This window comes from Acinetobacter baylyi DSM 14961 = CIP 107474, assembly GCF_000368685.1.
Taxonomy (GTDB): domain Bacteria; phylum Pseudomonadota; class Gammaproteobacteria; order Pseudomonadales; family Moraxellaceae; genus Acinetobacter; species Acinetobacter baylyi.
The window spans coordinates 1-57,671 of record NZ_KB849623.1 but is presented as its reverse complement, the minus strand read 5'-3'; the positions used below and the strand labels follow the sequence as shown (position 1 = coordinate 57,671).

The 57,671-nt window shown below is 40.7% G+C and carries 53 protein-coding genes, 4 tRNA genes and 1 riboswitch (1 of these 58 running past the window's edge); of the genes, 35 read left to right on the top strand and 22 right to left on the bottom strand.

The annotated features are described in order from the left end of the window. The 5 genes in view from F952_RS00290 to F952_RS00270 are tightly spaced (at most 11 nt apart) and all read left to right on the top strand, a layout consistent with a single transcriptional unit that may run on beyond the window. Positions 1-736, top strand: the 3' portion of a protein-coding gene (locus tag F952_RS00290) for a mitochondrial fission ELM1 family protein (RefSeq protein WP_004919903.1). The gene continues 152 nt to the left of window position 1, outside the view; only the last 736 of its 888 coding nucleotides appear in the window; the start codon falls outside the window, past its left edge; it ends in the stop codon at positions 734-736. Between the two features lie 4 nt (positions 737-740). Next, entirely contained in the window at positions 741-1,769 is a 1,029-nt protein-coding gene (locus tag F952_RS00285; protein ID WP_004919900.1) for a glycosyltransferase family protein, read from the top strand. Beyond that, positions 1,766-2,521 carry a polysaccharide deacetylase family protein gene (locus tag F952_RS00280; protein ID WP_004919897.1) on the top strand — a complete coding sequence of 252 codons (756 nt, stop codon included), beginning with the start codon at positions 1,766-1,768 and terminating at the stop codon, positions 2,519-2,521. The genes F952_RS00285 and F952_RS00280 overlap by 4 nt, the downstream gene beginning before the upstream one ends. After that, a complete protein-coding gene (locus tag F952_RS00275) occupies positions 2,521-3,285 on the top strand; it encodes a glycosyltransferase family 2 protein (RefSeq protein WP_026056977.1) in 765 nt (254 codons plus the stop codon). Before F952_RS00280 ends, F952_RS00275 begins: the two co-directional genes overlap by 1 nt. Before the next feature lie 11 nt (positions 3,286-3,296). Then, positions 3,297-4,331 (top strand): glycosyltransferase, encoded by a 1,035-nt coding sequence (locus F952_RS00270; protein WP_026056976.1) that lies wholly within the window; start codon positions 3,297-3,299, stop codon positions 4,329-4,331. On the opposite strand, the gene F952_RS00265 is transcribed toward F952_RS00270, so the two are convergent. Then, the gene (locus tag F952_RS00265; protein WP_004919888.1) at positions 4,332-5,216 is read right to left on the bottom strand and encodes a glucosamine inositolphosphorylceramide transferase family protein; all 885 of its coding nucleotides are present in this window, start codon (positions 5,214-5,216) and stop codon (positions 4,332-4,334) included. It abuts the gene before it with no gap. A gap of 74 nt (positions 5,217-5,290) precedes the next feature. Here F952_RS00265 and F952_RS00260 point away from each other — a divergent pair, with 74 nt between their 5' ends. The 3 genes from F952_RS00260 (at position 5,291) to F952_RS00250 (ending at position 7,751) form a co-directional block, all read left to right on the top strand. Beyond that, positions 5,291-6,049, top strand: coding sequence for a glycosyltransferase family 25 protein (locus tag F952_RS00260; RefSeq protein ID WP_004919885.1), 759 nt, complete (start codon positions 5,291-5,293; stop codon positions 6,047-6,049). 89 nt (positions 6,050-6,138) lie between these two features. Further along, positions 6,139-6,978 carry a glycosyltransferase family 2 protein gene (locus tag F952_RS00255; protein WP_004919882.1) on the top strand — a complete coding sequence of 280 codons (840 nt, stop codon included), beginning with the start codon at positions 6,139-6,141 and terminating at the stop codon, positions 6,976-6,978. After that, positions 6,972-7,751 (top strand): hypothetical protein, encoded by a 780-nt coding sequence (locus F952_RS00250; RefSeq protein ID WP_004919880.1) that lies wholly within the window; start codon positions 6,972-6,974, stop codon positions 7,749-7,751. Before F952_RS00255 ends, F952_RS00250 begins: the two co-directional genes overlap by 7 nt. 27 nt (positions 7,752-7,778) lie before the next feature. Here the strand turns inward: F952_RS00250 and F952_RS00245 are convergent, their stop codons facing one another. The 4 genes from F952_RS00245 to F952_RS00230 form a co-directional block, all read right to left on the bottom strand. Next, the gene (locus tag F952_RS00245) at positions 7,779-8,516 is read right to left on the bottom strand and encodes a hypothetical protein (protein WP_004919876.1); all 738 of its coding nucleotides are present in this window, start codon (positions 8,514-8,516) and stop codon (positions 7,779-7,781) included. A 58-nt stretch (positions 8,517-8,574) separates the two neighbouring features. After that, positions 8,575-8,793 (bottom strand): hypothetical protein, encoded by a 219-nt coding sequence (locus F952_RS00240; RefSeq protein WP_004919874.1) that lies wholly within the window; start codon positions 8,791-8,793, stop codon positions 8,575-8,577. A 148-nt stretch (positions 8,794-8,941) separates the two neighbouring features. Then, positions 8,942-10,720: an aspartate--tRNA ligase gene (gene aspS, locus F952_RS00235; RefSeq protein ID WP_004919871.1), complete on the bottom strand. Its 1,779-nt coding sequence runs from the start codon at positions 10,718-10,720 to the stop codon at positions 8,942-8,944. 149 nt (positions 10,721-10,869) lie between these two features. Then, complete coding sequence (locus F952_RS00230) at positions 10,870-11,646, bottom strand: DUF4184 family protein (RefSeq protein ID WP_004919868.1); 777 nt, start codon at positions 11,644-11,646, stop codon at positions 10,870-10,872. 151 nt (positions 11,647-11,797) lie between these two features. Between F952_RS00230 and znuD (F952_RS00225) the strand changes: the two genes are divergently transcribed. From znuD (F952_RS00225) to F952_RS00215, 3 genes are all read left to right on the top strand, one after another. Beyond that, positions 11,798-13,879: a zinc piracy TonB-dependent receptor ZnuD gene (znuD, locus tag F952_RS00225; protein WP_004919863.1), complete on the top strand. Its 2,082-nt coding sequence runs from the start codon at positions 11,798-11,800 to the stop codon at positions 13,877-13,879. A 233-nt stretch (positions 13,880-14,112) separates the two neighbouring features. Next, positions 14,113-16,170, top strand: coding sequence for a zinc piracy TonB-dependent receptor ZnuD (gene znuD, locus F952_RS00220; RefSeq protein ID WP_004919860.1), 2,058 nt, complete (start codon positions 14,113-14,115; stop codon positions 16,168-16,170). 142 nt (positions 16,171-16,312) lie between these two features. Then, the gene (locus tag F952_RS00215; protein WP_004919858.1) at positions 16,313-17,776 is read left to right on the top strand and encodes a phospholipase D family protein; all 1,464 of its coding nucleotides are present in this window, start codon (positions 16,313-16,315) and stop codon (positions 17,774-17,776) included. Positions 17,777-18,009: 233 nt separating this feature from the next. Here F952_RS00215 and F952_RS00210 read toward each other — a convergent pair whose 3' ends face one another. Further along, a complete protein-coding gene (locus tag F952_RS00210) occupies positions 18,010-18,456 on the bottom strand; it encodes a hypothetical protein (RefSeq protein ID WP_004919856.1) in 447 nt (148 codons plus the stop codon). Positions 18,457-18,621: 165 nt separating this feature from the next. Between F952_RS00210 and F952_RS00205 the strand changes: the two genes are divergently transcribed. From F952_RS00205 to F952_RS00195, 3 genes are all read left to right on the top strand, one after another. After that, positions 18,622-19,098 carry an RcnB family protein gene (locus F952_RS00205; protein ID WP_004919853.1) on the top strand — a complete coding sequence of 159 codons (477 nt, stop codon included), beginning with the start codon at positions 18,622-18,624 and terminating at the stop codon, positions 19,096-19,098. 124 nt (positions 19,099-19,222) lie between these two features. After that, positions 19,223-19,570, top strand: a complete 348-nt coding sequence (locus F952_RS00200) for an RcnB family protein (RefSeq protein WP_004919850.1) — start codon at positions 19,223-19,225, stop codon at positions 19,568-19,570. A gap of 231 nt (positions 19,571-19,801) precedes the next feature. Next, positions 19,802-20,239: an RcnB family protein gene (locus F952_RS00195; RefSeq protein ID WP_004919848.1), complete on the top strand. Its 438-nt coding sequence runs from the start codon at positions 19,802-19,804 to the stop codon at positions 20,237-20,239. 30 nt (positions 20,240-20,269) lie between these two features. Here the strand turns inward: F952_RS00195 and F952_RS00190 are convergent, their stop codons facing one another. After that, positions 20,270-20,764 (bottom strand): phosphate-starvation-inducible protein PsiE, encoded by a 495-nt coding sequence (locus F952_RS00190; protein ID WP_004919845.1) that lies wholly within the window; start codon positions 20,762-20,764, stop codon positions 20,270-20,272. 145 nt (positions 20,765-20,909) lie between these two features. On the opposite strand from F952_RS00190, the gene F952_RS00185 reads away from it, so the two are divergent. Then, on the top strand, positions 20,910-21,536 hold the full coding sequence (locus F952_RS00185) for an FMN-binding negative transcriptional regulator (protein ID WP_004919842.1): 627 nt from the start codon (positions 20,910-20,912) through the stop codon (positions 21,534-21,536). Between the two features lie 41 nt (positions 21,537-21,577). On the opposite strand, the gene F952_RS00180 is transcribed toward F952_RS00185, so the two are convergent. From F952_RS00180 to F952_RS00170, 3 genes are all read right to left on the bottom strand, one after another. Beyond that, entirely contained in the window at positions 21,578-23,359 is a 1,782-nt protein-coding gene (locus F952_RS00180) for an acyl-CoA dehydrogenase C-terminal domain-containing protein (RefSeq protein ID WP_004919839.1), read from the bottom strand. Between the two features lie 171 nt (positions 23,360-23,530). After that, positions 23,531-25,333 carry an acyl-CoA dehydrogenase C-terminal domain-containing protein gene (locus tag F952_RS00175; protein ID WP_004919837.1) on the bottom strand — a complete coding sequence of 601 codons (1,803 nt, stop codon included), beginning with the start codon at positions 25,331-25,333 and terminating at the stop codon, positions 23,531-23,533. Positions 25,334-25,631: 298 nt separating this feature from the next. Then, positions 25,632-25,985, bottom strand: a complete 354-nt coding sequence (locus F952_RS00170) for a hypothetical protein (RefSeq protein ID WP_004919834.1) — start codon at positions 25,983-25,985, stop codon at positions 25,632-25,634. A gap of 134 nt (positions 25,986-26,119) precedes the next feature. Between F952_RS00170 and baeS the strand changes: the two genes are divergently transcribed. Then, positions 26,120-27,817, top strand: coding sequence for a sensor histidine kinase efflux regulator BaeS (gene baeS, locus F952_RS00165; RefSeq protein WP_004919832.1), 1,698 nt, complete (start codon positions 26,120-26,122; stop codon positions 27,815-27,817). Between the two features lie 3 nt (positions 27,818-27,820). Further along, entirely contained in the window at positions 27,821-28,507 is a 687-nt protein-coding gene (locus F952_RS00160; protein WP_004919829.1) for a response regulator, read from the top strand. 99 nt (positions 28,508-28,606) lie between these two features. Here the strand turns inward: F952_RS00160 and F952_RS00155 are convergent, their stop codons facing one another. The 3 genes from F952_RS00155 to F952_RS00145 all read right to left on the bottom strand — a co-directional run bounded on the left by F952_RS00155 (position 28,607) and on the right by F952_RS00145 (position 31,861). Continuing rightward, a complete protein-coding gene (locus F952_RS00155) occupies positions 28,607-28,996 on the bottom strand; it encodes an MmcQ/YjbR family DNA-binding protein (protein ID WP_004919826.1) in 390 nt (129 codons plus the stop codon). Positions 28,997-29,162: 166 nt separating this feature from the next. After that, positions 29,163-30,605 carry a protein adenylyltransferase SelO gene (locus F952_RS00150; RefSeq protein WP_004919823.1) on the bottom strand — a complete coding sequence of 481 codons (1,443 nt, stop codon included), beginning with the start codon at positions 30,603-30,605 and terminating at the stop codon, positions 29,163-29,165. An 86-nt stretch (positions 30,606-30,691) separates the two neighbouring features. Next, positions 30,692-31,861 (bottom strand): acyl-CoA desaturase, encoded by a 1,170-nt coding sequence (locus tag F952_RS00145; protein ID WP_004919822.1) that lies wholly within the window; start codon positions 31,859-31,861, stop codon positions 30,692-30,694. A 247-nt stretch (positions 31,862-32,108) separates the two neighbouring features. Between F952_RS00145 and F952_RS00140 the strand changes: the two genes are divergently transcribed. Next, on the top strand, positions 32,109-32,612 hold the full coding sequence (locus tag F952_RS00140; RefSeq protein WP_004919819.1) for an META domain-containing protein: 504 nt from the start codon (positions 32,109-32,111) through the stop codon (positions 32,610-32,612). Positions 32,613-32,640: 28 nt separating this feature from the next. Here F952_RS00140 and F952_RS00135 read toward each other — a convergent pair whose 3' ends face one another. From F952_RS00135 to F952_RS00125, 3 genes are all read right to left on the bottom strand, one after another. Next, positions 32,641-33,357, bottom strand: a complete 717-nt coding sequence (locus F952_RS00135) for a glycerophosphodiester phosphodiesterase (protein WP_004919813.1) — start codon at positions 33,355-33,357, stop codon at positions 32,641-32,643. A 39-nt stretch (positions 33,358-33,396) separates the two neighbouring features. Continuing rightward, complete coding sequence (locus tag F952_RS00130; protein ID WP_004919807.1) at positions 33,397-33,975, bottom strand: cob(I)yrinic acid a,c-diamide adenosyltransferase; 579 nt, start codon at positions 33,973-33,975, stop codon at positions 33,397-33,399. Positions 33,976-34,084: 109 nt separating this feature from the next. Continuing rightward, positions 34,085-35,962 (bottom strand): TonB-dependent receptor plug domain-containing protein, encoded by a 1,878-nt coding sequence (locus F952_RS00125; RefSeq protein ID WP_004919803.1) that lies wholly within the window; start codon positions 35,960-35,962, stop codon positions 34,085-34,087. Positions 35,963-36,000: 38 nt separating this feature from the next. Continuing rightward, a riboswitch (cobalamin riboswitch) is annotated at positions 36,001-36,210 on the bottom strand. Between the two features lie 145 nt (positions 36,211-36,355). Between F952_RS00125 and F952_RS00120 the strand changes: the two genes are divergently transcribed. The 4 genes from F952_RS00120 to F952_RS00105 all read left to right on the top strand — a co-directional run bounded on the left by F952_RS00120 (position 36,356) and on the right by F952_RS00105 (position 39,891). Beyond that, positions 36,356-36,997 carry a phosphoribosylanthranilate isomerase gene (locus F952_RS00120; RefSeq protein WP_004919800.1) on the top strand — a complete coding sequence of 214 codons (642 nt, stop codon included), beginning with the start codon at positions 36,356-36,358 and terminating at the stop codon, positions 36,995-36,997. After that, positions 36,981-38,210: a tryptophan synthase subunit beta gene (gene trpB / locus F952_RS00115; RefSeq protein WP_004919798.1), complete on the top strand. Its 1,230-nt coding sequence runs from the start codon at positions 36,981-36,983 to the stop codon at positions 38,208-38,210. The genes F952_RS00120 and trpB overlap by 17 nt, the downstream gene beginning before the upstream one ends. Positions 38,211-38,279: 69 nt before the next feature. Next, complete coding sequence (locus F952_RS00110) at positions 38,280-38,807, top strand: DUF1543 domain-containing protein (RefSeq protein WP_004919797.1); 528 nt, start codon at positions 38,280-38,282, stop codon at positions 38,805-38,807. 88 nt (positions 38,808-38,895) lie between these two features. Next, entirely contained in the window at positions 38,896-39,891 is a 996-nt protein-coding gene (locus tag F952_RS00105) for a DUF2804 domain-containing protein (protein WP_004919794.1), read from the top strand. Positions 39,892-39,919: 28 nt separating this feature from the next. Here the strand turns inward: F952_RS00105 and F952_RS00100 are convergent, their stop codons facing one another. After that, the gene (locus tag F952_RS00100; protein ID WP_004919793.1) at positions 39,920-40,795 is read right to left on the bottom strand and encodes a metal-dependent hydrolase; all 876 of its coding nucleotides are present in this window, start codon (positions 40,793-40,795) and stop codon (positions 39,920-39,922) included. Positions 40,796-40,908: 113 nt separating this feature from the next. Between F952_RS00100 and F952_RS00095 the strand changes: the two genes are divergently transcribed. The 5 genes from F952_RS00095 to F952_RS00075 all read left to right on the top strand — a co-directional run bounded on the left by F952_RS00095 (position 40,909) and on the right by F952_RS00075 (position 46,338). After that, entirely contained in the window at positions 40,909-41,946 is a 1,038-nt protein-coding gene (locus F952_RS00095) for an AraC family transcriptional regulator (protein WP_004919791.1), read from the top strand. Positions 41,947-42,372: 426 nt separating this feature from the next. After that, entirely contained in the window at positions 42,373-43,176 is an 804-nt protein-coding gene (gene trpA / locus F952_RS00090; protein ID WP_004919789.1) for a tryptophan synthase subunit alpha, read from the top strand. Further along, entirely contained in the window at positions 43,173-44,069 is an 897-nt protein-coding gene (gene accD, locus F952_RS00085) for an acetyl-CoA carboxylase, carboxyltransferase subunit beta (RefSeq protein WP_004919787.1), read from the top strand. Before trpA ends, accD begins: the two co-directional genes overlap by 4 nt. Positions 44,070-44,101: 32 nt before the next feature. Continuing rightward, positions 44,102-45,352, top strand: coding sequence for a bifunctional tetrahydrofolate synthase/dihydrofolate synthase (folC, locus tag F952_RS00080; RefSeq protein ID WP_004919785.1), 1,251 nt, complete (start codon positions 44,102-44,104; stop codon positions 45,350-45,352). Next, entirely contained in the window at positions 45,343-46,338 is a 996-nt protein-coding gene (locus F952_RS00075; RefSeq protein ID WP_004919783.1) for an SPOR domain-containing protein, read from the top strand. Before folC ends, F952_RS00075 begins: the two co-directional genes overlap by 10 nt. Before the next feature lie 188 nt (positions 46,339-46,526). Here F952_RS00075 and F952_RS00070 read toward each other — a convergent pair whose 3' ends face one another. Together F952_RS00070 and F952_RS00065 are read right to left on the bottom strand one after the other, a co-directional pair. Next, entirely contained in the window at positions 46,527-47,351 is an 825-nt protein-coding gene (locus F952_RS00070; RefSeq protein ID WP_011182106.1) for an MBL fold metallo-hydrolase, read from the bottom strand. Positions 47,352-47,485: 134 nt separating this feature from the next. Next, positions 47,486-48,127 carry a peroxiredoxin gene (locus F952_RS00065; RefSeq protein WP_004919775.1) on the bottom strand — a complete coding sequence of 214 codons (642 nt, stop codon included), beginning with the start codon at positions 48,125-48,127 and terminating at the stop codon, positions 47,486-47,488. Between the two features lie 341 nt (positions 48,128-48,468). On the opposite strand from F952_RS00065, the gene secA reads away from it, so the two are divergent. The 8 genes from secA to F952_RS00025 all read left to right on the top strand — a co-directional run bounded on the left by secA (position 48,469) and on the right by F952_RS00025 (position 54,804). Further along, positions 48,469-51,186, top strand: coding sequence for a preprotein translocase subunit SecA (gene secA / locus F952_RS00060; protein ID WP_004919773.1), 2,718 nt, complete (start codon positions 48,469-48,471; stop codon positions 51,184-51,186). 154 nt (positions 51,187-51,340) lie between these two features. Continuing rightward, a complete protein-coding gene (locus tag F952_RS00055; RefSeq protein WP_004919770.1) occupies positions 51,341-51,697 on the top strand; it encodes a hypothetical protein in 357 nt (118 codons plus the stop codon). Between the two features lie 145 nt (positions 51,698-51,842). Continuing rightward, entirely contained in the window at positions 51,843-53,063 is a 1,221-nt protein-coding gene (gene argJ, locus F952_RS00050; RefSeq protein ID WP_004919769.1) for a bifunctional glutamate N-acetyltransferase/amino-acid acetyltransferase ArgJ, read from the top strand. 137 nt (positions 53,064-53,200) lie between these two features. Next, positions 53,201-54,265 (top strand): quinolinate synthase NadA, encoded by a 1,065-nt coding sequence (nadA, locus tag F952_RS00045; protein ID WP_004919766.1) that lies wholly within the window; start codon positions 53,201-53,203, stop codon positions 54,263-54,265. A gap of 130 nt (positions 54,266-54,395) precedes the next feature. Next, positions 54,396-54,472, top strand: a tRNA-Pro gene (locus tag F952_RS00040). A gap of 60 nt (positions 54,473-54,532) precedes the next feature. Then, positions 54,533-54,609, top strand: a tRNA-Arg gene (locus tag F952_RS00035). Between the two features lie 38 nt (positions 54,610-54,647). Continuing rightward, a tRNA-His gene (locus F952_RS00030) sits at positions 54,648-54,723 on the top strand. A 4-nt stretch (positions 54,724-54,727) separates the two neighbouring features. After that, positions 54,728-54,804: transfer RNA gene (locus F952_RS00025), tRNA-Pro, on the top strand. 138 nt (positions 54,805-54,942) lie between these two features. Here F952_RS00025 and F952_RS00020 read toward each other — a convergent pair. From F952_RS00020 to F952_RS00010, 3 genes are read right to left on the bottom strand one after another with little or no spacing between them, the layout of a single operon-like run. Then, the gene (locus F952_RS00020) at positions 54,943-55,422 is read right to left on the bottom strand and encodes an outer membrane lipoprotein YfiB (RefSeq protein ID WP_004919763.1); all 480 of its coding nucleotides are present in this window, start codon (positions 55,420-55,422) and stop codon (positions 54,943-54,945) included. 17 nt (positions 55,423-55,439) lie between these two features. Next, positions 55,440-56,657 (bottom strand): diguanylate cyclase DgcN/YfiN, encoded by a 1,218-nt coding sequence (locus tag F952_RS00015; protein WP_004919761.1) that lies wholly within the window; start codon positions 56,655-56,657, stop codon positions 55,440-55,442. Between the two features lie 6 nt (positions 56,658-56,663). Beyond that, positions 56,664-57,167, bottom strand: coding sequence for a regulatory sequestration protein YfiR (locus F952_RS00010; protein WP_017385255.1), 504 nt, complete (start codon positions 57,165-57,167; stop codon positions 56,664-56,666). Positions 57,168-57,671: the final 504 nt, after the last annotated feature.

Genomic DNA, 57,671 nt, shown 5'->3' with positions numbered 1-57,671 from the left:
TACACATCAGGTATCACAGATCAAGCAGCCGCCTGATTTTATATTGGGGGTAGGAAGTCATACGCATTTTCGAGTGTGGTTACTTGGAAAAATTTATCCTCAGGCGAAAACGATTATTTTGATGAAGCCAAGCTTACCGATACATTGGTTTAATTATGCAGTTATTCCTGAGCATGATGGTGTGGCTGCATCTGATCGAGTCATTGTGACACAGGGGGCGCTGAATCCAATCGTAAATGAGCATCGTCACGACACTAATCGAATTTTGATTGCCCTAGGCGGCGACTCCAAACGACATCAATGGAATCAAGAAAAAGTTTTAACGTCTATTCAAAATATTGTTCGAGACTATCCAGATACCCATATTATTTTGACGACCTCACGACGTACGCCTGTAAATTTTATATCACATTTAAAAACATTGCCTTGTGCACAGCAATTACAGCTCTTTCCTGTTGAAGAAACCCCTCAAGGCTGGATATTTGAACAAATGCAGTTGGCGGCCACGGTATGGGTCACAGAGGATAGTGTTTCCATGATTTTTGAAGCATTGACTGCAGGCTGCCGTGTAGGTGTGATTGCAATGGATCGTTTAAAATCTGATAGAATTACTCAAATGATTGATCAATTGCCTTTTGAGCAGAATATTGGTGTCATGCGTGTGCTGCAAAACTCGGCTCCACTCAATGAAGCAAGTCGTGTAGCATCTCAAATATTGGACTCATCGAGTTTTTAATTAAATGAAAATATTGCACATTGCAAATTTTGGTTTTAACAAGCAAGGCGCGCATTTCTACTGCACCGATCGTAAAATTTCGGCGGGGCTGGTAGAAAATGGACATTTTGTTTACGATTTTAGTTTTCGTGACATGGCGCGCATGGGCACAATTTTTAAAACCAAAAAACTCGGTGCGAGTTGGGCCAACAAAGAAATTTTAAAAATTGTGAATAACCTCGAGCCTGATTTGGTATTGATCGGGCACAGCGACCTGATGAGTCCTGAAGTGCTTAAGCAGATCAAACAGCAGTTTCCAGAAACCAAAATTGCGTTTTGGTATGTCGATCCATTATATCTTGAACATAAGCTGGATTTTGTAAAAGCGTTTTCTCCCTATCTGGATGCGATCTTTTGTACTACTGCAGGGGAATATCTAGCAAAGTTAAAACAGCCACATTTGAGTGCAGCGTATATGCCCAATATCGGGCATCGTAATGTTGAAAGCTTAATTCAATTTAAAAATCTTAATACAGATAAAACCTTTATCTTTTGCGGTGTGGTGTATAAAGAACCAGAGAGAGAAAAATTTCTAAAAGATCTGGCAGATGCATTAACCCAATCGCAGGTAAATTATCGCTATTATGGCTGTTTTGACCAGCCAGGCGTATATGGAAAAGCCTATTATAAAGTGCTGTCAGAGTCGAAAATGGGGCTCAACTATTCGCGTCGAAATGATGTCACGTTATATAGCTCAGATCGTATTGTACAACTGACTGGGAATGGCCTTTTAACCTTTAGTCCGCGTATTCCTGGTTTTGAAAAGCTATATACAGAGCAGGAAGTCATTTATTTTGATGATCAGTTTGATCTGGCTCAAAAAATTCAGTTTTACGATCAGCATCCTGACTTGGCAAAAGCTATTGCACAGGCTGGTTGGCAAAAGACCCGTGACTCATTTAATGCGAAACGGATTACTCAGTATATGCTTGAGGTCACGTTTGGTCAGCCACTTTCAGAAGCTTATGAATGGTCGCACGAGGTATATACATGATGTGGTTGCTATATGTCATCATCGGTTTAGTGATTTTGGCAGGTTTGCTTTATATCATGGGCAACTATACATTCTGGTTGCCGTATCGCTCAAACGCCTTACCGCGCATCGTGATGCTACATCAGGTCACGCCGCATGCCGAAGCCTCGGGGATGAATATGCCACCCGACAAGTTTGAGCAATTGCTACAATTGCTGGTGAAAAAAAACGCGGTATTTTGCTTTGTATCTGAACTTGAGCAATATCGTGAGCAAAAAAATGTGGTGGCGCTAAGCTTTGATGATGGATTTATGGACAATTACGTGTACGCCTTTCCACTCTTAAAAAAATATCAAGCCAAAGCGACGATCTATCTGGCAACCCAGATTGAAGGCATCGAAGCATTGACCGTCGATCAGGTGCAGGAGATGGCTCGATCAGGTTTTATTGAGTTTGGGGCACACACGCAGCATCATGTGAATTTATTAAAACTCGATGACGAAACGGCCTATCAGGAAATGCTGCATTCCAAACAGGATGTAGAGACGCTAGTAGGAGCATGTCCGAGTTTTGCCTATCCATTTGGCCGTTTTAATGAAAAGCATCAACAGATGGCCCGTAAGATTGGTTTTAAAAATGCCGTGTCTACACGTAAAAAGATTGAGCCCTATGATCCAGAGCATCCATTTAATATTCCGCGCGTGAGTACCCACGGCGCAATGAATGCCCTGCAAATGCGCATTGCGCTTGCCAAAGGACGCTATAAACTATGATCCCTAAAATTGCGTGTAGCGTGTATATCGTGACCCTTAATTGTGAGGCGTGGTTATTCAAGACCTTGCAAAGTGTGCAAGATTTTGATGAAGTCATTATTTTAGATTCGGGCAGTATCGATGCCACCTATGCCATTGCACAGCAGTTTGATAATGTGCACATTGAGCATCAGGACTGGCAGGGCTATGCGGGTCAAAAAAGTTTGGCTTTAGCCAAATGTCGCAATGATTGGGTATTGAATTTAGACGGCGACGAAGTACTTTCTGAAGGGCTGAAGCAGGAAATTGCTGAGGTGATTCAGCATAACCAGCTTGATGCCTTAATTACACCGATTAACGATGTGTTTTTGGGTGTACCCAACAGCAAACATACTAAGAAACATGCCAAGGTGCGTTTCTTTCGCAAGGCCAAAGGTCAGTATGATCTGGCCAATAAAGTCCATGAAAATGTGATTGTAGAGGGTGAATCTCGCCGTGCCGTGCATGATATTTATCATTTCGGTGAGTCGAGTATTTTCGTTAAAGTAGAGAAAAATAATCAATACTCCAATTTAAAAGCCGCTGAAAAATTTCAAAAAGGTAAAACGCCGAGTCTGGCAAAACTGGTGTTGGTGATGCCGATGACGTTTATTAAGTCGTATTTTATCCGTCGTAGTTGTTTCAACGGCTGGCGTGGTTTTGTCAACAGTATGATCAATGCCTTTTATGCTTTTTTAAAAGAAGCCAAATTGTTTGAACAAAGTATGAATAAAGACAAGAAATAAGTAGATTGATGATGAAAATTGTTCAAATATTGGCAACAAGTGGCGGATTGGGAGGCTTAGAACAGCATACGTTTAATCTGACCAATGAGTTGGCGTTGAGTCAGGAACTACATGTCATTGCACATCCTTGTTATGCAGAGAAATTTAATTCAAATGTTAAATTCCATGCTGTGGACTTTGCACGTAGCCGCTGGAATATTTTTCTACTTTGGCAACTCAAATCGCTGATTCAACAGATTCAACCTGATATTGTCCATGCACAGGCAGGTAAAGCAGCGGAACTGATTTCACGAATCCGACCCTTTTTGCCAGATATAAAAGTGGTCACGACGATTCATGGAACTAAAAAAAATAAATCTACTTACTTGGTTGGAGATGCGGTGATTGCAGTGAGTCAGGCTTTGGCTCAGGGCATTCCAAATAATAAAGCACATGTGATTTATAATGGGGTTTATCCTCAGCCAGACCTGAGTATTGAGCATAAACAGCATTTATTGCAAACGATTCAACAGGATTTTCCTCAGCTTGACTCAAATAAAAAACTGGTGATGTGTATTGGACGTCTTGAGCCCGTAAAAAATATCAGTTTACTGATTGAGTCGATGCAACAGATTGATGCCAATTTATGGATTATTGGTGATGGTTCACTTCGAGCAAGTTTAGAAAAGCAAGTCAGTGAATTAAACATACAAAACCGAGTCGCTTTTCTTGGGTTTCGAATTGATGCCAGAGAACTGATTCAATTGGCAGATGTTGTGGTCTTGTCATCAGATCGTGAAGGTTTTCCACTGGTGATGGTTGAAGCCTTACAAGCAGATAAGGTTATGGCTTCGACAAGAGTGAATGGGGTGGTGGAATGGTTGCCAAACCAATATATAGCAGAGATTGGAGATGCACAAGGTTTAGCAAAAGTGATTAAATGTGCGCTTCAACCTGAGGCTCAAAATGACTTTAGCGCTTTGTATGCAAAAGCCAAGGCTGAACTGACTGTACAAGCCATGACTGAGCAGACGCTTAATATTTATAAAGGCCTGCTGAAAACTTAATTATTTTTTTGGTGTAAGGCGGATGGCATCAAGTACCACGAAGCTATCTTCGACATTAATGGTATGGCAACCGTCATCTGCTTGATTCCAGTCAGGCAAAACTACTTCTAGTAACTTTTCTTCGTAAGCTGTCGGGCTAAGCTGAGTAATCGCTTTTAATTCGATATTGCCGCCATAACGTTTTAAAGAATCTTGGCTTGGTCGAACCAATTGTCCCTGATAATAAAAGGGTTTGCCTGCCATACGAAACTGTTGACTACCTCGGCACACTGGGTTCATTGGGTGCTCTTGCCAGTTCGGATTTAAAATATCTTCGGTAAAGAATAGATCTAAACGGTCACCAAATTTCTTACAATCACGACGCGTTGAAGTAAAAAGATACCATAAGCCTTCATGATAAAAAGGTGTGCTGTCGACTGCTTCAATATTCTCGATCAGATTAGAATGCTTTTCCCATCTAAGCGGAAACTGCACACACTTCCAAAGCTCTATAGTCTTATTGGCCGACGTCTCTGGAATCATGTACCAGTCATCGTCTATTTTAAATACGCAAGGATAAGAAAGGTGGTAATCGAGTTTTAATATAGTGGTAGGTTTGCTATATGTACCATCTTTAAACACTTCGAGTACAGATAAAAAGCCAACAGGATGCTGATCATCCACTTCTTCAAAAAAAATAAAGTGTCGGTTATCTTTTTCGGCGTAGAAACTGTCTGCAAAGGTGAATCGATGAGGGGAGTGAATTTCAAAAAGATCGTTAAGTTGATTTAAACTTGAAAAAGGTTGCTCTATCCAGCCAAAACGCAGATACCAATGAGAATCAAAAGATTTATCTTGTTTTTTTTGTTGGTATTTGTACCATTTTTTGGCAAGCGACCGAAACATCTATATTTACCCAAAATCAATTCTTATTATAATAATACATATACTTTTAAAGTTGTCCAAAGTCGGGTAGAAAGATGCAAATTTATGTCATTAGTATTGAGGAAAATGATTCTATCCGATTAAAGCAATTTTTTTCACAGCCCTTTTTTTCTAGCTTAAATGTACGGCCAAAACGCATGGGAGTGAAGGGAGCTGATTTATTAGCGAAAGAGTATTTTGAGCAAGCTGTGAAAGGTCGAGAAATTCCTCTTACGCCAGGTGAGCTTGGCTGTACCTTGTCTCACTTGCAGGCATTGAAGGATTTTTTAAGCACCGAAGATTCGCATGCACTGATTTTGGAAGATGATGCGATTATTCCTGAGTATTTTGACCTTAATCAGTTAGATCAAGAAATCATTAAGTTACGATTGCCCCCTAAGTCGTTATTAAGTCTGGGCGGAATCCAAATGAAAGAATCTCGCAAAGTACGGGGTAAGCCATACTCAGCAATGCTGTTAAAGCATAAAATTCTTGAGGTGATTCCAGATTATTATCATCGTGTCAATTATGCAATGGCTTATGTGATTGATCGCGACATGGCACAACTGTTATTACAGTATCATCACCCACTAAGAAGAGCAGATGACTGGAGTTGTTTATATGATTTTGATGCTACTGTTCACTTGTACATGGTTCATTTAATTGATCACCCTGTTATTCAAAAAGGTGAAACGAATCAAGCACTGAGTGCGATTGAAGCAGAAAGAGTGGATCAGCAAGGATTACGTAAAAGTAAATACGGCAATAGTTTACGCCGTAATTTAGCGAAACTATTTAGTGAACGGTATTTCTAGAATTTTGATTTTCTTATTAAAATTAAAGCTTCTGATACAATGTAAAAATTTTTCAGATATCACAAATTACTTGGGATGTATATATCATAATGAACGTTGCAATGGTTGTGATTGTCTATAACAAGGCTTTAAATGAGTCTACTACTTTACAGAGTTTACTCACTTTTACTCACGCAATTCAGGAATTAGTGATTGTAAATAACGGACCAGAACAGCTTGATGAAGATGAATTTTTTTTTGCACTTAAGCAAAAACACAGTCAAGTATATTTAGAAAATTATCTACAAAATAAACCCTTAAGCTGGATTTATAATGATTTAATTGAAAAGTATGATGCTGATTATTATGTGTTGTTTGATGATGATACGATTATTAATTCACAATATGAAAATCACTTGTTTAATACTTTAGATCAAACAGATATTGAGTTTCCTAAAATTTTTGCTCGAGTTGAGCATGTTCAACATTTTCCCGTGCTTAACAATGCCTTACTAAAAGATTCAGGTGAGCTAAGCAATATCGAAACGATTTTTTCGGTGGGTTCAGGACTCATCTTATCTAAACGACTTAAATATATATTTATTGAGCGTTTTGGGCATGTATTTGATCAACATTTTGCTTTTTATGGGGTCGATTCAACATTTTTTATTCGGTTAAATCTCTTACTTAGCGAAAACATTCCATTTAAGATCACTTCTTGTTCGTATTTGAATCATGGTCTGTCGCTCACCGAAGAGGCATTAACGCCATGGCGCAAGCGTGAGTTTATTTATGAAAATACCCTTAAAGTGAAATACTATAGCGGTAATACCTTCATGGCTCGACTCAAGTTTATTCGTCTGATGTATAGAAAACTAAGCCACTTTGAGTTTTCTGATTTAAAACTAGTGATAAAAACATTTTTAAGTGGTAAACATCCAAGATGCTAAAAGTTCAACAAAATTCTGAGAAAACGATTGCACTTGTTTACGGTATTTATATTAACTCGTTGGTCAATTGGAAAAAAATCCTGGGTAGGCAGATTTTAGATATAAAAAAATCAGGAATTTTAGATCTTTCAGATATTTACTTAATTGTTTCTAATCCTGACTCTGTACCTCAAGTAGAAGATTATCTTCGTCAGCTGGATTTTAAAAATATTATTATTCATGCTGAAAATAAATATGAATATCCTGCACTGCATTTTATTTGGATGTTATCTCGGCAGAAGAACTCATATCAATACATGATCTATATGCATACTAAAGGAATGAGTTATGCAAAAAAAAGAAGAAATAAAACAGAAGAAATTTTGACACACTATACGCTTAAATTTTGGAGAGATTACCTGACTATTTTTGATGAACATGATCAAGTAAATAAAATTGGAATTTTACCTGGCGAAGGATCGGGATTTGGTGATGAACAGCAAAAATATATCCATTTAAAAGGATGGGTTTGGTTTAACTTTTGGTGGGCACGAAAATCTTACATCGCTACACTACCTGAACCCATAGAAACCAGTGATCGATACTATTACGAATATTGGTTAGGATTGCAGGAAGCAAATCAAAATCAGAATGATACATATTCAATGTATACACACCAGACCCAGTTTTTTAAATCTGATGTGGCGGAGAATATTTTGATGAGACTTTATGAAAAAAATCGTTTCAGATTTAAACTCAAATCTATGCTGCAACGTTTTTTACGTCGGGTTTAATCTATTAATTTCGAGAGTATCAGTATTTTAAAACAATCTTGAGTACCATTTGCGCTTTCTTTTTGGGTGATAGATTGCTTCAGGAATTTGAAAGTCTACACAACTTTTAAAGCTGGAAATATCGAGTTTGTTTTGAAGAAGTTCATCACATCGCTTAACAAAGAGTTCGATATTTTCTGCTGTTCGACTCTGAAATAAATGATAAATCTGATCAACAAAAACAGTTCCGATACCGTAGTAACCGTAGCTTCCTAATGCCCAGCAACCTTCACTAGGTGCTTTTTCATATCGTGTTGGAAAAAGCGTACGGTAGCTGATTCCTTTTTCTTCAGCAGCAAAAGCCAATGCTTCAGCCACATCACCTTTTTTATCGGGCATAAAGGATGGATGACCTAACTTCTCATAGCAACTGCGTGTAATAAAGAAGAACGCGGGAGAGGCAAAGATATGTGTGCCAGTTCCAATATGATTTGAAACCTGCGCACAGCCTAAAAAAGTGTCGTGTTCTAACACATAGGCAATCGCTTTTAACACGATTTCCTGATTCAATGGAATAAGGTCGGGTTCAATGATTGCAACGACATCAGATGTTGCTGCTGCCATAACCTCATCTAGCCATTGGCCATGTGGAATATTTTTTTGAGTATATTGTACGTTTAATCCCAAATGAGCCATCACATTTTTATGCGCTTTAAGAATATCGGGACTAAAGTTATCCCAATGAAAAGAATGAAATTCAGTTTGTTCAAGCAACTTGTGATTCATGTTTATTCTTTGTTTAGTCAAAAAGGGAGAATCTATTCATAAATGATCGGTAGAGCGATTAAGTATTATCCGCATTACCTTTAATGACCATATAAAGTAATGAGGCCATAATCAGAAAACCACCGCCCAAACAACTTACGCAGAATAATAAAATACGTTGATACGTATCTAAATTAAAAAGTTGATTGTTTAAAATATATAGAACGAATCCCCACTGAATGAGTGAAAATGCAACAAGAACAATGGTACGACGACGTACTTCTGGACGCATAGCCATATTGAACGATCCAAGGGAGAGTAAAGATATATTATGCCATTGTAGAGAATCAATCTCAATTCATGTCGCATTATTGTTGTGAGACTAGACATTAAAATGCAAAAAAGCCAGCATATCTGCTAGCTTTTTTAGGTACTTTATGATGAGATTAGTCTTCTTTCTTTGGCTGTTCGCGTAAACGAATACCCAAATCACGTAGTTGATTCGCTTCAACTGGTGCTGGTGCCTGAGTCAGTGGACATTCAGCAGTCTTGGTTTTCGGGAATGCAATCACATCACGAATTGAAGATGCACCAGTCATGAGCATGATTAAACGATCTAGACCAAATGCCAAACCACCATGCGGAGGCGCGCCATAACGCAAGGCATTCAGTAAGAAGCTAAACTTCTCTTCGGCTTCTTCGTCTGAAATACCCAATGCTTCAAAGATGGCTTTTTGCATTTCAAGCGTATAGATACGTAATGAACCACCACCGACTTCGGTACCATTCAAGACCATGTCATAAGCAACAGAAAGTGCTTCACCCGGATTTGCTTTCACATCTTCAACGCTTGATTTTGGCAGCGTAAATGGATGGTGAACTGAAGTCCATTTACCATCATCTGTTTCTTCAAACATTGGGAAGTCGACCACCCAAAGCGGCGCCCATTCACAGGTTACAAGTTTAAGGTCGTGACCGATTTTCACACGAAGTGCACCCATGGCATCATTTACCACTTTGGCTTTATCTGCACCAAAGAAGACGATATCGCCATTTTCTGCGCCTACACGCTCAAGCAATTGCATCACGATCGGTTCAATGAATTTCACGATTGGAGACTGTAAGCCTTCTACGCCTTTTTCAATTTCATTGACCTTGATGTAAGCGAGGCCTTTAGCGCCATAAATGCCCACAAATTTGGTGTATTCATCAATCGCACTACGTGGCAAAGCGCCTGCGCCCGGCACGCGAAGTGCTGCAATACGGCCTTTAGGATCTTTGGCTGGACCCGCAAATACTTTAAACTCGACGTCTTGCATCAGATCTGCAACATCAACAAGTTTAAGCGGAATACGTAAGTCCGGTTTGTCCGATGCATAGTCACGCATCGCTTCGCTGTATGGCATACGCTGGAACTTGTCGAATTTGATACCGAGCAATTCGTCAAACAGCTTAACGGTCATGCCTTCCATCAGATCCATAATGTCATCATCATTTAAGAATGATGTTTCGATGTCGATCTGGGTAAATTCAGGCTGACGGTCTGCACGCAAGTCTTCGTCACGGAAACACTTTGCAATTTGGTAGTAACGATCAATACCGCCCACCATCAACAATTGTTTGAACAACTGTGGTGATTGTGGAAGAGCATAGAAACTTCCATTTTGTACGCGGCTTGGAACCAAATAGTCACGTGCGCCTTCAGGTGTTGCACGCGTTAAGATTGGGGTTTCAACATCTAAGAAACCATGATCGTCTAGGTAGTTACGAATCAGGTTGGTCACTTTAGAGCGAAAACGCAAACGATCTAGCATTTCTGGACGACGAATGTCCAAGAAACGGTATTTTAAACGATGCTCTTCAGAAATATTAATATTGTCATCATTTAATGGAAATGGCGGAGTTTCAGATTGTGCGAGAACTTCGATCTCTTTGCCCAACACTTCAATTTGACCACTGACCATATTTGAATTTTCAGTGCCCTCATAGCGGCGACGTACACGCCCCGTAATTTTCAGTACAAACTCAGAGCGTACTTTATCTGCGGTCGCAAATGCCTCTGGCGTATCTGGGTCAATAACCACTTGAACCAAACCATCGCGGTCACGCATATCAAGGAAAATCACACCACCATGATCTCGGCGACGGTGTACCCATCCACATAGGGTTACGGTTTGGTCAATTTGGGCTTCTGTTAAAGAGCCACAGTAATGAGTTCGCATCATGTCGTAAAAATCCAAACTATATTGGCTGTTGGGGCGTATACGTAAACAGCGTACCGCCAGTGAATCAGCGATTATGCCTTTTTGAGTGGCGGGTCACAAGAACTAGCGCCAAAAACTGCAAAAAATGCGCTATTTTTGAACGGATTTAATCAACTTTGTGAATCTGGTTGTGTGGAAAAACCAATCCATGCCAAAAATACAATTGACCATAGCGCCATACTGCCAAGAAACCCGCGGAAAAAGTAATTGATCGATTTACCTACATGATCGTAGGTTTCTGCTTTCCACGAATCGAGGCTGAGTGGTTCGGCATAGCCCATCACCCAATATAGGCCGCTTAAGATAGAAAAAATAAACGCAGTCCAGCAAAAACGCTGAATCAGTCGTGATACCAGTTTAGTCTGCTGATGCTGCTTAAAATAGTGTAAACACATCCAGATCAAAATCGGCAGAGTTACCACCGAAGTACCAATCTGCATGAGCATATGTACATGGGTATGATAGCCCAAAATCGAAATTTCTCTGCTCAGTGCATCTTGAAAGACAAAGGTTCGAAAATCGGCATGGGTAAAACCATCCCAAATAATATGTGTGGCTGCGCCAATTAAAACTGAAACCACACAGCCAATCAGAAAGCCACAGGTACGGTCTAGAGTATTCAGATTGAGTGGATCGTGTAAAGACAACCAGCGATAGATAAATGGACGATACAGCACATACCACACCGCACAAAACAACAGCCCAACCAACAGATTAGGCACAATCATCCCAGACCACTCATGACTGATGGTCAAGCTGGCATTGGTAAATAATCGAAACAGATCGGGAGTCATACAGCCGATTGCCAGAGCAGCAACAGGTAAGCGCTGGCCGCTCAGTTTGGCAATGGGAGGTGCCAAAATGGCATGTGAAAGCGTAAACGGCATATTGAAAGCAAAATTATTTTGTCTTTTAGGTCGTGCCTAGTGTAGTCAACAATGCAGTTTGAGAATGTTTTTTATTGCAAAAATAGTGCAATGTTATAATATTACAAAAATTAAGCAGATTTTAAGATTTTAAGAATTCGAGGGGAATCCAATGTTGTTCACCAGAAGTGTGCTCGCACTTTCAATTTTTGCTGCATTGTCGAGTGTGGTACATGCGGCCAATGAAACAAACACCGTATCAAAACTCAAAACTATCGAAGCAACCGCGCATCCATTGGTTCAAACTGCGGTCGATTATGCTGCGGCAGACAATATTATTCAAAATCAGCAATTGGTACAGGGCGGCGCTACCATTGGTGAGGCGTTAAGTGATCAGGTGGGTGTGTATTCGAACCAGTTTGGTCCTGGCGCAAGCCGTCCTGTCATTCGTGGTCAAGACAGCGCACGCGTGAAGGTATTACAAAACGCCTCAGAAACGATCGATGTTTCAACCTTGTCTCCAGATCATGCGGTGATGGTTAACCCGATTTTAGCCAAGCAGGTTGAAATTGTACGCGGGCCTTCAACGTTGCTGTATGGTGCAGGGACGGTTGGCGGACTAGTCAACGTGACAGACAACAAGATTCCCACCCAAATGCCTGAGAAAGGCTATGAAGGGCAAGTGGGGCTGCGTTATAACACGGGCAGCGACGAGAAGTTAGGGAGTGCAGGCTTGACGGTAGGTTTAGGCGAGCAAGTCGCATTGAGACTTGAAGGCCTGAAACGAGATGCCAATAATTACATTGCACCGAACTATCTGCATGAAGGTGAAAAAGAGCGTCGCGTTGACAATACCTTTGCCAAATCTGAAGATACAACCATTGGCCTTTCTTGGATTCATGATCGGGGCTTTGCTGGTATTTCATATACCAACCGCCAAGATAAGTATGGCTTACCCGGTCATAGCCATGAATATGAGAGCTGTCATCCGCATGGTTTAAAATTGCATTGCGGCAGTCACGATGATCATGACCATGGAGATCATGATGAAGAAGAGGGTCATGACCACGATCACGAACATGCACACGATCATGCAGGGCCATGGATCAATTTAAAATCTGAACGCTACGATTTTAGAACCGAACTGAATGATCCCTTTTCTGGCTTTAGCAAGCTACGCGCACAAGCCAGTTATACCGATTACAAACATGATGAAATCGAAGAAGGTGAGGCTGCAACCACTTTCAAAAGCCAAGGTTATGATGCACGTCTAGAATTGGTACATCAGCCTTTAGCCAATTGGGAAGGCGTGGTAGGTGCACAGTTTGGTCGCCAGAAACTCGACATCACTGGCGAAGAGTCGCTCTTTGCTGGCCCGAGCACCACTGACAAATGGAGTCTATTTGCACTTGAACACACCCAGTGGAATGATGTGCATTTTGAAGTGGCTGCGCGTTTTGATCAGCAAAAAATCGATATCGATTCTGCACAAAAAAACTATGATGATCACGCCTTTTCGTATTCAGGTGCTGCCAACTGGGCATTTGCACCAAATTATAAATTATCCTTTGTCGCATCACATCAAGAACGGATGCCACTGGCGCAAGAGCTCTATGCCAATGGTAAACATTTGGCCACCAATACCTATGAACTGGGCAATCAAAACTTAAGTACTGAAAAATCCAACAACCTTGAGCTTGGCTTTCATTACGATGCAGATAAGCTAAATTATCATGTACATGTGTTTCATAACTGGTTTGACGACTACATTTATGCCCGCACGTTGGATCGTTTTGAAAACTTCCGTCTGGTTGAATACACGCAAGATAAAGCACGTTTTTATGGTGTGGAGGGAGAGTTGTCTTATCAACTTTCTCCACGCTATACAGCTACAGTATTTGGTGACTATGTACGTGCCAAAATTGAAACCGAAGGCAATGCCCCGCGTATTCCGGGTGGCCGTTTAGGTACACGGATTAATGCAGACTTTGGAGATGGATTTTCTGGCTTAGCCGAATATTTCCATGTGTTTAAACAAGATAAATTTGCGGCTTTTGAGAATGAAACCGCGGGTTACAACATGGTGAATCTAGGCTTGGCGTATGCGGCACGTGCCACCAATCGCACCGATTACCGTGTTTATGTGAAAGCCAATAATATACTTGATGAAACCGTGTATAACCATGCGTCATTCTTGTCGAATCTTCCGCAGGTTGGGCGCAACTTTACTGTAGGCGTAGATTTTAGCTTCTAAGTGATTGATGCAATTAACAATGTTTTACGTGGAGTACCCTATGGGTACTCTGCGTGGTTTAAGTGAACTGCTCTACCGTTTTTGCCTTCATATTTGCATTAAAATCACCTTAATTTCTAATCAAAGCCATAAAACTCAAGCTTTGAATGGAAATATAAATACCCGGTTAAATTTACTTGTAAAAAAATAGATATATTATAACGTAACGAGTGATTGGCTTTTGGAGCATCACGATGCTTACTCGTTCTCATGTCTTTGCACTTTCTATTCTCTCACTTTCGATTCAGCATGTTTTTGCACAAAACTCACCCAGTGATGCTGCTGTCAATGATTTGCCAACCATTGAACTTCAAGCTCAAGCCTCGCCCAAACAGCCATTCAATGAGGCGGCTGGAGATGCGAGTGTGGGACGCGATCAACTGATTCAAGGCGCAACCACGATCGGTAATGCCTTGAATGGTCAATCGGGAGTTTACTCGGCGCAATATACAGGTGGGGTGAGTCGGCCTGTGATTCGTGGCTTAGATGGCGCACGTGTAAAAATTACCCAAAATGGCGGTGATACGCTCGATGTCTCCTCGGTTTCTCCTGACCATGCTGTAACGGTCGATCCTAACGCATCCGATCAGATCCAGATTTTAAAAGGTCCTGAAGCGCTGCTTTATGGTGCAGGCTCGGTAGGCGGATTGGTCAATGTGATTGATCATAAAATTCCATCTAAAATGCCAGACAACGGGTATGAAGGGCAGTTGGGTGTTCGCTACAACACGGGTGATGATGGCCTGGTTTACTCAGGAGATAGCACTGTCGCACTGGGCAGTCAGTTTGCATTGAATGTAGGCGGTTTAAAGCGTGATGCCAACGATTATATTTTGCCGCATGATTTGCAGGGAACATCGCGCCGTGAAGAGAGTACGTTTGCCAGATCTCATGATTATCATGCAGGATTATCTTGGATTTATGATCGGGGTTATACGGGTATTGCGTATAGTGAGCGTCATGATAAATACGGAATTCCTGGCGATAATCCGCTGTATGGCTTATGCAAACCAAGTCATGGCAAACTCGATTGCGGCTCACTGGTCGATCAGCAGGCAGCCATGCAGGCCAATGATGGCGCAGCAGCATGGATTAATCTCAAGGAAAAGCGTTATGATCTTAAAAGTGAGTTGAATGATCCATTTGCTGGTTTTTCCAAGTTAGCTGCCCAAGCGACCTATACCGATTATCAGCATCAGGAAATGGATGGTGATGAACCAGACACCACCTTTATTAGCAAAGGCACCGATGCTCGTATTACTTTAGATAATACACCTTGGGCAGGTTGGGAAGGTCAGTTTGGCACACAATATACTCAGCAAAAACTTACCATTAATGGTGACGAAGCATTGATGGACCCAACCGTCACCAAACGCTACAGCGTGTTTGGTTTGCAAGAAAAACAAGTCGATCAACTGCATTTTCAAGTGTCGTCGCGTATCGATCATCAGACCATCGATATCGATGGCAATGATGTAGATGTGGGTGCAAAAAATTATAGTGGAACCGCATATTCGCTGGCTGGCTCGACGGATTGGGCATTTAAACCAAATTACAAACTGTCTTTGACAGGCTCTCATCAGGAACGTTTACCATTGGCACAAGAGTTGTACTCGAATGGTGCACATATGGCCACCAATACCTTTGAACTTGGTAATGATGATTTAGATAAAGAAAAATCCAATAATATTGAGCTTGGCTTACATTTTGACAATGATCGATTGAAATATAATGTAAGCGCTTTTCAAAGCTGGTATGACAACTTTATTTATGCCAATACCTTAGATCGGTTTCAGGATTTTCGTCTGATTCAGTATGATCAAACCAATGCCCGTTTCTACGGTGTAGATGGGGATATCAGTTATCAACTCAGCCCACGCTACAATGCTGGATTATTTGGCGATTATGTACGTGGTAAGCTGGATGATGCTGGAAATGCACCACGTATTCCAGGTGGTCGTTTGGGTACCCGTATTAAGGCGGACTTTGGTCAAGGATATTCGGGTACAGCCGAGTACTACCACGTGTTTAATCAGGATGATATTGCCAATTACGAAACTGAAGGCAAGGGCTATAACATGCTGAATATGGGCTTGGCGTATGATGGGCAAATCAATGCCAAAGCAGGTTACCAGCTTTATGCCAAGGCCAATAATTTGCTCGACAGTAAAGTGTACCTACACGAGTCATTTTTATCGGATGTTCCACAGATCGGACGTAATTTTACCATGGGTGTAAACTTTAATTTCTAATGAGATTAAGTTGGAAACTATGCAGGAAAGCTTCGGCTTTCCTTTGGTTTTTATAGGTCATAAAAGTCAGAATTAACGAAATCAATCTTGAAAAATAAGCAGATAATCTTTAGCCTGAACCCAGTTATTGGGATGGCTTGTTATGCGTATTTTTCAACGAATTCACACAAAACTGAATTGGTCAGGGCGTGGCTATGCTGTTCTGATTCTGGGTATATTGTTTCTGGGTTATGCAACATCCGCTATTTATCATATCTATAAACCTTTGCCACAGGGCTTAAACTTTACTGGAAAATTGCGACATGCAGAGGTCAAGTTTTTATCCGATCAAACTTATCTGGATACGCAAGGTCGCCAGCAGCAGGATCATCAGATTTTCAATGAAATTCTGCAACTGATTCATCAAGCAAAAACCACCATTGTGCTGGATATGTTTTTGTTTAATTCCGAGGTAGGTGATTCTAAACTGACACAACGACCATTAATGCAACAGTTAACAGAAGCATTAATTCAAAAGCGTCGTGAATCTCCAAATATTGACATTACTTTTATCACTGATCCAATTAATTCGGTTTACGGCGGTATTTTGCCAGACCAGTACCGAAAATTACGTCAGGCAGGAGTTAATGTGATTGAAACGAATCTCACGCCGTTACGTGCATCTAATCCATTGTGGTCAGGCTTTTGGTATATTTGCTGTCAAGATTTGGGAAACAATCCTGAAAAAGGTTGGTTAGCTAATCCTTTTGGTCAGCAAAAAGTCACTTTGCGCAGCTACTTACAACTGGCAAACTTTAAGGCGAATCATCGTAAAACGCTGGTGGTCGATACCGATCAAGGCTGGACAACACTCATTACCTCTGCCAATCCACATGACGGCAGTTCACGACATTCAAATGTGGCACTTGTGGTTAAGGGGCCGACAGCGATGGACATACTCAAAACAGAGCAGAGTGTGGCTCAGATGTCAGCCAGTACATCACCTGTGGTGATTATGGGGGAAGTCAATGCGAGTCAGGATCAACCACAAGTACAGGTATTGACGGAAGCTGCTATTTATCACGCAGTGCAGGAGCTGATTCGAACAGCAAAGACCAATGAACAGATTGATCTGGCGATGTTCTATTTATCCGAACGTCAAATTGTAAATGAATTAAAAGCGGCACAGCAACGTGGCGTCAAATTACGGATTTTGCTTGATCCAAATAAAGATGCATTTGGTCGCCAAAAAAATGGTATTCCAAATCGTCAGGTGGCGTCAGAATTACATGCTGCTGGTATTCCTGTACGCTGGTGTGACACGCATGGTGAACAGTGTCATAGCAAAATAATTGTCAAAACCAGTGCAAATCAAGCTGAAATGATTTTAGGCTCTGCCAATTTTACCGCGCGCAATCTGAAAAATTATAATCTGGAAACAGACATATTGGTCAAAGGTCAAGCGCAGGCCGCCGTTTTTCAGGATGCTACACGATATTTTAATACCGCGTGGTCAAATCTGAATGGCCGTCAGATGAGTGTGGATTATGCGCAATATGCAGATGATTCAAAGCTAAAATACTGGACTTATCGTTTTATGGAATGGTCAGGATTATCCACTTTTTAAGCATGTTTAGAATATGGGTTGTGTTTGGCATTATTTATCATCCGTCCAAACGCTAAGAATAACATGCCAGAGTACTTAAGCCCTCAACAGAGGTATAAATAACAAGTGCTCTGGGTTTCTTGGTAAAATCCAAGTCACCCATAAGCGCATGATCGTAAGCGAAGGTCACAAGTAAAGTACGCTTATGCGAGTCCAAAATTTTTACAATGTCTTTTCGCTGTTCCAATAGATGCTTAACGCGTAGGTGGTATAAGCTGATCCAAAGCTTTATCGTCTAACTTTTCCAATTCACTCAAATCGGTCTTAATTTCCCACTGGGTTTCATCTTCGACTGGATTGGGCAAACGTGCTTCTAACCAGTCACATACAATATCTGGACTGAAATCTGGATGATTACATTGAATCACCCAAGCCAGAAAATTTTGTGGCCCGCCATTCATATATGGAGGAGGGGAAACGGGAAAAAACTGAGTTGGAAGCCGTTCGTTAGTCGACAGGTAATTCAATACGTGACCTAATTCTTGTATCGTCTGCCATGCCAGTGGGTGTTCGATATCAATGCTAAATTTGATCCACCATGCATGTTGACCATCTGTACCGTGTGCAGAAATTCGCTGATTTTGAATACTTGGTACTTGACTAAAAAATTGATAAATACGTTCAAAATTTAATTCTGACACAATGCATCGTCCACTCATTCAAATAGGCGGTTATTATAATCTTATTTCAGCATGAAGATATGCGCACATGCCTTAAGTTAACCAAATCACACCGAATCCTGCTTATACAAGCGCGCACTATTCTTTTAAAATAGAACGATCATAAATGGTCTGGATGATCATACAATGGATATAAATAAAAAAGTCCTGAGTTCTTGCCTGGGGATATTGATTTTGGGAATGTCATCTATGGCTTTATGGGCATATGAGCAAGATCTACGTTCACCATCACAAAAGTGGAGTCACTATAGCCAGAGAACAGTGGCTTCTAGCCCTGGATTTTCCAGTCAAACCGTTCCATCATCCAATCCCGAGTATTCCTCGCAGTCTGCACCTTTACCAGATATGCGGTTTTCCAATCAGCAAGTGCCAACTGTAAACCCACCTTATATCTATCATCAGCATTTGCACCATGAGCATCCGCGACGATTCTTTGTGGTCGGTCAGGTTATTCCCGTTGAATATCGCAATAACTACTATTATGTTGAGGACTGGTACGGTAGCCATTTATATGAACCGCCACAAGGAACACGCTGGATCTTGATTGACGGAAAATATTTATTAATCTCAAGTCATAATTTTCAGATTGAAGTCATTCGCTAAAACAAAATCTTCATAATTTATTGATGATTATTACAATCCTATCCTAAACACGGCAATTTTATCCATCCTTTCTTCTTGGCTAGGCTTTAAGCTAATTTTATTGTTAAGGAAAGGATAATATCTAATGAAAAAGCCATTCACTGTATTGATGATTTCTAGCTTATTGCTCGGCATTTCTGCGGCAGCATCGGCAGCACCAGGTGATTGGGAGCGAGAGCATCATCCACGCCCAGCGCCTCATGCAGCACCATCAAAATGGTCTCATGATCATCGATCATATAAACGTGATCGCCCAGTCGATATCCGAAAAGGTGATCGTCTTCCGCCAGAATTTAGACATCATCGCTATCATGTAGACAACTGGCGTGCTCATCGTTTGCACACTCCACCACGTGGTTATCATTGGGTTAAAGCAGGCGGACATTATATGCTGGTATCAGACCATAATAATCGAGTCTATTCTGTACGATAATTTAATCGATTTCTCACTCATCCCATTCTTGATCAGAATGGGATTTTTTATGCCAGATGATTTGGCAGAGGTATCGCAGAATTTCAATATAGTATCAGTGTATAAGGACAATCTGTTTTAAAACTCAGCTAAAACGATAACAAATATATTGCAGAGTTGAAGCTTTTATCCATGATTTCTCCTCAAGCTATTTCTACAATTTAAGCTTGGCGTTATTGCGGATTACCGAACATGAAAAGGATCATCGCCGCTTCACTTTCTGTCCTGATGCTGGCTGCATCAACCATTACATTTGCTGACCCACCACAACCGCCGCCTGGTTGGGGAGAACATGGCTGGGGCCGTTACCATGCTGGACCTGACCAGCGTTATGAGCGGTTTGAACACTTTCATCATGGTTGGCGACCCGATGGCCCACCGCCACGTGTGATCGAAAATCGTTATTATTACGATGCTCCGCCGCCTCGTTACGAGCGGGTCTATGTATTTCAGCCAGGAGATCGTTTACCGCCAGAGTATTATAATGAACGTTATTACGTACATAACTGGTATGACTATCAACTTCCACCACCGCCACCCCAACACCGCTGGGCGTATATTGATGGACGTTATGTTTTAGTGGCTGTGGCGACAGGAATTATTGCCCAGATACTATTGAGTCATCATTAATAAATAGATATTCAATTGGTATTATTCAGCTTATGCCAATTCATCATCTTCTGGGCGAGGTGTTTTACCTTGCTCTAGAGGACGTTCTTGATGCTTTTCACGAATCACAGAAGGGAAGTTCCATGATGCATAACGTACAATCAGGATCGCGACAGCCAGAATTAAAATAGAGCCTGTAATAATCAACTGACTGATATCTGCTTTATGGTTATGCTGAATATCTGAAATGAGCAAACGGGTTAATGCTGTAATCGCAACGTAGATGAGAAATCGGACGGGCATATGATTGGTTTTGAAATAAATTCCAACCATTGCGCCAAGTTCGAGATAAATAAACAGCAATAAAATATCATCAATAGTGGCGTATTTTTTGATGGTAAAAATTTCGATGGTGGTATGTATTGCCGACCACACGATCATACAGCCAATAATAAAAAGCGCGATATAGTGAAAAGCTTCGACGGCATAATTACCAAATCGGTCAAGCATACTTTCAAGTTTATTACTATTTTTAGGTGTAGGCATAAATACAGTGAACTCAAGTGATTCATTTATAGTTTATTTTATGCAAGTTTCATGCACATGAAAGTAAAAATAACCCAGAATTGATGACATATCACTCAAAAATAAGCGTATTTTGGATGTGTGTTACGTGATTCTGGAGTGATAAATGTATTTGCCCACCCACTTTAAACAGGAAAATCAAGCAGAGTTATTTGATTTGATTGAACATCATCCCTTAGGAACATTGATCGTGATGCATGCTGATGGATTAGAGGTTAATCATATTCCGTTTGAGTTAGATCGATTACATCTTCCTGCTGGGATTCTACGCGGACATATTGCTAAAGCTAATCCTTTGGCTTCGCTTTTATCTGAACCACAATCTGCTTATGTTATTTTTCAAGCAGAACAGCATTATATTTCTCCAAACTGGTATCCAGGTAAGCAGGAACATCATCGTGTCGTACCAACATGGAACTATCGCGTGGTACATGCAACAGGTCAGTTATCTGTCATTGAAGATCAAAAATATCTAAGGGGCGTACTGGCACGATTAACCAGACAGCATGAGGCTGATCAACCTGCACCTTGGCGTTTGAGTGATGCGCCAGCAGATTTTATCGAGCAGCAGCTTGAGAAAATTATGGCGATAGAATTTAATATCGAATCGATCATTGGTAAATTTAAGCTAAGCCAAAATCGTTCTCAAGCCGATGTGGCAGGGGTGATCGCTGCATTGAACGAGCTTGAGCCGCAAATAGCAAATTCAATTCATAAGTTTTATCCTAAATAAAAAACGCCTGCATAAGCAGGCATTTTTTTATTTGCGGTAAATTAGGATTGAGTCGTAAAGTAGTCTTCAGTAAAACTCATTACTAAATCTGAACCCGCCTCAATTTTCTTAATACGTGATTCCAGTTCTGGCAAAATACGACCTACAAAATATTGTGCAAGTGCCAGTTTATTTTGATAGAACTCGCCTGATTTTTCTTTAGCGGCGGCTGAGATTTTAGCAAACATATAGGCAAAACTGAGTAAACCAACTGCATGCAAATAATCTACTGCGGCAGCATTTGGAAACTCCGCACTTTCAGCAGCTTGTTCAATAATGAATTGAGTAATCGCTTCAACTTCTGTGGCGGCATCCAGTGTGGCATCTTTGATAAAGTTGAGATCGGCACCCAAAGTATTGGTAAAATCACGAATTTCGCTGATATATTCAGCAATAAATGCGCCACCACATTTAATGGTTTTACGACCAATTAAGTCTTGAGACTGAACGCCATTGGTACCTTCGTAAATCTGGGCAATACGTAAGTCACGAACACATTGCTCCATCCCCCATTCACGAATATAGCCATGCCCACCAAAGCACATTTGTGCATCTAATGTCGCCTGAAAGGCTGTGTCAGTCAGATAGGCTTTGGCAATAGGTGTCAGCAAAGCTACACGGTTATTGGCTTTTTTTACCGCCTCTGGGTCAGTTGAAAACTTGGTAATGTCGAGTTGTTGGCCCACATAAACTGCAAAGGCACGTGAAGCTTCATTATTTGCTCTGACATTGAGCAACATACGACGCACATCACCATGGACCAAGATGCTATCGGCAGGTTTATTTGGTGACTGAACACCCGATGCACTACGACCCTGTAAACGGTCTGTCGCATACTGTGCTGCATTTTGATAGGCAAACTCAGAAGCACCTAGACCTTGAATACCCATGGATAAACGTTCGTAGTTCATCATGACAAACATGGCAGCCAGCCCTTCGTTTTCCTTACCGACCAAAAAGCCTTTGGCACCATCGAAGTTCATGACACAAGTAGCCGATGCTTTGATCCCCATTTTATGTTCAATCGAACCAGGACCAACTGCGTTGCGTTCACCCAGCGAACCATCTTCATTGACTAAAAATTTAGGCACAATAAACAGCGAAATGCCACGTGATCCTGCAGGTGCATCTGGGGTTTTGGCTAATACAAGATGGATGATGTTCTGACTGAGGTCATGATCTCCACCAGTAATAAAGATCTTGGTTCCTGTAATATGGTAGCTACCATCAACATTTGGTTCAGCTTTGGTTTTGATAATACCTAAATCTGTCCCTGCATGTGGCTCAGTTAAACACATCGTTCCAGACCATTCGCCCGAATATATTTTTGGCAAATAGGTTTCTTTTTGCTCTTGAGAGGCATAACTATTCAATGCCATACCTGCACCGACAGAAAGCAGAGGATAGAGCATAAATGATGGATTGGTGGCAAATAACATTTCGTCAGCAAGAACGGTGAGCATTTTTGGCATACCTTGGCCGCCCCATTCTTCATCCGCACCTAAACCAATCCAGCCGCCTTGTGCATATTGCTGAAAAGCATCTTTAAAACCCGCAGGTGTGGTGACCTGACCTTGATCATAATGTGCGCCTTCTTCATCGCCTGTACGGTTCAAGGGTGAAGTAACATTTTGCGCAAATTTGGCCATTTCTTCTAAAATGGCTTCTGCTGTCGCGGCATCAATATGTGCAAGATTTTCATTGGCTTGCCAGAATTGTTCTGCATTAAATACATCGTTTAGGATAAAACGCATATCTGCAAGGGGAGCATTATAAATTGGCATGGTGTTCACCTTTGTTATTTTACATTTATGTGCTTCATATTACACAATAAATATAAGCAATGACGGTTTCTGGAATAGCTTTAATTTATCACCGATTTTATAAAAAAAGGACTGTCAAAACTGATCAGTCCTTTCTCTGACTATCACGTTGCAATCAACGCTTCAGTATGATTAGAACGCAAAGTGTTCTGCATCAAGTGCCATCAAGGATTCTACACCCGTTGAAAGTACATCTACATGAGAGCGAACACGTGGCAGAATTTTCTTAAAGTAGAAGCGAGCAGTGGTCACTTTGGCATTGTAGAAATCTGCATCTGTGGTTCCAGCAGCAAGTTTCTGTTGCGCTACTTCTGCCATACGTGCCCACAAGTAAGCCAGTGTGACATAACCAGAGAAATAGAGATAATCTACTGCTGCTGCACCCACTTCATCTGGATTTTGCATGGCACGCATACCAATTTGCATGGTGACATCACCCCACTCTTTATTTAGTGAAGCAAGTGGTTCAATAAACTCTTTCATTGCAGCGTTGTCTTTGTTGGCTTCGACAAACTTGTGAATGATTTTCGTGAAGTCACGTAACATTGCACCTTGAGTTTGTAGAACCTTACGACCTAATAAATCCAGAGCCTGAATTTCTGTCGTGCCTTCATACAAGCAAGCAATACGGGTATCACGAACAATTTGTTCCATACCATGCTCAGAAATAAAGCCATGACCACCGAATACCTGTACGCCATGTTTAGCAGATTCTGAACCAGTTTCAGTCAAAAATGCTTTGGCAATTGGGGTGAGTAAAGACAGGATATTATCTGCAAATTTCCGTTCTTCTTCGGTAATACCATGCTCAACCACATCTGCATATTGTGCCAGTAAATATACCAATGCACGGCCACCTTCAGCAAAAGCCTTCTGTGTTAAAAGCATGTTGCGTACAGCTGGATGAACAATAATTGGATCTGCATCTTTTTCTGGAGCTTTTGGACCAGAGAGTGAGCGCATCGCCAGACGATCTTTGGCATAAGTCAAAGCGCCTTGGAATGATGATTCAGAAGCTGCCAAACCTTGTACTGCTGTACCAATACGTGCAGTATTCATGAAGGTAAACATACAGTTCAGACCACGGTTTTCAGGCCCAATCAAGTAACCTTTAGCACGATCAAAATTAATCACGCAGGTTGCATTACCATGAATGCCCATTTTGTGTTCAATAGAACCACAGCGCACGTGATTACGTTCACCTAATGAACCATCTTCATTGACCAGAAATTTTGGTACGATGAATAAAGAAATACCTTTGGTACCTTTTGGGGCACCTGGCAAACGTGCAAGTACAATATGAATAATATTGTCAGCCATGTCGTGTTCACCAGCCGAGATAAAGATTTTCTCGCCTGAGATTGCATAGCTGCCATCTTCATTCGGTTCCGCTTTCGAACGAATAATTCCCAAGTCTGAACCTGCATGAGATTCAGTTAAGCACATGGTTCCTGTCCATACGCCTGAAACAAGATTAGGCAGATAAGTATCTTTTTGTTGCTCTGAACCATGATGTTCTAAGGTACGTACAGCACCATGTGAAAGACCAGGATACATACCCCAAGCCCAGTTTGATGAACCGACCATTTCTGAAATGGCAATTCCAAGAGAGTTTGGTAATCCTTGCCCGCCATATTGTTCTTCGGCAGAAAGTGAAGGGAAACCGAGTTCGATATACTTCTGATAGGCTTCTTTAAAACCTGTTGGAGTCGTGACAACACCATCATTCCATGTACAGCCTTCACGGTCACCGACTTGATTGAGTGGAGACAACTCGTTTTCACAGAAATCTGCGGCAGCTTCCAAATATTGATCGACCAGTTCACGGCTTACGTTTTCTTGGAATGCGGGAAGTTTTGCATAATGTTCATTGGCATTTAATAACTCATGCAAAACAAATTGCATATCACGTAAAGGCGCTTTGTATTGTGGCATATCGGTTTCCTCAATACTGGTTAAACCAGCGTTTATAATATCCTGACTGTAACGATGGGGGTGCCCAGCAGACACCTTTGTTATGCTTTACATCGTGCAATAACTTATACGTGTCTACAAGCTTTTCGGGGTGTTAATCCATGACTGTAAAGTCAAAGAAAATTATCTTAAAATGTGCAAGTGTTTATAGCGTATAGAGTTTTAGTGAATTTTAGATGAAAGAAATAGTCAAAATCGTAAAAACTTGTGTATATAAAAAAAGGTACCGAAGTACCTTAATATTTTAATGAAAGGCAAGTTATGGTGCAGGTGGTGCCATTGGGCGTTCATTGTCTTGATTAGGCTTAAAGCGTAATTCACAGGTTCCATCAATTGTTTTATCCTTGATGCTGATCTGCACGCTTTGACCGACTGTTTTTCCAGCACAGGCTTGTTGAATCTGGGCAAATTCGGCTTGTCGTTCTGCATGGCGTTGTTGCATTTCTGCGCGTTGTTCAGGTGTAAGATGATGACGTTTCATGAATGGTTTATCAGGAGAACCATCCATCATCGGGCGAGGCGGTTCTTTAGGCGTTGGCGTCGATTGGCATGCAGCTAAACTACCTACACAAACCAATGTTGCGGCTAGAATTGCAATTTTACCGTTTTTCATGATTAATCCTTATGTATGGCTGAATTGATTTCACATGTTAAAGATTAAGCAATAAACATGAAGGAACAATGGAGAGTTTTTTTAATGAGCGTTGGTTACAATAGTTTATATACAAGAAAAATGAGAGTTTTCTTTTGAAAATCCGCCGTGTACCGATAGCACTTCGACTGTTCCTGACGGTTTTATTGACAACACTGGTCATTACGACGTTGAGTCTAGGTGTATTGCACTGGACCATGCAAAAAAACTTTGCCAAGTATGTTGCAGATGTAGAGATGCAGAAACTTGATCATCTGATTACCAATCTGGCGAATGTTTATAATATTTATGGTGATTGGGGAAATGCGATTCAGGCGCAAATTTTACAAATCGAAGGCAATGCTGCACCAGATGATTATGATCGACTCTCTCGCTGGTGGTTACGGCGGCAATATGATATTGCATTACAGCAGCGTTTTTTTAATGAACAAAACATGATTATGCTTTCACCGAGTCTGGCGAATGAAAATCGACTGAAAAATAGACCGATATTGGATGAACAGGAGCGACGTTTTTTACAGGATAATCTACCTTCTGAATATCAACCATTTGAAGGTCTTAAGTTTCCACTCAATTCAAATCAAAATTTTTTCCGTCCAGACGGTGACAACAAGAAAAAAGAGCCACCGCGAGGGCCTGAAATGGCCAATCTGATGCACCACGATGGGAAAAAACGTTTCATTGCCATGCCAGATCGTTTAGGTTTAAGTTCGCGTCTTTCATTATATGATGCCAAACATCAGTTCATTGTAGGCGAATACTCCAATGAGCAAATTTCATATCGTCCAATTATGGTCAATGATCGGGTGGTGGGTTATTTAGGCTTAAAACCTGTACTAGATGAAGATGATGCCTTAAGTATTAATTTTTTTAGTAACCAGAAACGATTTTTGTTGCTGATTTACCTGTTTTCTGTATTGGCGAGCTTGGTGGCAGCACTGTTACTTGCAACCTATTTCAAAAAACCTATTCAGCGTTTGCTGAATGCCACACGAGAGCTAACACGTGGTCGCTATCAGCATCAGGTAGAGATTAAACGTAATGATGAACTGGGAGACTTGGCAACTGAACTGAATCAATTGGCCAAAATTCTGTATCAACATGAAGAATCTCGTCGTCAATGGGTGGCAGATACCTCACATGAGTTGAAAACTCCGTTAAGCGTTTTACAGGCTCAGATTGAAGCGATGCAAGATGGTATTCGTAAGGCAACACCAGAACATTTAGCAGCCATGATGAGTCAGATCAGTAGCCTTAAAAAACTGACTCAGGATCTGGCCGATCTGGCTCAGGCCGATGCGCAACAATTAAAATGTTATTTTGCTGAAGTCGACCCTTGGGATGTTATTTTGCAAGAAGTTGAAAACTTTAAGCCTAAAATTGAACAGGCTCAGCTTTCTATTGTAGTAGAGGGTGCAGGCACCAAGTTACAATTAGATATAGATCGCTTTAAACAAATTATGGTGAACTTGCTAAGCAACAGCGTACGTTACACCGAAGCAGGTGGACAGATTAAGTTGCATACACTTCAAGATGAAGAACAGTGGAGTGTGATTGTGGATGACAGTCCTTTGGGCTTAAACGATGAGCAACTCTCTCGATTGGGTGAGCGTTTTTATCGTGTTGATGACTCACGTACACGCAGCACTGGAGGTACAGGATTAGGTCTGGCGTTGTCATATAAGTTAGCACAGGCGCTTGGCGGTCAATTACGTTTTGATCATTCGCCTTTGGGTGGTCTGCGTTGCATTCTGACTTTTCCAAAAACACATTCAAATATTAAGGAAATTTGATCCATGAAACATGTGATGTTAGTTGAAGATGAAGTGGAATTAGCTCATCTGGTTCGTGATTACTTAGAAGCATCTGGATTTGAAGTCAGTATGTTTCATGATGGACAAGAAGCCTATGAGAGCTTTTTACAGCGCAAGCCTAACCTGATGATCCTCGATTTAATGGTACCGCGTATGGATGGTCTGACTATTTGTCGTAAAGTGCGTGAACAATCTGACCTTCCTATTATTATGGTCACCGCACGTACCGAAGAAATAGATCGGGTTCTAGGCTTAAACATGGGTGCCGACGATTACGTTTGTAAGCCATTTAGCCCTAAAGAACTGGTGGCACGCGTTCAGGCAGTATTACGTCGTCTGGATCGTAAAGCAGAACCAGAACAAAATGATCTGTTTCGTATCGACAAAGCGCAACAACGTATCTGGTACAAACAAAAATCTTTAAACTTAACACCGACCGAATTTCGTTTGCTGGAGCTTTTTTTAGAGCATTTGGGGCAGGTGTATTCACGTGCCCAGTTACTCGACCATATTAATCCAGATAGCTTTGATGTCGCAGATCGTGTCATTGATAGTCACATTAAAAATTTGCGCCGTAAAATCAGTGAAGCCGCAGATACAGGTAATCGTCATGAGTGGGTACAGGCAGTGTATGGTGTTGGCTATCGTTTTGAATATCCTGAAGATTGATGTATAGATATTATTTGGCTTAATTAAGCATCGCTATAGGCGGTGCTTTTTTATTGTATAAATGGACTGCGCAATCCTTTCCACCTTCGATTATAAAAACTAAATATGTTTTGATTCATTTGTAAGTAGGCCTAAGCGCATCTTTTGTACTTTACTTAATCGGTTAACAACCAACTGATACGAAGATTTGACTAAGCTTTCAATCAGTTCAGCGTCAATCTTTGAATCTTCAAATATAGAAACCCAGTGTTTTTTATTCATATGATAGCCGGCCTTTATTGACGGATATAATTCTTTAAGTTCATCTGAATAATGTGGATCAACTTTAACATTCATAAATTTTTGACTTTGCGTTTCACTGGTCAACATAAATATTTTGTCAAAAACTTTTAAAACATGGCACTGTGGCCCAAAAGGCTGAGTAATTGTCGTTTCAGGTAGCTTTAATGCAGTTTGGATAGCCAATTTTTGTATTTGCTCAGCATTCATTTTATTTTCCATCAGGTGAATTTTAAACCGATTATGAAATTTGTGTATTTTATTCATTCCAGATTGGGTTTTATATCTATGAGCTAAGATAGATAGAACGTTATCCTGTGGATAATCACAGTGTTATCCACAGAAAATGGGGATAAGTGAGCCTGCTTTATGTACTTTAAGAAGAACAACTCACCATAATTTCAGGCACATCACTTGGCAGAGGTGCCAAATCCTGTTCTTTTTCAAGTGCAGGTTGACGAGTAAATGGCTTAGCAAGTAGGGTAAATAAACGCTCTACTTCTGAAAAGTCACCGCGTTCAGCTTGTTCAATTGCCTGCTGCGCCATGTGATTACGTAAGATGTAAACGGGGTTTACGTCACACATAGTCTGATCAAGTGCTGTGATGTCCTGATGCTCACGAATCTGATGATACAAATTGAGAAAATCATCAAACTGGCGTGTATCCAGACAATCATCTCTTAAGGCTTTGTAGTCATGATTTTGAAGTCTTAAAAAGCTTTGCGTGTAATCCAGTTGTTCACTTTGTAAGACTTTTAAGAATGCCATCCCACAATCAAAGCTATCTTTATGAAAATCAGGTAATCCCAGTTTTTTGCATAAGCCTTCGGTATAAGCCGTTAAGAAAGTTGGTTCAAAGTGTTCCAAACAATCTGCCAGTTGTTTTTTAAAAGTTTCTTTATCTTCAGGTTTTGAGAGTGGAATTAGATTATTGAGCCAAATCCAGAGATTCCAGTGAGCTATACTTGGCTGATTTTGATAAGCATAGCGACCTTGATGATCTGAATGATTGTTGATCCAGTTAGGACGGAAACGTTCCATAAAACCATATGGGCCAAAATCGAGTGTTGAGCCTGTAATATTTAAATTATCAGTATTCATAACCCCATGAGCAAAACCTACCAATTGCCAGTCTGCAATCATTTTGGCCGTATTCTTAATGACGCCCTCGGCAAACGCCAAAATTGGATGCTCCGCCTGAAGTGCTTCTGGATAATGCCACTCGATACATTTTTGAGTGAACTCAGCCAAAAGTTCAGGTGCATATTGATTGATCCATTCAAAATGTCCAAGCCGAATATGACAGTCAGAGGTGCGTAGTAGCATGGCACCTTGTTCGAGCGTTTCACGTTGCACACCCTGTTCGGAAGTTGTAAAACCAATTGCATTACTTGAAGCAACCCTTAGTGAGTTAAGTGCATGACCCGCCAGATATTCACGGATTACAGAACGTAATACTGCGCGACCATCTCCCATACGTGAATAAGGTGTTAGGCCTGCTCCCTTTAAATGCAGATCAATCGTTTGTCCTGAGCGATGAAGTACCTGACCAATTAACAAGCCACGGCCATCACCAAGTTGACCTGCCCATTGACCAAACTGATGTCCCGCATAGACCATAGCCAGCGGCTTAAAGGCATCAAAAGTTTTCTGACCACTACAAATGTCTACCCAGGATTGCTTTTCTTGGGATGTCCATTGTAATTCATCTGCGATAGCTTCATTAAAATGTCCAGCTTTTGCACCTTTTAATGGTACAGGGGCTTGTTGATGATAAAGCTTGGCGTTTAAGTCAGAATAACGTGAATTAAATTGCATGATCATGGCAAAGTCATAAATGAAGAACATTACTATAGCAAATAAAAAAGCCCCCTGAGCGGGAGCTTTGTATAATCACTTCTTTCTTATTCAGACACAGTGTTGCGCTTTTTAACGTTGCGCATCAAGGTTTCAAGACATTCACGATGATGGCTTAAACGATGTTCTAATAGTTGAAAATCAACTTTCAGTTTGTGATCCATTTGATGAAGTTTTTCTGCAACCGCAGCTTTTTTAGACTGTAACTCTTGTTCTTTGAGTTTGGCCCAATCATTCAACGTATGGGTAAATGCATCATATTCCTGTGCAATGCGTTGTTTCATCTGTGCTAAATCAGAGTTGACATCATGACCATAAATTGCCAGATCTTGTTCTGCATACTTAAACTTCATTGCCAATTCGGCTTTCTTGATATTAAAGCTTGGAATACGACGTAAGTTTTTAGCAAGCCCGAGTTTCGAGCAGCTCCAGATCAACCATTTTGTTGGATCGTATTGCCACCATTTCACGCCATTTCGGTAGTCATACTGAAAAATGTGATGATAGTTGTGGTAGCCTTCGCCCCATGTCGCAATCGCGAGCCAGAAGTTATCACGAGCGGTATTTTCATCTGTATATGGGCGTTTGCCCCACATATGGCAAAGCGAGTTAATGAAGAATGTCACATGATGACTCAAAATCAGTCGAAGCAAGCCACCGAGTAAAACAACGCCCCAGATATCGCCAACAGCCCAACCTACAGCAGTTAAAATGACAACGTGCGTCGCGATAACAAGAGCAACGTAGTATTTGTGTTGGAACATCACCAGTTTATCATTGAGCAAATCTGGTGCATTTTTAAAATCTGGTTCGGCAGCAGGATAATTTCGTAACATCCAGCCGAAATGGGCATACCAGAAACCGTTTTTGATTGAGTACGGATCTTTTTCGATATCATCGACATGACGATGATGAGTACGGTGACCCGAAGCCCAGAACAAAATACTATTCTGAACCGCAAATGTACCCATAATCATTAGCATGATTTTTAAAGGTAAAGTCGCTTCATATGCGCGATGCGCCCATAGACGGTGATAGCCAGCTGTAATGCCTAGACTGCTCATTCCTAGCAAAACAAACATGCTCACCCATGCGCCAATGCTGAAATCGTGATGATAGGCATAAAGCGGGATCGCAATAATTGCAAGAACGGGTAAAAAAATTAAGGCGAAAACGGCAATCCAGTTAATTGGGGCTTGAGGTAGGGGAGGATTCATCTCCGACAGCGCTCCTAGAACCCTTTGTCCGACAAAGGTTAAAAACAAAACAGCTTGGCCCAGAAATTTTTTTAATGACTGGCGATATGATCAACATATTAGCATGAGAGAACAGATGTTCACTAGCAATATTGTACAAGTGTATTCAAAGAAAAAGTAACAGAATTCAACAAAGGATAAATTGATTTTATTTGAGGTTCATTCATCTTTAGATGATAACAAGTGACAGAAAAGATTGGAGAAAAATTTGTTCAAAAAAATCTTGAATATAGGTGGATTTTTGATTTTGACTACGCTTGTTGCAGCCTGTCAAAGCACGCAAGTTTCAACACAAAAACAACAATCACATACCATACGTTCGGCATCCCATTATTTAAAACATTCTGCTGTTCCAACTGCTCAGGTATCATCAGATGGTGTACAGGATGTTTCATGGCAAATTACACAGATTCAGCAGCAACGAGCTAAATTTTTTAATCAAATTCCCAATATCCGTCTTAATTCAAGCCTAAATACGGTAACAGGTCATACTGGCTGTAATCCTATATTCGGACGTTATCATTATAATTTTGCTCAATCAACATTGAATTTTGATGTCAAAGCGGGTCATCAATCCTGTGATGGTGCACTTGTACAAGAAGCAAATTTGATGGATCTATTACAGCGCGTTACAAGTTTTAAGGTACAAGGCAGCGAATTATTGTTATTGGATCAAAACTCACAAATTTTGATCAAAGCACAAAGAAAATAAAGATAGGCAGGAGCTCTCCTGCCTTTCTTCATTTTAGCTGTTGTTGCATTAAACCTGGGAAATCCGTGATTAAGCCTTGAATTCCTTCATCTCTCAATATTTTGGCACGCTCAACGTCATTGACAGTCCATACGCTGATATTAAGCTGTGCCTCGTGTGAAAGCTGAATCATTTGTGTGGTTGCGAGCTTGTCCATCCAGCCGATGTGGCAGCATCCCAGTTCAAGCGCCTTTTCGATAGCTCTGGCTTTGATATCTTGTTCAATCAGAAAACCACGTTTAAAACGGCTCTGCTGGATTTGTAGCGTTTGTAAAACTTTTTCATCAAAACTGGTAATTGTAATTTGATCATGAAAGTTTTTTAGCTCGGTATCTAGCCGTGCAATCAGTCGTTCTGCCTGCGCTAGGTCAGTCACATGCTTAACCTCGACCTCAATATGTTCAAAGTCTTTTAATACAGACATGACTTGAGTGAATGTAGGTGTAAACTCAGCTTGTGTCCATAAAGGCCAGTTTTGACGATGATCGTACTGACCCAAGTCATCAGGTAAACAGTGATAAACTGAAATATCATGTCCTGTCGTTCTTAAAAAAGAATCATCGTGAATGACAATGGTGGTGTCATCTTTAAGCTGACGAACATCAAATTCTACTGCACGGATGCCAATCTTTTTAAGATATTCAAATCCACCAAGTGTATTTTCAGGTGCCTCGCCTCGGGCACCACGATGACCAATAATACGCATAGGTACTCTAAACCAATAAACGATGCATTATTTTAGCGCTTAAATAGTGTCATTAATATTTTTTTGCCAAAGCATTTCGCTGCCACCAGATTCACGCTGTAGCATACGTGAGGCAACAAATAGCCAGTCTGAAAGACGATTTAATAGTTGCAGCGCAGTGGTCTGAATATTTTGATCGCGTTGTTGAACTGCAATCAGGCTACGTTCTGCACGGCGACAAACAGCACGTGCTTGGTGCGCATAACTACATGTAAGACTGCCAGAGGGGAGAATAAATTCTTTCAGCATGGGTAATTCTTCATTCATTTGATCAATCTCTTTTTCCAGAAAATCAATACTGACTGGCTGTAATAAGTGATAATTGGGGATGCACACTTCACCCCCCAGATCAAATAACCAATGCTGGATTAAACTTAAATTCTTATCCCAAGCAGATTTTGTTTGCAGTGTGCTACTTGCGATTTGCGCGCGAAGTACACCTAAAATGGCATTTAATTCATCGACATCGCCCAATGCTGTAATTCTTAAATCATCTTTTGCAACACGTGAGCCATCGCCTAAACCTGTGGTACCTGAGTCGCCTGTGCGTGTATAGATTTTGCTTAAACGGTGTCCCATATTTTTTCCTGTAGACTAATCAATTGGATGCAATAAAAAAAGGGTAATATCGGTCAAGAACATTACCCTGAAAATGGAGTTAAGAAAATATTTTTATTGGACTGCTGGATTAATAACTGAGTGTTACACCAACTGAGGCAAGGCGGCCACCGTTAACATATTCTGAGCCAAAGTCATTAACCACAATATTTTGTATATCACCAATATTTTGAATATTAGTAAAAAGTTTTACATTTGAGTTAACATTCCAAAAGGCATTTAGATCAATTGTCGCGTAACCTGAGACTTTAACATTTGCGGCACTTGTATTGGCTTTTGATCGAGAAATCAATGCAGTATTCACGCCATAGACACCATCATCATAACCTAGTGTGAGTGTATAGGTTTGACGAGGTCGATAAGAAGTATCTGACTTAGTCGCTTTATTTTGTGCTTTTGAGTATGCATACTCAGCATTTGCAAATAAATTATCTAATGCCCATTTTAAGCCAATTTCACCACCCTGAATTGTGGCTTTATTTACATTTATATAGGTTGTTTTTCCATCTATTTTACCTGAGCTAATCAAGTTTTTAACATCAGTAGAATATGCAGAAATATAAGCCGATAAGCCATAGTTTAGTTTCTGGTCTACCCCAATTTCGTAGGAGGTACTTTCTTCTGGTTTTAAGTTTGGATTACTGTAAAATGTATTACCATAAGAGCCATATAAATTTTCAAGAGTTGGCGCTTTAAATGCTGTACCAATATTGGCATAGATACTTGTAAGTGGTAAAAGCTGATAACGTGCTGCAATCTGCCCTACGGTATGCGTACCAAACCAATCATTATCTTCTAAGCGGACACCAGCTTGTGTGTTAAAGCCATTATTTTGATATTGATGCTGTAAATAGTAACCTGTGGTGTTGATATTGCGTACAGCTTCAGGAGAGGATGAAGAGTCGTATTCTGACTTGCTATATGTAACGCCAGCTAAAATATTTTGATGCGCTGTAAATTTCCAAATAGCGTTTAGATCACCTTCATTTGTCTCAGTATTGTAATGGCTAGTGGCTGGTTGAAATGTTTGCCAATCTGTATCAGTTGATTCACTTATGTTTTTTATATTTGAATAGCGTGCATTTACTTTAATATCAGAATTCAATTGGTATGAACCTAACCAATTGATCAATTGATTTTTAAAATCGCGGATTCCTGTATTTGAGTCTATAGTTGAGTCCCAATACACATTGGTACCTTGATTCTCACTAATTGAAATACTTGTATCTACAGCATTTTTTTGATAACCGAATTTCGCATGATAGCCTTTTTGATCAAAGCCTGCTTTGTCATTTTTATTTTGACTACTAAGTATTCGTGTTCCATCAGATTCTAAACGTTGTCCACCTACTTGTGTATAGAAACCCGAAGCATCAACATAGTCTGCATTCAAAATAGATTTATAAGTGTTGTTCTCACCATAAATCCCTGTCAAATTGACACCTGATTTAGTTGGTGTTTTTGATATTAAGTTGATTACACCACTAATTGCATCAGATCCATATTGTACCGATGCTGGACCTTTTAATATTTCAATTTGATCGACATCAGTTAAATCCATAAATTCAGGTGAAACAGGGCCGAAACTATTTTGAGTATTTAATCTAGCGCCATTTTTTAACAATAAGGTTGATCCTGATCTACCACTTCTTAATGATAAGTCTGCAACTTGTCCAAGACCACCATTTTGTTTGATATAAATGGATGCATCCTGTTGTAAAACATCTGATAAATTTGAGATAGGATTTTTTTCAATTTCTTTTTTAGAAATCACTGTAATCCGTGCGGGAACCTGACTGACTTTTTCCTCAGATTTTGATGCAGTCACTACAATTGGATCAAGTTTAGTTGCATCTGTTGAATCATCAGCAAAAACAGTTGTTGAAGAAAACCCCATTGCAATTGCAATCGCCCCCACTAAACGGGTAGGCTGAAAAGAAATAGACATGTATTGTGCTCCATACATTCACCCCACGTGAATGATTGAGTGGATAGATGTAACAAGCAGGTCTCCGGACTCAAATGGCATCTCAAAAAGAGACAAGCATATTCACCTTCCCACATCTATGCATGCAGTGGCGTAAGTCTAAATGACTTTTTTAATATGGTTTACATTTTTACCGTTGCGGGGGCAGCACTGGATTTGCACCAGTTTCCCTAAAGCGAATGCTTTTAACTTGTTACGAATTGTGTAAAGTATAAAGTCTGAGCGAAGATTAAACAATCTGAATACGATCAAATTCGTTCAACTTTGACGCAAAGCACAAAAATTGCATTACAATACTTAGCCCAATGATGGATAGATCGGCTGTCTGTCAGGCAATACAATGAGCTTCTTTCTATGCGAACGCGCGCAAAAATTTGCGGTATTACCCGTTCCCAAGATGTCCAAGCAGCAGTAAGTGCAGGTGCAGATGCCATTGGACTGGTTTTTTTCCCACCAAGTCCTCGACATGTTTCTATAGCGCAAGCGCAAGCATTGCTCCAGCATATTCCCGCTTATGTTCAGGTGGTTGGTTTATTTGTGAATGCAACTGCGGATCAAATCAAATCAGTGCTTGATTGTGTGGCTTTGGATGTATTACAACTACATGGCGATGAAACGCCTGAGCAATGTCAAGAGATTGCTCTGCAGTGCAAGCGTCGCTGGTATAAAGCCATTCAAGTTAAACCAGAGCTTGATGTAGTTGATGAAGTTCAGCGTTATCAGGCCGCTGGTGCAAGTGCGGTATTGCTGGATGCGTGGCATCCAGAGCTCAAAGGTGGAACTGGTCATCAATTTGATTGGTCGAAGTTTCCCAAGCTGGATATTCCACTTATTCTTGCAGGCGGTTTAACGCCTGAAAATGTTGTAGATGCCATTCAAACCACACACGCTTTTGCAGTGGATGTGAGCGGAGGGGTAGAGGCCGCAAAAGGTATTAAAGATAAACAACTCATCGAACGATTTATGCAAGGAGTCCAATGTGGATCAGCAAAATAACGTGATTGACTATACGCAATATCCAGATGCTCGTGGGCATTTTGGTATTCATGGCGGACGTTTTGTATCAGAAACACTTATGGCGGCACTTGAAGATTTAGAAAATCTTTACAACCGCATGAAAAATGACGAACAGTTTCTGGCAGAATTTGACCGCGATCTTGCCTATTATGTAGGTCGTCCTAGTCCACTTTATTATGCTGAACGATGGTCAAAGAAGCTCGGTGGTGCGCAAATTTACTTAAAACGTGAAGACCTGAATCATACAGGTTCACACAAAGTTAATAACACCATTGGTCAGGCATTATTGGCCAAGCTTTCTGGCAAAAAACGTATCATTGCAGAAACGGGTGCGGGTCAGCATGGTGTTGCAACTGCAACGATTGCAGCACGTTTGGGCCTCGAATGTGTCGTGTTCATGGGTGCAGAGGATGTCAAGCGTCAGGCCATGAATGTGTATCGCATGCGTTTGCTTGGTGCGACAGTTATTCCTGTACAAAGTGGTTCAAAAACCCTAAAAGATGCCATGAATGAAGCCATGCGCGATTGGGTGACCAATGTAGACAGTACTTATTATGTGATTGGCACTGTAGCAGGTCCACATCCTTATCCTCAGTTGGTGCGTGATTTCCAGTCGATTATTGGACGTGAAGCCCGTCGCCAGATTCAGGAACAGGCAGGACGTTTGCCAGATGCGCTTGTGGCGTGTGTCGGTGGTGGTTCTAACGCGATCGGGCTGTTTTATCCATTCCTGAATGATCAAGACGTCAAAATGTATGGTGTTGAAGCTGCGGGTCATGGTATCGAAACAGGCAAGCATTCTGCTCCGCTTAATGCAGGGCATGTGGGTGTATTACATGGTAACCGCACCTATTTGATGAGTGATCCACAAGGTCAGATTATCGAAACCCACAGTATTTCTGCGGGTCTGGATTACCCTGGTGTTGGCCCTGAGCATAGCTTTCTCAAAGACATGCATCGTGTTGAATACGTACCTATTGACGATAACGAAGCATTACAAGGCTTCCGTGACCTTACTCGCATTGAAGGCATTATTCCTGCAATCGAGAGTGCTCATGCAATGGCTTATGTCACCAAGCTGGCACCTACCATGGACAAAGATCAGATTATCATTGCCAATGTGTCAGGTCGTGGCGATAAAGACCTAATGACGGTGGCACGTATTGATGGCATCGAGATGGTAGAAATGTAATTCTAATCATGAACGTGATGTGGAAATGGGCAACATCAATGTGGCCCATTTTTTTGGAGAAAGATAAGCATGTTGAGTTTATTTATGGTGATGCTGGGTGGTCGGCATCAGCGTGCCAATACCGAAGTACATGATGTGGTATTTGCCATTGGAGATACATTGCAAGACATCCAGCCCCAACTCAAGCAAGCATGGTTTGGTGAGTTAAAAGGGTTACATATTGACGCTTGGGCGAAAATACAGGGTATTGCATTTCAAGGAAAAAACTATCAATTGCATTTTTCACAGCAACAACCTGCTATCAATGATCCCAAACTATTTTTGATCAATTTGGGTGGATACTCTGCCCAAGAGTTTGGAGAGTTGCATCAGTATAAACTGGTTGTTGCTTCCAATCGTAAAGTTGCAAAACAGCAGGCTAAACAACTTATTCCTCATTTCTGGCAAAAACCACATACAGATGCAATCATTGATATTGATGATTGTATACCTGTCGATCATGTTGCTGGATGTTATCTACATCTAGTTGAAGGCCCTTTTAATCCTACGATTTGGCAAAATACATATTTAATTTTAGATGAACTTCTCTTAGACTAAAGTCTCAATAATAAATCTGATTTTTATACAATTTGCACAGCAATTGTTTATTTTGCATAGGAGCATGCTTCCTTGTGGAGCGAATCAAATGGATTTAATTCAGGAAAATGGACAACCTCGATACGGTCGCTTTTCGCAATTGCCTACTGCAATTGGTTTAGATCGTTACATTTATAAGTCACCTTATGGGAAAATCGAAAAGGGCTGGCGTAAAAAACTGAAATATAAAAAATTTAAGTTTTGTAGCATTCAACATCAACATTACAGCATCGGTTTAGCCATAGCTGATATTGGATGGGCAGGGCATGGATTTTTTTATGTTTATGATCATGCCAAACATCAAGTGCAGGAGTGGAATGCCATTCATGCCTTTGCGCGCAAGACTTGTGTAGATGAACAACCCCTTTTCAATCAAAGTTATTTTTACAAATCGCCGTTTGAACTGGATATACAACATGCCAATGGTGTCCGATATCTGCGTGTCACTAAATATGGTGAGATATTATTAAGTGCCCGAATTTTTTGTGCAGGTACAGAGCCTTTAAGTTTATGTTCACCCAATGGCATCAATGGCTGGACCTATACTCAGAAAAAAACCACATTGGGTGTTGAGGGATATTTCACTACAAAACAGGGTGAGATGATTGAATTTAATGAAACCAGTTTGGCTTCTTTAGATGATACCTGTGGTTTTTTACGCCCAGAAACGGCTTGGTTCTGGCTCTCGAGTAGCTTTTGGACTGATCATGGCGACAGAATCGGTATTAATTTGGCATCGGGTGTCAATGAAAGCTTTGGTAATGAAAACTGTATCTGGATCAATGGTGTTTTACATTCCATAGCAGATGTATTGTTTGAACGACAAGATAAAAACCATTGGGTGATCCGATCCTTAGATCATAAATTAGAACTTCATGTAGAAACAGGCTGGCGTCGTTATGAAAGTATTAACCTACGTATGGTTGGCAGCCAGTTTAGTCAATGGCAGGCGAAACTAACAGGTAAGATTTTGCTTGATGAAAATAAAACGGTAGTGCTTAATCAGGAATATGCCTTGCTCGAACAGCACTACGCAAAATGGTAATAAGCAACTGAGTGATGACAAGCTGGTTTTAATAACCAGCTTCCCAGAATGCCTGACCTGCCAGAATAGGATCTTTGGTTTCTTCAAAAGTTTTGACCCACACATCATATTGATGAATGACTGCATGTTGGCTTGGATGAAAATCTGATTTGTACCAATCCAGATATTGTTTTTTCATGGCAGTTAAAATGCCTTTACGGCCTAAAAACCAAGGTAAACCCTGACGAAAAAGCTGTAAACGCTCACGTGCTGAAAATCCATCATAACGCAGCATGACATTGGCACGATACATGGTAAAACTAAACATCAAAAGCGTGGTGAGTGCCAGCGTGAATTTACGTATAGTTTCTGGAACCTCTCCCACCTGTTGCATGACATCATATGCAACATCACGATGCTCCATTTCTTCAATTGAATGCCAGGCCAGTAAAGCTCGGACATAAGGATGAACCTCTTTTAGCGTTTCTTTTTTACTGTAAAAAGTTTCTGCCATGAGCGCTGTTAAGTGTTCGGCAGCTGCTGTCATCGCAATGTTATATTGTGGTGAACGTTTACTCAGCTCGAAACGAAAGATTTTTTTAAGCATGGTGGTAAATTGTTCTACAGGCATGCCTTGCTGCTTCATGAGTTGATTCATTTTATCGTGAGCAATACCGTGCTGTGCCTCTTGTTTAATAAAATCAGCTACACGTGCCTGTAGTTCAGGGTCTTGAATCTTGTCGCGAAATAAGCGTACGCATTCAATGAAGTAACGCTCCCCATCTGGAAAAGTCAGACTCAATGCATCAAATATTCGCGTACGGAATGGGTCACCAGCAAACCAAAAACGTGGAATTTCTTCAAGCTTAAAATCAAGTTGGGTACGCACAACTGGATCGACTTGATACTGAACCTGTGCATTCATTTTTTAATTCTCATAAAAAGATAACTTGAGTATGGCAACAACCATCGGTTTTGTTTTGACAGACCTTGCCATTTTTTATACAAATAGCGACATATCTCTTTTGCGGTGTAACCATGTCAGTCAAAATTATTGTGGGTTATCTACGATTATTGCAGCGGGTAAGACAACATTATCATCTTGAGCATCTCTCACAGCAGAAGGCTTGGGCTGACTACTGGTTACAATTTTCCCAAGCCCTCGATCAGGAGCTAGAACAGGGTTTTGATTTACATGTTTATACGCAGCTTCTAAAGCAGGTACAAAGTACTTTATCTCGGCCTGTCAGTCTGGTCTTGGCCGAACACGCAACCTTGCAAGATGTGGGACTGATCGGTTATCTCGCTTCAACCAGTCTAAATTTACAACAGGCATTGAGTTTGCTTGAACAATATTATCCCTTGATTTTTAAGCAGACCAATTTAGAGCAATTAAAAATTGTAGAGCAGCAGGATTTAATACAAATCAGTTGGGGCGCGTTATATGAAGATTATCGTGAAATGTACGAACTTAATCAGGCTCTTATATTTAAGATTGCACAGGCGATTATACAGCAGCATTTGATTCCTCCTGTTTTTATTCAATTAGGGCATGTCCCCAATTTCTCTATTTCATATTATGCGCAGTTTTACGGATGTGATGTGACGATTCGTGAGGGACAGTATTGTATTGGATTTTCAAAACAAATTTTACGAGCACGAAGTTTTGCTGCGGATCAGCATTTAAATCAGATGCTATCGAGTCAGGCAAAGCAGTCCTTGCAGCATGCCGATACATTTGAACATCGTCAGCAACAATTTAAGCAAAAAGTGATGGGATTAATCGAGCAGGGGCTTCGTCATCAAAATGAAGTCATACAACACTACGTGGCTAAACAGTTACATGCGTCTGAACGAACCTTACAACGTCAGCTGAAGCAGTATCAACTCAATTTTCAGGACATTCTCGATGAGTTTCGTTTGCAGCAAAGTCAGCTATATTTGAAACAAGGGCGTGCTTTAACTGAAATTGCTGAATTATTAGGTTATGCAGACCAGAGTGCATTTGGTCGGGCCTTTAAACGTTGGACAGGTCGAACCCCTAAAAACTATCGGGCTGATCTGCATCAAGACTGATATACCAGCTTAAAATAAAATAAAAGATACGTTTAAACTTTTAAAGATCATCTATAAAAATGATCTTTAGCCACATCTGAATATAAAAAATTTGTGATAGATTTTAAAACACCTAAAATAAAAACGTGATGAAAATAAACTAAATAAGTGCTTTTTATTATTTTTTTTAGAAGTAAACCCTATTTTTTTTCAAGGCGTTGATCTTGGTGGTTGCATAAAAATAGGAAGCTTTGATCATTGAGAAAAAAATCAAAATATTGATAAATGTACGCCATGGGTTGTATGAAATAGTAAAGAGATACGTATTGCTTAATGCCGAGACTGTTCAATGAGCAAAAAATAGCGTTAAAATGCGATGTCTTGTATTTCTACAAACAACTCCCTTTTTTAAATTAGGTTTTAAATAATCAAGGAAAGCACAACCCTATGTCACGTCTTGCCACCCGTTTTGAACAGCTTAAATCCCAACAACGTAAAGCACTGGTTTCATATGTGATGGCAGGTGATCCACAGCCGCAAGTGTCTGTACCATTGTTGCACAAGATGGTAGAGGCGGGTGTAGATGTTATTGAGCTCGGTCTGCCTTTTTCAGACCCGATGGCAGATGGTCCAGTGATTGCGCTTGCAGCCGAACGAGCTCTGGCTGCTGGAACCAATACCCTCGATGCACTGAATATGGTGAAGGAGTTTCGTCAGAACGATAGCGAAACACCTGTGGTTCTGATGGGCTATCTGAATCCTGTTGAAGTGATCGGTTACGAAAAATTTGTATCTCATGCTAAGGCATGTGGCGTAGATGGTGTTCTTTTAGTGGATTTACCACCAGAAGAAGCAAAAGAATTTGATGTGGTGCTTAAGCAGCATGATATGGATCAGATCTTTTTACTTGCACCGACTTCGACAGACCAGCGAATCGAGCACGTAGTGAAGCAGGCCAGTGGTTTTATTTACTATGTTTCACTCAAGGGTGTGACTGGGGCCGCAACATTGGACGTGACTGAAGCGGCGGAACGTATCGCCAAGATTAAAACCAAAACGTCCGTACCTGTTGGTGTCGGTTTTGGGATCAGTGATGCAGCATCGGCCAAAGCGATGGGTCAGGTTGCAGATGCAGTGATTGTAGGAAGTGCTTTCGTTAAACCTTTTGCTACGTTAGCAATCGACCAAGCGGTTGAACAAACGGTCAATAAAGTCAAGGAGCTTCGAGCAGCGCTCGATGAGTTAGTATGAATCAAGAAGTGAAATCAGGTAAAATCCTAAGCCCATCGACGCCATGGACTGAACGTCAGGTACCAGGAATACAAGTTGCCAATGAACAACAATCGCTCAAGGCAACATCGACTGAGCCAACGATTGAGTGTCCTGAGTGTCATGCACTGGTGACTCGTACTGCAATTGCATTTAATGCCTATGTTTGTCCGTCATGCGATGAACACTTGCGTATGAAAGCGCGTGATCGTTTGACTTGGTTCTTTGATCAAGTTGATGCTGAACTAGGTCAAGAATTTTCTGCTAAAGACCCACTTAAATTTGTAGATAGCAAACCTTACCCAGAGCGTATGCGTGAAGCGCAAAGCAAAACAGGTGAAACCGAAGCTTTGGTGGTGATGCAAGGTACCCTCAATAATGTCTCAATGATTGCTTGCGCATTTGAATTTGACTTTATGGGTGGTTCAATGGGCACTGTCGTTGGCGACCGTTTCGTTCAAGCGGCAGAACGTGCAATTGAACAAAAGCAAGCATTGATCTGTTTTGCTGCATCAGGCGGTGCGCGTATGCAAGAAGGTATGCTGTCGCTTATGCAAATGGCGCGTACTTCTGCTGCAATTCAACGCATGAAAGATGCTGGTCTGCCTTATATCGTTGTATTAACTCATCCTGTATATGGTGGTGTAACTGCATCATTGGCAATGCTTGGTGATGTGCATATTGCTGAGCCTAAAGCCATGATCGGTTTTGCGGGTAAACGTGTGATTGAACAAACTGTACGTGAAACACTAGAAGAACCGTTCCAGCGTGCCGAATATTTGCTTGATCACGGTGTGGTCGATCAAATTGTTCATCGTCATGCATTACGTGATACTGTATCTCGTATTGTGTCTAAACTGATGAATTTACCTTGAAACTCGACGCTCCAAGTATCCAAGATGATTTAATGACATGGCTCACATATTGGGGCCATGTTCACGTTACGGGGATTGATTTAGGTCTAGAACGTGTCATTCCCGTTGCTGAAAAACTCGGTGTCACCCAAACCTCGGCCAAAGTATTCACTGTGGCTGGCACCAATGGTAAAGGTTCAACCACCACAACACTTGCTTCAATTTTGACTGAACAAGGCTATCGGGTGGGACTTTATCAGTCGCCTCATATTTACCGTTTTAATGAACGCGTTAAATTAAATGGTCAGGAAGCGTCAGATCAACAGCTCATTGAGGCTTTTGTCAAAGTTGATCAGGTGCGTCGTGAATGTGGACTCAGTTTATCTTTTTTTGAAGCCACTACACTGGCCGCATTTCTGATATTTCAGCAGCAGGCTTGTGATATTTGGGTATTGGAAGTTGGCTTAGGCGGACGTCTGGATGTTGTGAATGTGATTGATCCCGATGTTGCAGTCATCACCAATATTGGTTTAGATCATACCGACTGGCTTGGCGATACCATCGAAAAAATTGCGTTTGAAAAAGCAGGAATTATTCGTTCGAACATCCCCGTGATTTTTGGAGGAGTACAAACTTTACCTCAGGCGATTGCAGACAAAGCAGCAGCGCAACAAGCACAACTTTATGTACTGGGGCGTGACTATTTTTATCAGGTTGCACCAGATCAGAAAAGCTGGAATTTTGCCAGTTCGGGAACTACGCTTAAATTGCCACTGGGTTCGTTGGCACTTGAAAATATTTCCACGGCGGTCGCAGCCTTATTGGTGAGTGGCATTGATGTTTCTCAAGCAGCCATCACCAGTGGAATCGAAAAAGCACATCTTGCAGGACGTTTTGAACAGAGAATAATAAAAAATAAAGCGGTTGTTTTTGATGCTGGACACAATGGTCATGGTGTTGATTTTTTGTTAAAGCAATTGCGAAATTTCTTAGAATACAATAAACAGTACACAGAAGTGATCGCTGTCTTTTCAATGTTGGCAGATAAAGATATAAAAGCGGTTGTCAATTTGCTGAAACCTGCTGTTTTACATTGGAAAGTTGCTGCATTAAGCGTTCCACGGGCTGCGCCAGTAACCCAATTACTTGATGCACTCGATGGCGAAATAACTCAGCAGTATGACAGTATTCGAGAGGCTTTCAGTGTTGCGCTTGAGGAATCTCGACCTCATCAGCTGATTTTGGTCTGTGGATCGTTTCATACTTTAGAAGCGGTTTGGGAGTATTTAGAAAAATGTCAATGAATAGCAAGCAACGCTGGATGGGTGGCGTTGTTTTATTAGGTGGTGGGGTTTTATTGGCAGCACTATTACTGAAAGGCAAAGAAGAAATACATCAAACGCATGTAGATCATCAGCAAAAAACTGAACAGCAAGCAGCAAAAGACAATACCCAAACTGCACCTGTTCAACTTCAACCCATTACTGTGGATGTTGAAACTGAGAAAAAGTTACTCGAAGAGCAACGCCGTGCACGTGAGAAAGCCGTCGCAGAGCAAGAAGCACGTGCAGCAGAGTTTTTGGCGACACAGCAGCAGGCTGAGGCTGAAGCAGCTCGTAAGGCAGCAGAAGAATATGCTGCAATTAATGCGCGTCGTTTAGCTGCTCAGGAAAGTTCAGATAATATTCCACCCGAAGTGGTCGATGACAAGAAGAATACTGCACAGCAATCTAAGACACCATCTCAAACTGATACACAAAAACGTGAAGCTGAAAAAAAGCAGGCTGAACAGAAACGTGTAGCAGAAGCACAAAAACAGGCAGAGCAACAGAAAAAAGAGCAAGAAGCCAAGCGCAAAGCGGAAGCAGATAAAAAAGCGACCGAAGACAAGCAACGTCAGATAGAAGCAGATAAAAAGGCTGCCGAAGCTAAACGTAAAGCTGAAGCGGACAAAAAAGCTGCTGAAGAGAAAAAGCATAAAGAAGACGAAACCAAGAAAAAAGCGGAAGCTGAAAAAGCCCGTGATCTTCTTGAAAATGGTGACAAAAATTGGATGGTACAAGTGGCTTTGGCAGCCAATCAGGCCAATGCTGATGCAGTAGTATCGAAGTTACGTGCGAAAGGATATAAAGTCACGACAAGTCAAACTTCAAAAGGAATTCGGATTATGGTGGGGCCTTCTAAAGATCGTGATGCAGCAGATGCAGCACGTAAAAAGATAGTATCTGATGCGAGTTTAAATATGAAATCTGCTTGGGTAATTGACTGGGTTCCATTAGATCAACGCTAGGATTTGATTGAATTAAGCTAAATCTTTGGATAGATTTTAAGGTAACGCTGTATCATTTTTAAGTAGACCAATATCTCAGCATATTGGTCTATTTTTATATTCAACAATCCCAAAAACTGAAAAAAGTAAATTTTTCAGCTAAATAAAATTATAATCCCGATCATGAGCTGTGGGCCAATTAAGGTGTTTTAGTTAGCTTGGTTTCGATAACGTTGTAATTCGACAGGATCATGAGCGCACATCATTTCAATCTGTGTTTCGTTTTGGGCAAGATACTGCAACTGCTTTAAATTATGGAGTCGTTGCTGATTGTCATATGCTAAAAAACGCTCAAATAAATCTAGCCCTTTTTGTCGATGTTGAGCATTCAATTCAAGATGTGAAAAATAGGCATCACCACAAAATAGCATCCAGCCTTTTTCCTTTTGCCGAATTGCAATACCACAATGTCCAGCAGAATGTCCAATGAGAGGAATCATTAAAATTTCATCTTTAAAAAGACTTAAACCATGGACTTTTTCCAAGTTAAACCAGCGTTCTCCAGACGTGTGTTCAATAAAATTCCAGTAGCGATGCTTTTTAAACTGATTTGATTTGTAGCGCATTCGATTTTTAATATTCATGGATTGAGTGGCATTGAATTCTGAGGCGAGCACATGCACTGTTGCTTGTGGAAAATCTGAAATACCGCCTGCATGATCAAAATCTAGATGCGTGACAAAGATATGTTTTACATCTTTCGGGTTGAAACCAAGTTGTTGAATTTGCTGTATAGCACTGAGTTCAAATTTTATTTCAATTTGACTGATCTGCGGTAGTAATGTCCCTAAGCGCTCTTTGGGGTGAAGATAATCTTGTAAACCTAAACCTGTATCAACTAAGACCAAACCATGATCTGTTTCTAGTAATAGACAATGACATACAATATGCGCACGCCAGCCATTTTGACCGACTAGCGGCGCACAAACGGGGCACATGCTACCGCAGTGCAGATGATGAATTTTATGGATCATACCGTTTTGTTATTGTGAATAAATTCCAAAACGGTATCACTGAAATACCTGAGAAGTCCAATGTAAATTAAAGCACTTATAAAAAGGAAAAAGCCTATCAGATGGATAGGCTTGCTGTTATTCGTCTTATTATTTTATTTCTGATCAGGCTGTGGTGTTAAGCGTAGGTACGGGGTAACGGCCTTGTAGCCTTTGGGAAAGCGTTCTTTAAGTTCAGCTTCATCCTTAATTGACGGTACAATCACTACATCTTCACCTTGCTGCCAGTTGGCAGGGGTTGCGACCTTGTAGTTGTCTGTCAATTGTAAAGAGTCGATGACACGCAATACTTCATTGAAATTTCGTCCAGTCGAAGCTGGATAGGTAATAATAAGTCTCACTTTTTTATTCGGATCGATAATGACCAATGAACGAACAGTGGTGGTTTCACTTGCATTCGGATGAATAAAACCATAAAGCTCAGAAACCTGACGGTCTTTATCGGCCAAAATTGGAAAGTTAACCGTGGTCTGTTGGGTTTCATTGATGTCTTTAATCCAGCCCTGATGTGAATCGACATCATCTACCGAAAGAGCAATGGCTTTGACATGACGTTTTTCAAATTCATCTTTGAGTTTTGCGGTATATCCTAATTCTGTAGTACATACAGGCGTATAATCTGCTGGATGCGAAAACAGGATGCCCCAACTATCACCCAAAAAGTCATAAAAATTAATTAGACCTTCGCTAGAATCTTGTTCAAAATTGGGCGCTGTATCGCCTAAACGTAAAGTCATGGTGCAAAACCTCATCTGTATATTGTTCTATCTAATGAGATCTAATATGCGACATTTATATTGCAAATAAAATAAAGGTTTTTGTATTTTATTATGAATTTTTTGTATATAGAAAAATTTAAGTCTATGAAATATAAAGAGTGAATTGGATAAAGGTGATTCTATTATCTAATTTTAAGAAAAATGTTGTAGTGTATTTTACACAAGATCAATACGTATACCTCCGAGTTTTTTTTCAGGGGATTTGTGTAAACCCCTTGTACTTCAAATTTCTGGCTCCATAATAACGAGTGAGAAAAAATTTATTCATCTGATAAGCAAGTTTTTAGAGAGTTTCATCCATGTTGGCAAGTCTGATCGGAGGTATCTTCGGTACAAAAAATGAGCGCGAACTCAAACGCATGCGTAAAATTGTTGATCAAATCAATGCGCTCGAGCCGACGATATCCGCTTTAAGCGATGCAGACTTATCTGCAAAAACTCCAGAATTTAAAGAACGTTATAATAAAGGTGAGAGTTTGGATAAACTCTTACCTGAAGCTTTTGCTGTATGCCGTGAGGCTGCAAAACGCGTTATGGGAATGCGTCACTATGATGTGCAGCTTATTGGTGGTATTACCCTGCATGAAGGCAAAATTGCAGAAATGCGTACAGGTGAAGGTAAAACCCTCATGGGTACTCTGGCGTGTTATCTCAATGCTTTGAGTGGGCAGGGTGTACACGTCATTACTGTAAATGACTATCTGGCACAGCGTGATGCTGAACTTAACCGTCCATTGTTTGAGTTTTTAGGCTTAAGTATTGGTATCATTTACTCGATGCAGTCTCCGACAGAGAAAGCAGAAGCGTATCAGGCTGATATCACTTACGGTACCAATAATGAATTCGGTTTTGACTACTTACGTGACAACATGGTGTTTTCTCTTCAAGAGAAAAAGCAACGTGGCTTAAACTATGCCATCATTGACGAAGTCGATTCGATTTTAATTGATGAAGCACGTACACCCTTAATTATCTCGGGTCAAAGCGAAGATTCATCGCAACTTTACGCAGCAATCAATTCCATTCCACCAAAATTACAGCCGCAAAAAGAAGAAAAAGTGGCGGATGGTGGTCATTTCTGGATTGATGAAAAACAGCGTTCAGTTGAGATGACTGAAATTGGTTTTGAAACAGTTGAACAAGAATTGATTCAAATGGGATTGTTGGCAGAAGGCGAAAGCTTATATTCTGCAACCAATCTAAATTTGGTTCATCATGTTACAGCCGCAATTCGTGCACACTTCCTTTATCATCGTGATGTTCATTACATTATTCACAATGGTGAAGTGATTATTGTTGATGAACATACGGGCCGTACCATGCCAGGCCGTCGTTGGTCTGAAGGTCTGCATCAAGCAGTTGAAGCCAAAGAAAGCCTGGAAATTCAACCAGAAAATCAGACACTTGCCACAACAACATTCCAAAATTACTTCCGTTTATACAAAAAACTGTCAGGTATGACAGGTACAGCAGATACAGAAGCTGCTGAAATGAAAGAAATTTATGGATTAGATGTAGTTATTATTCCAACGCACCGCCCAATGGTTCGCCAAGACCAAAACGATTTGATTTATTTAAATCGTAACGGCAAGTACGATGCGATTGTGAAAGAAATTAAAAATATTCAAGAAACACGTGCCCCAATTTTGGTAGGTACAGCTACCATTGAAGCCAGTGAGATTCTATCGCACAAGCTAACGCAAGCAGGTATTCGTCACGAAGTGCTGAATGCCAAACAGCATGAACGCGAAGCGGATATTATTGCTCAGGCGGGTAGTCCAGATTCGGTCACAATTGCAACCAACATGGCAGGTCGTGGTACAGATATTATCTTGGGTGGTAACTGGAAGGCCAAACTTGCCAAAATTGAAAATCCAACCCTAGAAGATGAAGAGCGCTTAAAAGCTGAATGGGAACGTGATCATGAGACTGTATTGAGTGCAGGTGGTCTACATATTATCGGTTCTGAGCGTCATGAATCACGTCGTATCGATAACCAGTTACGCGGTCGTGCTGGTCGTCAAGGTGACCCTGGTGTTTCACGTTTTTATCTCTCACTTGAAGATGATCTAATGCGTATTTTTGCAGGTGATCGTGTGGTGGGGATGATGCGTGCTATGGGGCTGAAAGAAGATGAAGCTATTGAGCACAAAATGGTCAGTCGCTCAATCGAAAATGCCCAACGTAAAGTGGAAGCACGTAACTTCGATATTCGTAAGAACCTCTTGAAATACGATGATGTGAACAACGAACAACGTAAGATCATTTATTCTCAACGTGATGAAATTCTGGCAGAGCATACTCTTCAAGATTATATTGAAGAGATGCACCATGAAGTGATGGTTGGCTTGATCGCTAATTTTATTCCGCCAGAATCAATTCATGATCAATGGGATATTGAAGGTCTGGAAAATGCGCTACGTGTAGATCTTGGAATTGAGGTTCCTGTTCAGCAGTGGCTGGATGAAGATCGCCGATTAGATGAAGAAGCTTTGGTTCAGCGTATTACAGATGAAGTGTTGGCGCGTTATCATGCTCGTCGTGAACAAATGGGTGAAGAGTCAGCAGCAATGCTGGAACGTCACTTTATGCTCAATTCACTGGATCGTCACTGGAAAGATCATCTCGCAGCGATGGATTACTTACGTCAGGGAATTCATTTACGTGGCTACGCACAGAAGAATCCAGAGCAAGAATACAAAAAAGAAGCATTTAATCTCTTCGTCAACATGTTGGGCGTGATCAAATCTGATGTCGTCACGGATCTATCACGTATTCATGTACCAACGCCTGAAGAACTGGCTGAACTTGAAGCTCAGCAACAACAACAGGCTGAGGCAATGCGTTTATCGTTTGAGCACGACGAGGTTGATGGTTTAACTGGTGCAGTGACGCATCATGAAGTTGAAGAACAACCAATTGTCTCATCAGATCATATAGTGCCGCCTTCTAGTCGGAATGCACCTTGTCCATGTGGTTCTGGACTAAAATATAAGCAATGTCATGGCCGTCTCTAATTCCTAGGATGCTATAACTGAAAAAAGCAGAACGTAAATGTTCTGCTTTTTTTATGACTTTTTTACGAGTTGTTGCAAGGTGCGAATAACATTTGCAGTTTAGTGCATTAAGTGGTATTTACTTGCACATGTTGACTTCAATTTTGGTAAGACAATGAAAAAACTATTACAACCATTGGCATGTATTGCATTGGCCATTCCAGGGTTTGCATTTGCTCAGCCTGCACAAACCACAACTGTAGATAAAGTACTTGCAGCACAGGGTCCAACCACTGCACAAGTCGAAGTTAAAAACGATAGTACAACTATTATTAGCCCGCGTACGGGTATCCGTTATACGCTAGGTAATACAGGCAATCGTCCAATTGTCTTGAAAACTGCGGCAATTAGCGCTGCTAATTCTGCCAACGTCAATCGGATCGTGGCAACTAATCCTGCTTTATCTGCTGCAAGTCAGGAAAAAGCCAAGCAAGCATTATTAGGAACATCTGCTCAGTTAGCCGCAAACTAATTTTGTAGCAGAGCATTTGGCCAGCCATTTGTGCTGGCTTTTTTATTTGTAAATACAAGATAAATTTGCATAGATTAACGCTCGATTTTTCTGTTTATTTACACTAAGCTTTTCTTTTTGATAACAAACACAGTGGAAATCGAAAATGGCTGTTGGTGACGTAACAATGCCGCACATGCATGTGGTAAATGGTGTAAAAATTGGTTCAACTGAAGCATATGTACGTTATCCAAATCGACGAGATCTGGTTGTTTTTAAGTTTGTAGAAGGGTCTCATGTTGCGGGTGTCTTTACTCAAAGCGCATTTGCAGCCGCACCTGTGCTTGTATCAAAAAAACATTTAGCTGAAAGTGCGATCCGTTATCTGATTATCAATACGGGTAATGCGAATGCTGCTACAGGTCAAACAGGTGTAATCAATGCTCAAAAAACCTGTACTAAACTTGCCGAATTAGCTGGCGTAGAATCCAGTCAGGTATTGCCTTTTTCAACTGGTGTGATTGGTGAGCAACTCCCAATTGAGCGCTTACTTGATGGTATTCAGCCAGCATTGCAAGATTTAAAAGATGATGCATGGACTGAAGCTGCCTTTGGTATCATGACGACAGATACCACACCAAAAGGTGCATCAGAACAATTTGAGCTTGATGGTGTAGTTTATACCATGACAGGTATCAGTAAAGGCGCTGGCATGATTCGTCCAAATATGGCGACTATGCTTAGCTTCGTTGCTACTGATGCTCCAATCAGTCAATCACTGGTGCAAACGCTATTAAAGACAACAGTTGAGCAATCATTTAACCGTATTACTATTGATGGTGATACCTCGACCAATGACTCTTGTATTTTTGTAGCGACAGGGCAAGCAGGAGGGGTTGAAATCAGTTCTGAGCAAGATCCGAGATATTCCAAAATTCTTGAAATTTTGCAAAGAATTATGAATCGTTTAGCACAGCTCATTGTTCGTGATGGTGAAGGTGCAACCAAATTCATTACCGTGGCTGTTGAGGGCGGAGAAAATACTCAGGAATGCTGTGATGTTGCCTACAGTATTGCGCACTCTCCTCTGATTAAAACGGCTGTATTTGCATCCGATCCAAATTGGGGGCGTATTGTGATGGCTATTGGTAAAGCAGGCGTACCGCAGTTAGATGTGAGTAAAGTTCAGGTCTGGCTAGATGACGTACAAATTTGCCGTGATGGTGGTGCTGCAGCGGATTACACCGAAGAACAGGGCGCTCGGGTGATGGCGCAGGCTGAAATGACGATTCGTGTAGATTTGGGACGTGGTACAGCAAAAGATACTGTATATACCTGTGATCTGTCGTATGATTATGTCAAGATTAATGCGGACTATCGATCGTAATTGATGACGATAAAAAACCTCATTCGTGAGGTTTTTTTTTAAATTTGGTTTTTTATCAGCTCATATTATCTTTACATGCTGAGCTGTTGTACGTTAACGCTCGCAAAATGCTAGCTAGAGAATAGAGAAGACGTTTTATGAATGATGCGACTTTAATTGCAAATGATGCAAAAGTAATCGTGCAAGCGCATTTAGATCGTTTGGGTGAACCTAAGGATCATCACTTGAGTCCAGATGTAAAACAGGCCAAGTTCGATCAAATCAAGGAAGAATTAAAAAAACGTAATGCTGTTCTGGTTGCGCATTATTATTGTGATCCTGACGTTCAGGAGCTTGCTGAGCTGACGGGAGGCTGTGTATCTGACTCTCTAGAAATGGCACGCTTTGGTCGTGATCATGACGCTACGACCTTAGTTGTGGCTGGTGTTAAATTTATGGGCGAAACAGCCAAAATTTTATCTCCAGAAAAAACGATTCTGATGCCGACCCTAGAGGCAACCTGCTCACTAGATTTGGGATGTCCAGTTGATGAGTTCTCGGCTTTTTGTGATCAACATCCAGATCATACTGTTGTGGTGTATGCCAATACCTCAGCGGCAGTGAAAGCACGTGCAGACTGGGTAGTAACTTCAAGTTGTGCTGTTGAAATTATTGAACATCTAGATAGTTTGGGTGAAAAGATTATCTGGGCACCAGATCAACATTTAGGCCGTTATATTCAAAAGAAAACTGGTGCCGAGATGTTGCTTTGGGATGGTTCTTGTATCGTGCATGAAGAATTCCGTGCCCGTGGCATTGCCAATATGAAAGCCTTATATCCAGATGCAGCAGTGCTTGTACATCCTGAATCACCAGAATCGGTGGTTGAGATTGCCGATGCAGTAGGCAGTACATCGCAATTGATTAAGGCAGCACAGACTTTACCAAATGAACGTTTGATTGTAGCCACAGATCGTGGAATCTTTTACAAGATGCAACAAGCAGTACCGCATAAGATTTTGGTGGAAGCACCAACTGCGGGCGAAGGTGCTACTTGTCGCTCATGTGCACATTGCCCGTGGATGGCAATGAATGAGCTGGATGGTATTTTGCATGTTTTACAGCATGCCGATCAGGAAATTCATGTTGATCCACAGCTCGCTGAACGTGCAAAACTTCCTTTAGATCGAATGTTGAGCTTTAGTGCATCGTTGAAGCGTTAAAATGCTTGTTAAATATACATTTGATAACGTTTTTTCACTTTTTTTAACTCTAGGTGTTGACGTGGTTGAGCGTCCCGCCTAGAATGCACACCGTACCGCACGATGTGCGATACGGTAAAAGCTGAGAAGACGGAGCATAGCACAGCCTGGTAGTGCACCTGGTTTGGGACCAGGGGGTCGTAGGTTCGAATCCTACTGCTCCGACCACTTAAAATAATATTTTAAGATCGGCGGAAGTATCGCATGATATTTTTTATCATCGGTCATGCGCCTGTAGCTCAGTTGGATAGAGCATCCGCCTTCTAAGCGGATGGTCACAGGTTCGAATCCTGTCAGGCGCGCCATTTGGTAGATTAGCTTGGTATTGTAGAACCCAGTAGTGGTGGATGTAGCTCAGTTGGTAGAGCCCTGGATTGTGATTCCAGTTGTCGCGGGTTCGAATCCCGTCATTCACCCCACATTCGGAGCATAGCACAGCCTGGTAGTGCACCTGGTTTGGGACCAGGGGGTCGTAGGTTCGAATCCTACTGCTCCGACCACCTTTAAACATTAAAGGTGATATTAAAAAAATCCGAAATCCGCTTAAATGCGGTTTTTTTATGCCTAAATTTTATTTTTTATAAAAAATAGAAAGATTCACAACAGAATCTTTCTATTTCCTGTAACCATCAATAAGATTATGGAACGATTACAATTGCAACGCGGCGATTCGCTGCACGATTCTCTTCTGTGGTGTTAGGCAGTAGAGGTTGATTTGATCCACGTCCAATAATCTGAATATGATTAGGTGTAAAACTATTATTTATGAAAATTGCTGCCACGCTTTGCGCTCTGGCTTGAGATAGCTTTAAATTATAATCACGATTACCAATATTATCGGTATAACCCACCACCTTTAACTTATGTAATCCATATTTATTCAGTTGATTAGCCAAACGAATAATCTCTTGTTGGTGCGCAGGATTTACTTCAGATTTATCAAATTCAAAAAGTAAGCGTTCTGGTAAACCGAGTGTCCATCCTTCATCTGTCTGTACAAAACCTTCTTTTTGGAGCATTTTGACCTGCTTATATTTGAGTGGTCCAAAGCTTAGACATCCTGCCAGAATAAGGCAAATGACCCCAAGAATAGATATTTTGATTGAGTTGTTATACATAGTGAACTACCTGAAATTTACGGTTTATGGATAAACCAGTGATGGGTGAGATGTTTTGCCTTATACATGGCTTGATCTGCTTGAGCAATTAGTTCTTCAGGAGTGGAAGCAAATTGAGAAAATGCAATCCCTAAACTAAAACTAAAATGTATAGATTGACCATTAAAATTAAGAGGTTGTTGGCAACTGTTGAGTAAGTTTTCTGCTATTGTAATCAGGTGATTCACTTGAGTTACAGATTCTAAAATCACTGCAAATTCATCTCCACCCAGTCGAGCAATAAAGTCCTGATGACGTAATCGTTGTTTCAGTCGATTTGCCATTTCTTGTAGCACAGCGTCTCCAGCAAGATGCCCATATTGATCGTTAATATATTTAAAATTATTATTATCAATGAAAATTAATGCAGACGTTTTTCGTGAATTTGGATTTTCAAAAACATGCATTAATTGTGTATAAAAATAGCTTCGATTTGGAAGGGCGGTGAGATGGTCATGTTTTGCCTCAAACGATAGCAAATGATTTTCATGCTGTAAGTGGTTATGCCAAGTCTGAATTTCCTGTAGTAGCTCATTAAATACATCATTAAGATCTTGAAATTCTTTAATGTTATTGTCTGGAAAACGAAGATTATATGCTTTTTGTTGACTAACAAGTTGTGCTGTCTGGGTTAGTGGCTGCATAGACTGTACAATGTAGCGATAAGTAGAATTGGTGGACCACCATAATGCTAATATCATAAACAGCATCACCACAGCTAGACCAATCAGGATGGTGAGAATAAATTGTAAGATTTTTTCTGAACTTCCAAAAACAACAAGTTCACCGACTTGTTTATTATTATGATAAATATTAAGTTTTATCGGATCTTTTAGAAAAAAATGATCGAGTAATATCTGTAATTTAGAATAGTAGTCTGTCTTTTTAAAACTATAAGCAAGCCTATTTTGATGGCTATCATATACACTGATGCTACGAATAGAATGTTGAAACGTATATTCATTTAAAATTTGTTCAATGGTTTGCTGATCTTTAAACACAACAGCAGGTTGTATCCGTTCACTCACCGCAAGACTTAAAACATTCAAATTCTGTTTGGTATAGGTTTCCATGGTATAGGTTGAAATAGAAACAAAAGTAAAAGAGCAAATAACTAAAGTAATAATAAAAATGGTAGCCTGAGACTTGCGAAAAACGCTATGCAGTGAATTTGATTTATATAAATTCGCAATCATGACAAGTTACTCCGCATTTTTTGCTAAAAGTAAGACACGAGGATCAATGCGAATTTGAGAGCGGCTTAAACTATCTAAATTGACCTTAAATGTAGCGTTTCCCTTTTGTTGGTATAAACAAAAGATGCTGCCGATTTCACAGTCAGAATTATTTGAACTAAATGAAAGTACATTGCGGGTTGGATAGCTATTAATCAGATTTTGTTGTTGTTGAGGAGATAAATTGGAAAAATAAACTGCCTGACATTGGGTTTTAGAAAAAGATGATGCAGGAATCGCTTGTATTTTATATGAATAAGACTGTTGTTTAACTTGGCTTTGAAAACTGTTGGCCACTGTGGGATTGTCAATTATACAAAGTGTAGGAACATTATCTGCGGGCCATTTACTATAGCTCATAATAGATAAAGTAAGAGCATAAAAATTTTGAATAGGCGAAGCAAAGCATGCCCTTGTAAATATATACAATAGCGACAATAAAAAAAGCCTATTGAAAAATTTGTGATGCATTTTTGGTTTTTAAATCAAATTGTGACTTGAGTCTATGTTATATGAATGGGAGATTTAAAAATAGTCATGCTAACTTTGAATTTTGAACTAATTTGATTAATAAGTAAACGCTTGAAATTTTTTTATAAAAATATGCTTGCTTAGGCTTAAAAATGCTGTAGAATGCACATCCATCGGCGGTGATGCAGATAAAAACTTGTTGATAAACAAGGGTTTGGCTAGATTGGTTGGATTCTTGAGTTGATTGATAAGTTTTAAAAATATCGAAATTACCTGTTGACTTTGAAGAGATTTAGAGTAACATAGCCGACCTAGCTTGATGATGACGAATCATCGAGAAGATCATTAAGAGAATAGAAGAACAACTTGTGTGGATTTTTACTGGTTGATTGATTGATATATTATCATTGATTGATTGGTTTAAATTACTCGAAGTTTATTTGAGCGAAATTTAAGTCAGAAAATTGATGAGCCAGAATTGGTGTCTTGTTCTTTAAGAAAGGC

Excerpts from the sequence above, each read along its gene's own strand:
- F952_RS00285 (WP_004919900.1), top strand. The coding sequence starts at position 741 with ATGAAAATATTGCACATTGCAAATTTTGGTTTTAACAAGCAAGGCGCG.
- F952_RS00280 (WP_004919897.1), top strand. The coding sequence starts at position 1,766 with ATGATGTGGTTGCTATATGTCATCATCGGTTTAGTGATTTTGGCAGGT.
- F952_RS00270 (WP_026056976.1), top strand. The coding sequence starts at position 3,297 with ATGAAAATTGTTCAAATATTGGCAACAAGTGGCGGATTGGGAGGCTTA.
- F952_RS00265 (WP_004919888.1), bottom strand. The coding sequence starts at position 5,216 with ATGTTTCGGTCGCTTGCCAAAAAATGGTACAAATACCAACAAAAAAAA.
- F952_RS00260 (WP_004919885.1), top strand. The coding sequence starts at position 5,291 with ATGCAAATTTATGTCATTAGTATTGAGGAAAATGATTCTATCCGATTA.
- F952_RS00255 (WP_004919882.1), top strand. The coding sequence starts at position 6,139 with ATGAACGTTGCAATGGTTGTGATTGTCTATAACAAGGCTTTAAATGAG.
- F952_RS00250 (WP_004919880.1), top strand. The coding sequence starts at position 6,972 with ATGCTAAAAGTTCAACAAAATTCTGAGAAAACGATTGCACTTGTTTAC.
- F952_RS00245 (WP_004919876.1), bottom strand. The coding sequence starts at position 8,516 with ATGAATCACAAGTTGCTTGAACAAACTGAATTTCATTCTTTTCATTGG.
- F952_RS00240 (WP_004919874.1), bottom strand. The coding sequence starts at position 8,793 with ATGGCTATGCGTCCAGAAGTACGTCGTCGTACCATTGTTCTTGTTGCA.
- aspS (WP_004919871.1), bottom strand. The coding sequence starts at position 10,720 with ATGATGCGAACTCATTACTGTGGCTCTTTAACAGAAGCCCAAATTGAC.
- F952_RS00230 (WP_004919868.1), bottom strand. The coding sequence starts at position 11,646 with ATGCCGTTTACGCTTTCACATGCCATTTTGGCACCTCCCATTGCCAAA.
- znuD (WP_004919863.1), top strand. The coding sequence starts at position 11,798 with ATGTTGTTCACCAGAAGTGTGCTCGCACTTTCAATTTTTGCTGCATTG.
- znuD (WP_004919860.1), top strand. The coding sequence starts at position 14,113 with ATGCTTACTCGTTCTCATGTCTTTGCACTTTCTATTCTCTCACTTTCG.
- F952_RS00215 (WP_004919858.1), top strand. The coding sequence starts at position 16,313 with ATGCGTATTTTTCAACGAATTCACACAAAACTGAATTGGTCAGGGCGT.
- F952_RS00205 (WP_004919853.1), top strand. The coding sequence starts at position 18,622 with ATGGATATAAATAAAAAAGTCCTGAGTTCTTGCCTGGGGATATTGATT.
- F952_RS00200 (WP_004919850.1), top strand. The coding sequence starts at position 19,223 with ATGAAAAAGCCATTCACTGTATTGATGATTTCTAGCTTATTGCTCGGC.
- F952_RS00195 (WP_004919848.1), top strand. The coding sequence starts at position 19,802 with ATGAAAAGGATCATCGCCGCTTCACTTTCTGTCCTGATGCTGGCTGCA.
- F952_RS00190 (WP_004919845.1), bottom strand. The coding sequence starts at position 20,764 with ATGCCTACACCTAAAAATAGTAATAAACTTGAAAGTATGCTTGACCGA.
- F952_RS00185 (WP_004919842.1), top strand. The coding sequence starts at position 20,910 with ATGTATTTGCCCACCCACTTTAAACAGGAAAATCAAGCAGAGTTATTT.
- F952_RS00180 (WP_004919839.1), bottom strand. The coding sequence starts at position 23,359 with ATGCCAATTTATAATGCTCCCCTTGCAGATATGCGTTTTATCCTAAAC.
- F952_RS00175 (WP_004919837.1), bottom strand. The coding sequence starts at position 25,333 with ATGCCACAATACAAAGCGCCTTTACGTGATATGCAATTTGTTTTGCAT.
- F952_RS00170 (WP_004919834.1), bottom strand. The coding sequence starts at position 25,985 with ATGAAAAACGGTAAAATTGCAATTCTAGCCGCAACATTGGTTTGTGTA.
- F952_RS00160 (WP_004919829.1), top strand. The coding sequence starts at position 27,821 with ATGAAACATGTGATGTTAGTTGAAGATGAAGTGGAATTAGCTCATCTG.
- F952_RS00155 (WP_004919826.1), bottom strand. The coding sequence starts at position 28,996 with ATGAATGCTGAGCAAATACAAAAATTGGCTATCCAAACTGCATTAAAG.
- F952_RS00150 (WP_004919823.1), bottom strand. The coding sequence starts at position 30,605 with ATGCAATTTAATTCACGTTATTCTGACTTAAACGCCAAGCTTTATCAT.
- F952_RS00145 (WP_004919822.1), bottom strand. The coding sequence starts at position 31,861 with ATGAATCCTCCCCTACCTCAAGCCCCAATTAACTGGATTGCCGTTTTC.
- F952_RS00135 (WP_004919813.1), bottom strand. The coding sequence starts at position 33,357 with ATGCGTATTATTGGTCATCGTGGTGCCCGAGGCGAGGCACCTGAAAAT.
- F952_RS00130 (WP_004919807.1), bottom strand. The coding sequence starts at position 33,975 with ATGGGACACCGTTTAAGCAAAATCTATACACGCACAGGCGACTCAGGT.
- F952_RS00125 (WP_004919803.1), bottom strand. The coding sequence starts at position 35,962 with ATGTCTATTTCTTTTCAGCCTACCCGTTTAGTGGGGGCGATTGCAATT.
- F952_RS00120 (WP_004919800.1), top strand. The coding sequence starts at position 36,356 with ATGCGAACGCGCGCAAAAATTTGCGGTATTACCCGTTCCCAAGATGTC.
- F952_RS00110 (WP_004919797.1), top strand. The coding sequence starts at position 38,280 with ATGTTGAGTTTATTTATGGTGATGCTGGGTGGTCGGCATCAGCGTGCC.
- F952_RS00105 (WP_004919794.1), top strand. The coding sequence starts at position 38,896 with ATGGATTTAATTCAGGAAAATGGACAACCTCGATACGGTCGCTTTTCG.
- F952_RS00100 (WP_004919793.1), bottom strand. The coding sequence starts at position 40,795 with ATGAATGCACAGGTTCAGTATCAAGTCGATCCAGTTGTGCGTACCCAA.
- F952_RS00095 (WP_004919791.1), top strand. The coding sequence starts at position 40,909 with ATGTCAGTCAAAATTATTGTGGGTTATCTACGATTATTGCAGCGGGTA.
- trpA (WP_004919789.1), top strand. The coding sequence starts at position 42,373 with ATGTCACGTCTTGCCACCCGTTTTGAACAGCTTAAATCCCAACAACGT.
- accD (WP_004919787.1), top strand. The coding sequence starts at position 43,173 with ATGAATCAAGAAGTGAAATCAGGTAAAATCCTAAGCCCATCGACGCCA.
- folC (WP_004919785.1), top strand. The coding sequence starts at position 44,102 with ATGACATGGCTCACATATTGGGGCCATGTTCACGTTACGGGGATTGAT.
- F952_RS00075 (WP_004919783.1), top strand. The coding sequence starts at position 45,343 with ATGTCAATGAATAGCAAGCAACGCTGGATGGGTGGCGTTGTTTTATTA.
- F952_RS00070 (WP_011182106.1), bottom strand. The coding sequence starts at position 47,351 with ATGATCCATAAAATTCATCATCTGCACTGCGGTAGCATGTGCCCCGTT.
- F952_RS00065 (WP_004919775.1), bottom strand. The coding sequence starts at position 48,127 with ATGACTTTACGTTTAGGCGATACAGCGCCCAATTTTGAACAAGATTCT.
- secA (WP_004919773.1), top strand. The coding sequence starts at position 48,469 with ATGTTGGCAAGTCTGATCGGAGGTATCTTCGGTACAAAAAATGAGCGC.
- F952_RS00055 (WP_004919770.1), top strand. The coding sequence starts at position 51,341 with ATGAAAAAACTATTACAACCATTGGCATGTATTGCATTGGCCATTCCA.
- argJ (WP_004919769.1), top strand. The coding sequence starts at position 51,843 with ATGGCTGTTGGTGACGTAACAATGCCGCACATGCATGTGGTAAATGGT.
- nadA (WP_004919766.1), top strand. The coding sequence starts at position 53,201 with ATGAATGATGCGACTTTAATTGCAAATGATGCAAAAGTAATCGTGCAA.
- F952_RS00020 (WP_004919763.1), bottom strand. The coding sequence starts at position 55,422 with ATGTATAACAACTCAATCAAAATATCTATTCTTGGGGTCATTTGCCTT.
- F952_RS00015 (WP_004919761.1), bottom strand. The coding sequence starts at position 56,657 with ATGATTGCGAATTTATATAAATCAAATTCACTGCATAGCGTTTTTCGC.
- F952_RS00010 (WP_017385255.1), bottom strand. The coding sequence starts at position 57,167 with ATGCATCACAAATTTTTCAATAGGCTTTTTTTATTGTCGCTATTGTAT.